This is a genomic window from uncultured Lactobacillus sp. (assembly GCF_948948975.1).
Taxonomy (GTDB): Bacteria; Bacillota; Bacilli; order Lactobacillales; family Lactobacillaceae; genus Lactobacillus.
This window is the reverse complement of record NZ_CARBVX010000008.1, coordinates 1-57,671: the sequence shown is the minus strand read 5'-3', so window position 1 is coordinate 57,671 and position 57,671 is coordinate 1. Positions and strand designations below refer to the sequence as shown.

The window sequence follows — 57,671 nt, the reverse complement described above, 5'->3', positions numbered from 1 at the left end:
TAAAAAATATCATGCTTATTTAAAAATGCAGGTAAAAATTTAAAGAATGAATCGGGGACTGCCATGGTCAAGGTAGCTAATAAGGCCAAGATAAAATCCCAAGAAACAATAATTTGTTTCTTCATAATAAAAATTTCGCTAATTCCAACTGCCGCAAACGCACAAACAAGGACATCTATCCAAATGCCTCCCATTAAAACAATCGGAATAAATAAAATTAAAGCTACAATAGCTGTTATTACACGTTGTTTCATTTAAAATTCTACAGTTCTAATTAAAATTATACTTTTCCAAAACGACGATTACGTCCTTGATAATCTTTAACTAATTCTTCTAAATCAGTTTTATCAAAATCAGGCCATAATTTATCTGAAAAACTAAATTCAGTATAGGCCATTTGCCACAATAAGAAATTTGATAAACGTTCTTCTCCGGATGTTCTAATTAATAAATCAGGATCTTCATATGGAGCTAAAGAATGCGTTAGTAAATAATCTGAAACCATTTTTTCATTAATATCATCAATATCAATTTCTCCGACCTTTGCCTTACGAGCAATTTCTTGCACTCCAGCCGTTATTTCTCTACGTGATCCATAGTTAAAGGCAAAATTCAGTACCATCCCTGTATTATTAGCTGTTTCTGCCATAGCTTTTTGAGTTACTAAATATGTCTTCTCAGGTAGTTCGTCTACAAATCCCATGATATTCACCCGAACGTTATTTTCCATTAGTTCCGGCATAAACTTATCAAAAAAGTCAATTGGTAAACGCATTAAATAATTTACTTCGTCAGTCGGACGAGCCCAATTTTCAGTTGAAAAAGCATAAAGTGTTAAAACTTTTATTCCTAATTCATTGGCTGCAAGAGCAATATTTCGAATATTGTCCATACCATGACGATGGCCGACAAAACGTGGTAAATGTCTCTTTTTTGCCCATCTACCATTTCCATCCATAATTATGGCTAAATGATTAAGTGGTTTTTTTGATTCTGACATATCTTATCAAGTCCTAAACTAACCCTGAGTAATTTCTTGACTCTTTTGATCTGCTAATTTATCAATTTCTTTAGTAGCATCATCAGTTACTTTTTGAACTTGTTTTTCTAAACTACGTTGTTCATCTTCAGTAATATCGCCATCTTTTTCTTGACGCTTCAAAGTATCCATAGCATCTCGACGCACATTACGTACAGCAATCTTACCTTTTTCAGCAAGCTTGCCTACTTGCTTAGCAATTTCTTGACGACGTTCACCAGTTAATTGCGGAATAACAATTCTAATTACAGTACCATCATTAGCTGGAGTAATTCCAAGATCAGAAGCTAAGATAGCATGTTCAATATCATCCAAAGTTGATTTATCGTAAGGCGTTACCATTAAAACACGAGCTTCAGGAATACTTACACTAGACATTTGTGTAAGGGGAGTTGGAACACCATAGTAGTTAACCTTAATTCCATCCAATAAACTTGCATTTGCAACGCCCGCACGAATACCGCCTAATTCTTTTTGAAATACAGCGATAGATTTTTTCATATTATCTTTTGCTTTTTCAATTACTTCATTAGCCATTATTTATCACCTTTGATTACAGTACCAATATTTTCACCCATAACAACTTTCTTGATGTTACCAGGCTTATTTACATTAAAGACAACTAGCGGAATATCATTATCCATAGATAATGAACTAGCTGTGCTATCCATTACTTTTAAGTTCTTTGAAATCAAATCAAGTTGAGTCAATTCAGAGTATTTCTTAGCATTTGGATCAACTTTAGGATCAGCTGAATAAACACCATCAACTCCGTTTTTAGCCATCAAAATTACATCTGCATTAATTTCGGCTGCTCTCAAGGCAGCAGTAGTATCGGTTGAGAAGTAAGGATTACCGGTACCACCACCAAAAATAACAACACGGCCCTTTTCTAGATGACGAACAGCTTTACGACGGATATAAGGCTCCGCAATTTGACGCATCTCAATTGATGTCTGTACTCGTGTTGGAACCCCTAAGTTTTCTAATCCATCTTGCAAAGCGAGACCATTCATAATTGTTGCTAGCATTCCCATGTAGTCTGCCTGAGCTCTTTCCATACCTAGATTTGCACCCGTTTCACCACGCCACATGTTTCCACCGCCACAAACAATACCGATTTCAACACCTAGATCGTGAACAGATTTAATTTCTTCAGCTAAATGCTTGATAACTTCTGGATTAATCCCAGTGCCTTTTTCACCAGCAAGAGCCTCACCAGAAACTTTTAAAATAATACGTTTGTACTTAACTTGACTCATAAATTTACCTCCTCATTGCTTTTATCATTTTACCATAAAATCACTGCAATATATTGTACCGAAAAAAAGGAGCAACGCCTAAGCGTTACTCCCATTTTTAAGTAAATAATTACTTCATTTGTTCACGTACTTCAGCAGCAAAGTCTTCTTGCTTCTTTTCAATACCTTCGCCAACTTCGTAACGTTGGAAAGCAACTAACTTAGCTCCCTTTTCCTTTAAGAATTCGCCAACAGTCTTGCTGTCGTCCATAATGTAGTTTTGTGATAAAACTGCAAATTGCTTATCAACTTGAGTATTATCATCAATAAAGCGTTGCATCTTACCAGGAATAATCTTATCCCAAATCTTTTCAGGCTTACCTTCTTCTTTAAGTTCAGCCTTAATGTCTTCTTTAGCCTTAGCTAAAACATCATCGCTTAATTGTTTTTCTGAACCATAAACAAGGTGTGGCAATGGCTTCTTGTTTACCAAAGCACGACTTTCGTTATCTTGATCAATCTTGTGGTTCATAACAGCTAATTGATCAGTAATGAATTCATCATCTAATTCATCAGGTGAGATAACTTTAGGACTCATAGCAGCAATGTGCATAGCTAAATGCTTAGCAGTAGCTGCATCAGCACCTTCTAAAACAGTGATAACACCAATTTGACCACCATTATGTTGGTAAGCACCAAATTCTTGGTCATCAGTTTTTTCTTCTAAAGCAAAACGACGTAAAACGATCTTTTCACCAATAGTAGCAGTTGCATCTACAAATGACTGACCCAAAGTAGTACCATCAGCCATCTTTAATTCTTCAGCTGCTTCCATGTCAGCAGGCTTACCTTCAGCAATAGTTTTAGTAGCTTCATTAACTAATTTAACAAACTTATCGTTTGAAGAAACGAAGTCAGTTTCTGAGTTAACTTCAGTAATAGCTGCAACATTACCATCAACGTAAACGCCAGTTAAACCTTCAGCTGCAACACGGTCAGCTTTCTTAGCAGCCTTTGCCATACCTTTATCACGAAGGTATTGAACTGCCTTATCCATGTCACCGTCAACTTCTACTAGTGCTTTCTTAGCGTCCATAACACCTGCACCAGTACGTTCACGTAATTCTTTAACTAATTGAGCAGTAATTTTTGCCATTAATATGTCCTCCTACAGAACTAACAGTAAAAACAAATTAGTCTTCTGATTTTTCAACAACTACTTCGATGGATTCTTCTTCATCGTCTTCAGCTGCTGCTTTATCAGCCATTTCTTTTTCAACATCTTCGCTGTCATCTTGGCCTTGCTTACCTTCAATAATTGCATCAGCCATAGCACCTGAAATCAGACGAATTGCACGAATTGCGTCATCGTTTGCTGGGATAACAACGTCGATTGGATCTGGATCAGTGTTAGTATCAACCATAGCTACTACAGGGATACCTAAAATGTTTGCTTCGTGAACAGCGATCTTTTCTTTCTTAGGATCAACAACGAACATAACATCTGGGATTCTTGGCATATCTTCAATACCACCTAAGAATCTTTCAAGTTTTTCCATTTCCTTAGTCAAAAGTGCAACTTCCTTCTTTGGCAATACGTCGAAAGTGCCATCTTCTGACATTTGTTTTAATTCCTTTAATCTCTTAACACGGCTTTGAATAGTAGTCCAGTTAGTCAAAGTACCACCTAACCAACGTTGGTTAACGTAGTATTGACCTGCACGTGTAGCTTCTTCTTTAACAGCGTCTTGTGCTTGTTTCTTAGTACCAACGAACAAGAATACGCCACCGTCTTGAGCAACTGCCTTAACGTAGTTGTAAGCGTCATCTAACATCTTAATAGTCTTTTGCAAGTCAATGATGTAGATTCCGTTTCTTTGAGTGAAAATGTAAGGAGCCATCTTTGGATCCCATCTTCTAGTTTGGTGACCAAAGTGGACACCTGCTTCAAGCAATTGCTTCATAGTAACAACTGTCATAAAAAATTCCTCCTGGTTAATTCCTCTCAAGAGGTCGTATTAAATTCTGACCAATAATTGGCACCTAGGAATTTAATCGCTCTTGATGTGATATAAATTAATATGCGAAACGCATACTTGAACATTGTAACTAATTAATTTTATAAATGCAATTAAAATTTCACATTATGTTCTTTTAAAAACTCTTCTTTCCATTTTCTTGAATGATGTTTGAACCAATATTCTCTCTTTAAGGCTAGTTTTTTATCATCAAATTCTTCATGATATATCATTTTTACTGGTCGCCGTGTTTTTGTGTATTTAGCTCCTTTTCCTTCATTGTGCATCTTTAATCGATGAGCTAAATCATTTGTAAAACCACCATAGAAACTTCCGTCATTACACAATAAGCAGTAAAAATAATATTTTTCTTTTTTAGGCCCTTCTTCCTTATTTTCAGCAATAACTTTTTTTATTTCAGGCGTGAAAGATCCATCTCGATTATGTACAACAATTGCATCCCTCAAAACTAATCCATCACTAGCAGTATTTCTAATGGCTTCTACCACTACCAAATTGGCATCTGCATCTCTTTTAGAAACAAAAGGTTGCACCCACTTTACACTCAGTTGATTCTCTAAGCAATAATGCATAATTTCACCCAAACGCTCAGGCCGATGAACCATAAACATTTTGCCTTTCATTTTGAGCATATCACTTGAAACTTTAATTATTTGCTCCAGATTAATGGCTAATTCATGTCTTGCTAAGGCTTTTTTTTCATCAGGATTAACAATATGACCTTGAGGAACTTTGAAATAAGGAGGATTAACAACTACTACATCATACTTATCTTTACCTAATTTCTTTGGAGCATCTAATGCATTCAGACAATGTACTTCTATTCGATTTTCTAGTTTATTCAATTTAATACTTCGTCTTGCCTGATCAGCTATTTCTTTCTGAATCTCAACTGCATCATAATGTGCCCGATTAAAATAGGACATGTAGATACTAGCAGCTCCATTACCACTACATAAATCAACAACTTTATAATTATCATGGATTTTATTTTGTGCAAAATATCCAAGAAGAAGCGTATCTAAAGAAAAAGAAAACGCATCTTTTTCTTGGATGATTTGTAGGTCATCATTGTACATATAATCAATTCGTTCATTAGGTTTCAATAGATCCATTTTCTATACCCTTCTAAAAATTCTTTGCTGTATTGTATAATACTATAGATAAAATTGGAGGAAAGATCATGTTTTATAAAATTATTCGCCCAATTGCCCGATTTATTGTCTGGGTACTTAATGGACATTTACATGTTCATCATAAAGACCGTATACCGAAAGGTAATTATATTTTAGTAGCCCCTCATCGAACTTGGTGGGAACCAATTCTTTTTGCCTTAGCTGCAAGTCCAATGGAATTTATGTTTATGGCAAAAAAAGAACTTTTTAAAAATCCTATTTTGAGATTTATTTTAGTGCACGCACATGCTTTTTCAGTAGATCGAGATAATCCAGGACCTTCTGCAATTAAAATTCCTGTTAAAGGATTACGCAAAGGTGACCTATCTTTGATTATTTTTCCTTCCGGAACTCGCCATTCTGAAGAACTTAAAAGTGGTGCATTTGTTATTGCCAAAATGGCTAATAAGCCATTAGTTCCCGTGGTTTATCAAGGACCGTTGACCTTTAAAGGCTTCCTGAAAAGAAAATCTTTAGACATTTGTTTTGGTGAGCCTATCTACATTCCACGCCGCGAAAAGATTAATAAAGAAACTACACCTGCTCTATACCAGCAATTGGAAGAAGCTTGGGACAAGTTAGATAAAGAACAAAATCCCGACTTTCACTATATCGCAAAATAAATTTCTTATTATTCAAGATTTTTAGTGTTAAAATGACATAGTCTAGTGTAGAAAAGGAGAATCAACAATGTTAGAAAAACCTTTGTATAAAATGATGCTTAGTCATTCATTTAATATCCCTGTAAAAGTTACATACTGGGATGGAAAATCAGAAATTTATGGAAATGGCACACCGGAAGTGGAGGTTATTTTTAACAAAAAGATTCCTTTTAAAGAAATAACAAGTAACGCCTCTTTGGCTTTAGGTGAAGCTTATATGGATAAAGACCTTGAAATTAAAGGAAGTATCCAAAAATTAATTGAAGCGGCATATGAAAGTAGTGAATCGTTTATGCGTGCTTCAAAATTCAGAAAATTTTTACCTAAGCAAAAGCATACGGAGAAGCAAAGTCAAGAAGATGTTCAAAGTCACTATGATATCGGTAACGATTTTTATAAACTATGGCTTGATCCAACTATGACTTACTCATGTGCTTACTTCACTAATGGTAATAAAGATGATCTTGAAGCTGCTCAAATCGCTAAAGTTCATCATATTCTTCAAAAATTAGATCCTAAACCAGGCAAGACTTTATTAGATATTGGGTGTGGCTGGGGAACCTTAATGCTAACTGCAGCTAAAGAATATGGACTTAAAGTTACCGGAGTTACTTTAAGCCAAGAGCAATTTGATTTAGTCAACCAAAAGATCAAGGACATGGGTCTTGAAAATCAAGCTGAAGTGTTACTTGAAGATTATCGTGAATTAGGTAATCGTGATTTTGATTATGTTACTTCTGTAGGTATGTTCGAGCACGTTGGTTCAGAAAACCTAGGAGAATATTTCAAAGACGTTGCTAAATATCTCAAGCCACACGGTGTTGCTTTAATTCATGGTATTACTCGTCAACAAGGCGGGGCTACCAATGCTTGGATTAATAAATATATCTTCCCAGGTGGCTACATCCCTGGCCTAGTAGAAATTGTCTCAAGAATTGAAGAAGCTAACTTACAAATTGCTGACATGGAAATGCTTCGTCGCCACTATCAAAGAACTCTTGAAATTTGGGATAAAAACTTTAATGCCCATCGTTCAGAGGTTGAAGGAATGATGGGCGAACCCTTTGTCAGAATGTGGGATATGTATCTTCAAGCATGTGCCGCTTCCTTTGAATCAGGAAACATTGATGTTATTCAATATCTATTAACAAAGGGCCCATCTGGTAAAACCTTACCAATGACTCGTCAATACATGTTGAATGATAAATAAATATAATTCAAATAAAAGCTCGATCTTAAACGATCGAGCTTTTTATTTACCACTATTTTGTTGAAGCTTATAAAGATTGTAGTAGTACCCTTTCTTCTTCAAGAGTTCCTCATGTGTACCACGTTCAACAATTCTTCCTTTATCCAAAACAATAATCTGGTTCGCATCTGCAATTGTTGAAAGACGGTGCGCAATTGCCAAAGTCGTTCTTCCTTGACGAAGCTTCTTTAATCCCTCTTGAATTAAATTTTCGGTTTCTGTATCAACATTAGCCGTTGCTTCATCTAGAACTAAAATTTTAGGATCAGTTACTAAGGTTCGTGCAAATGAAATTAATTGTCGTTGTCCTTGACTAAGTTCTGATCCACCTTCAATCACTTTTGCATGATATTTACCTGGCATTTTTTCAATAAATGAATCTGCTTGGACGGTTTGAGCAGCATCTTTAATTTGTTGATCTGTAATTTTGTCATTATACAAGCGAATATTTGAAGAAATGTCTCCATAGAACATAAAGGGTTCTTGTAAAACTAGTCCTAGTTTTTTACGTAATTCTTTCTTCGGAAACTTCCTAATATCAATGCCATCAATAAGTACTTCCCCACTACCAAATTCATAAAATCTCATCATTACATTGATAATTGAACTCTTTCCTGATCCAGTATGACCAACAATTCCTAAAGTTTCACCCGGATTAACTACAAAAGATACATCATGTAAGATTTCATTCTTTCCATCATAAGAAAAGCTGACATTTTTAAATTCAATCTTTCCTTTCGAAATAACTGCTCTTTCATCATTTTCTTGTCGCGGTTCGTATTCTTTTTCATCCATAATTCTAAAAATACGTTTGCCTGCCACAATTCCATCCTGAAAAGAAGTCATTCGATCCATCATAGTAGAAATAGGATTAAAAAATTGTTGTACATATTGAGAAAAAGCATATACAATTCCGGCAGGAACAAAAGTCTTTTGCATTGGAAAACCAAAATACATTAACACTAATGCAAGGGCCAATGAATACAGCAAACTGGTCATTGGTGATAACAAAAGTGAGTTAACTCGGATCAAGTTAAAACGTGTTCTCATCAAAGTACCATTCTCATTTTCAAAATGGTTTGTCATTCTTTTTTCCTGCTTAAATTGCTGAATTAGAGAAACACCCTCAATAGATTCATTTAAATTAGTATTAATTCGACTAAGCCGTTCACGAAAAGCACGGTACAATCTGGAACTCTTTTGTGTATAAATCCAGAAAATAAAACCTAAAATTGGTAAAAACATCAAGACAATTAACGCCGCAAATTTATTGGTTACATACATTGCTATAAAAGCAGTTACTAACGAGAATACTCCAATGACTACTTGACAAAGTACACCCAAAAAGTCGCTTAAAGTCATCGTATCATTAGTAACTCTTGAGACAATTGAACCTGCTGGGGTTTGGTCAAAATAACGCATTCCTAAACTATGAAGTTTTCGATATAAATCTTTTCTTACACTTTCAAGTGTTTTTTCAGCGCCAAGTGCATATAAATATTGATATACAAATTGAAGAATTGCCTTAATAATTGTTCCGATTCCATATAATAGTCCAGCCCAAATTATAATCTGTACCGTTGCCTTTTGTTTGATCAAATAATTATCCAAGAAAAACTGTAGTCCCCTTGGTAAAAGCATATTAATTACACTTACTAAGAAAGCACCAAAAATCGCAACTCCCAATTCTACTTTAAAAGGCTTTACGTACTTTAAAATCCGCTTAAATATTTGAACTTGTTCTTTAAATGGAATTGCTTTAGACCAAACTGATTTACTCTCTTCGTTATTGTCCATCTACTTCACCCACCTTTGCTTGTAATTCTTGTTTACGCCACATTTCAGCATACCAGCCATTTTGAGCTAAAAGGTCAGCATGTTTTCCTCTTTCAACAATCTTACCCTCTTTTAGCACTAAGATAAGATCAGCGTCCATTACTGAGGTCAAACGATGGGCTGCAATTAAAGTCTTCTTCCCTTTTCTTTCCGATTTAAGGGAATCCAAAATAGAGGTCTCTGTTTTTGCATCTACCGCTGAAAGAGCATCATCTAATATCAAAATAGGACTTTCTTTTAACAAGGCTCGCGCAATTGACAATCTTTGTTTTTGTCCCCCAGACAAAGATACTCCATTTTCACCCACCAATGTTTTATACCCAGCTGGCATTTGTAAAATATCATCATGTAAATCACTTTTTTGAGCTGCAGATTCAATTTTATTCTTCTCTACATTTTCATCAGAAAAAGCAATATTTTTTTCAATAGAGGTAGAAAATAAGAAATTATTTTGTGGAACATACGAAATTTCACTTAAAAGTAGTTTTAAGGGGATATTTCTAATATCATGACCCCCTAAGCTTATTTTTCCTTGGTATTGATCAAACTCTCTTAATAAAAGCTCAATAATAGTGGTCTTTCCAGATCCAACTTTCCCTACTAATCCTAATGTTTGTCCTGGTTTTAATGTAAAATTAATATTTTGCAAAACTGGTATCTCTTTTTCATCAGGATAGGCAAAGGATTTAATTTCATATTTTAAATCACCTTGAATATCTGCAGCTGTTAAGCTTTGATCAGCATTTTCATCAGTAATTTGAGGTTTTTCATATAATAGACGTTCAACACGATCATAAGAGGCTGATCCACGCTCTAAAATATTAAATAAATAACCAATTGCAAACATTGGCCATACCATATTAGAAATATAGGCAATAAAAGAAACCAGTTGACCAACTGATAACGTATGATTTGATACCAGTAGTCCACCATAGATAATCGTAATTACATAAGTTGCTCCAATAATTAATGTCCCTAATGGATCAAACATTGAATCCCATTTAAAAACTTTCTTATTGATTTGAATAGTATCATCTACCATTTTATTAAAAGCAGCCGAATCCTGCTCACTTTCACCAAAGGCTTTTAATACTTTAATCCCAGAAACTGATTCTTGTGTTTTATTATTTAAACGTGAAAATGCAGCTTGTGATTTGTCAAAACTATAGTGAAGCTTATCTCCTAACTTCCAAGCACCTAAAGCAAGAAAAGGAAGTGGTAAAAGGGCAATAATTGTTAATCTAAAATCGGTAAAAATAATCATCGCAATCATTGTAGTTCCACCAGTAACCAAAGAGTCAACTAAAGTCAAAACTCCATCTCCAGCTACATTTTGAATGGAATTAATATCATTAGTCGCATGTGCCATTAAATCCCCAGTGCGGTGCCTTTGATAAAAGGTTTTATCCATTATCATAAAATGCTTGAATAAGCGGGATCTCATTTGTCTTTCTAATTCTGCTGCTCCACCCCAAATTTGCTTACGCCAAAAGTAGCGCAATAAATATAAAACTATTGCTGCAGCAATGACAGCTAGAATCAATGCACCATACTCACCCCAGCTAATTGATCCTTTATCTAGCTGGTCAGCCATCAGTCCCAAAATTCTAGGTGGGACTAAATTGGCAATTGAAGTTAAAGCTAAAAAACTAATACCAATAATATATCTTTTCTTTTCTTGCCTAAAAAACCATCCTAATTTACTAAAAATATTCATTTTTCACCCCACCACATACACATACAAAAAGACAGAGGAATATGATCCTCTGTCTACTACCAAATATTAGTAAAGTAAGCTACTATTTTTGTTGTTGATGCTTCATCATATTCATAACTTGATTAAGCTTCTTAGCAGATGGTTTTTGTCCCATTTGCGCCATCATAGCTGCAATCATATCTTCACTAATAGGAGGATTGTCTTGGAAATACTTCTTCATGTATGCGCGAGCACCATAAAATCCGCCAATAAGACCGATTAATAATGCGATAATAATAAGAAAAATTGCTAAACCTAAATTCATTTCCCAAAAACCTCCAGAAATTAATGTACTTTTTCAGCATACCAAAAAAATAGTTTTTTTTAAAGTAAATTATTAATCTTTTCTTAATCCTTTACGACGTTGTGCCTCTTTAGCTTTTTCTGAAGTTACTTCTTTACCATCTTTATCAATAACGACAGTATCCTCTAATTGTTGTCTAAATCCAGCGCGGAAGTTTTCTAGAAAAGCAGATCTTAATTTTTTACGTTCTTCTAACTCATCAGGAGTTAACTCACGTTCTCTACTAATTTTTGTTAATTCATTGATTCGCTTAATTAATTTTTCTTCTTCTTTTTTATCCATAATAAACACCTCACTAAACAATGTTAGTTTACCTTAATTATACCAATAAAAAAAGACTCAACTGCTAAGAACGCCTGTTTGCCGAGATAATATTTTTTTGTTAGAATACTAATAAGTAAGTAAATGGAGAAAAAATTATGACTGAACCACATGCAAATAAACAATTAGAAATTTTACGTTTTATTTACGATACCGTCGAAGAGCGAGCTTTTCCTCCCACAGTACGGGAGATCTGTAGCGCAGTTGATCTTTCTTCTACTTCAACTGTTCATGGTCACTTAGCACGCCTAGAAAAGAAAGGCTATATTTTAAAAGATGCTACTAAACCAAGAGCAATCGAAGTAACTGAAAAAGGCCGCGAAGCCCTAGGCATTAAACCAAAAGACATTCCTGTTGTTGGCGTAGTTACTGCTGGTCAACCTATCTTAGCCGTTCAGGACATCGATGAGTATTTCCCTCTTCCTCCTGATCTCGAAAATGACGCTGGCGAGCTTTTCATGTTGCGTGTCCATGGCGAATCAATGATTAATGCAGGAATTTTAAATGGTGATCATGTCATTGTTCGTAAACAATCTAGTGCTAATAATGGTGAAATTGTTGTCGCTATGACTGAAGATAACGAAGCAACTGTCAAAAGATTTTTCAAAGAAGACGGTTATTACCGTCTGCAGCCTGAAAACGATACAATGGATCCAATCATTTTACCTGTGGTTCAAATTTTAGGTAAAGTTGTAGGCTTATATCGTAATAATATTGATTAAAAAATGGTAGGAATGAGACTTCCTACCATTTTTTGCTATTTAATTAGCGGTTTTATATTTAACCAGTCCTGTGCAATTATTTCGGTTAATTTTCTATTATAGAAAACAGCTGCGGGATGATATTGGGGTACAACGATATACTTTTCTTTAGACCAGATATAACCATCTTTTTTATCGTTTAATTCTAAAATTGGGGTATTTTCAATAATTTTCCCGTGCACATTACTTATTTCATATCTATCGTCTAGTAATCGAGTTAGAGCGGTCGTACCTACTGTTACAATAATTTTAGGTTTAACACAGTTAATTTCATAATCTAAAAATGGTGCATGTGCCAAAATTTCCTTTTTAGTCGGCTTTCGATTAGGATATTTGATTACTTCTTTATTTTCTTTTTTACTAAATGTGTGCTTAATACTGTAAGGTCGGCTTCTAACAGCACTAGTTATATAAACATCTTCTCGTTTAAGACCAATTGATGCTAAGGATTTCATTAATTCTTTTCCAGATGCCCCATGAAAAGGAATCAGCGATTCTATCTCTTCTCTTCCTGGCGCTTCTCCTACAATCATAAGCTTGGGATGAACTGGGCCAGCACCAAAATTTATTCCTTCTAATTTCATCCCCTTTGATCTTTCCTTAACTTCAGCTAAGAGTTTATCTGGATATTTCATTTTCAATATATTCCTGCGCCTTCTTCAATAGTTCTTTCAGTTCTTCATAATGCAAACAAGAATTAGCTTCGGCTAAAGTTGCCCATTTATAGTCTCCAATTTCACTTTTTTGTAACTTTATTTTTTGATCTGGATTAAATTTACTCAAAAACAATGTTACAGTTTTTAATCGATCTCGGGCAATTTTATAAGTAATACTTTCCTCAAAATTAAAATCATAATCTGGCTTTAATCCCACTTCTTCATAAACCTCTCTTTGAGCAGCTTGTACATTATTTTCATCCTTCTCGAGATGCCCTTTCGGAAAGCCCCAAGTTCGGTTAAGTCTACTTTGTACAAGTAAAAATTCTATTTTATTATTTTCAATACGATAAACAATACTACCAGCTGAATACTCATGCATCTTTTTTACTCCCTTCTTATGATTGTTCTTGTTGTTTTCATTATAAGCTAAATTAAAATTTTCGACTTCTTCAAGACCTTTATCTCGCATTTAATTATATAAATTAAAATTATTTTTCATCTTTTTTGTTTAATCGACAAAATGATAATTTAGGGTTACACTTTATGTTGAAATAGATTAAATAAGGTGAAAAAATTGAAAAAACAAGAACAATCTGAAAGCTGGGGTCAGTGGATTCTCCAGGTACTAATTCTAGCTGCCATATTTTTTGGTATTTTTTTTGTACTAAATAAATATGTTTTTGCCAACTTAACTGTATCTGGAATTTCAATGCAACCTACTTTTGAAAATAACGATCGTGTTATTGCTCTTAGACATGCTAAGATTAAGGAAGGCGACATTGTAATTGTTGATGCGCCTGATGAGCCTGGGGCCGTATATATTAAGAGAGTAATCGGGTTACCCGGAGATACCATTGTAAGTAAAAATAATCAAATTTATATTAATGGTAAAAAACTTAGTCAACCATGGTTAAAGACTGGTCAAAAATTAATTGACAATGGAGAAGACGGGATTTCAGGTACTAAATATACCAATACACAAAATTTCACTCTGAGTTCTCTAGCCAAAACTCAAAATTATCGTCAATTTTATACTTCAAAGCAACTAAAAGAAATGCAAAAGACTAATAAAGTTCCTGCTAATACATATTTTGTAATGGGAGACCATCGAAGCGTTTCTAAAGACAGTCGCTATATTGGAACAATTCCACGAAGTAAAATTGTGGGAGTAGTAAAGCTGCGCTACTGGCCACTAAATCACATTACATTTTATTAAACAAAAAGAGTTTCTATTTTGAAACTCTTTTTTTATCGATAAAAAAAGCCATCTCTTTCGAGATGGCTTAATACTGTCTTGATTAACTGAATTAACCGCGACGCTTTTCAGCAATTCTAGCTGCTTTACCGTGACGTTCACGTAAGTAGTAAAGCTTAGCACGACGTACACGACCGTGACGAAGAACTTCAACCTTAGCAACACGTGGGTCATTTACTGGGAAAGTACGTTCAACACCAATACCTGATGACATCTTACGTACAGTGTAAGTTGCGCTGATACCAGCACCCTTACGCTTAATTACAACACCTTCGAACATCTGAATACGTTCGTGAGTACCTTCTACAACACGTACGTGAACACGAACAGTGTCACCTGCACGGAAGTCAGGCATATCATCGCGTAATTGTTCTTTAGTTAATTCTTGAATTAATGGATCCATTATTTTCTCTCCTTCTACGGCATTCATCAACACCTTGTGCCAGCGGAATACCCATAAATCAGTGGCTTATGCCACAACGACTAGTTTACCAAATAGAAAAATACTTGTAAATACTAATTCTCTTTTTCACTTTTAATTTCTTCAAGCATTCTCTTTTCTTCATCTGTCAACTTACGGTCAGCTAACATATCAGGCCGATAGAGATATGTTGCTCGTAATGCCTCCTTATGACGCCACTCAGCAATTTTTTGGTGATTACCCGATGTTAATACTTCAGGGACTTTCTTACCTTCAAAATCAGCAGGACGCGTATATTGCGGATATTCTAAAAGACCATGTGAAAAACTTTCTTCTACTGGAGAAGCAGCATTCCCTAAAATTCCCGGTAAGAGACGAACGGTAGCATCAATCATACTCATTGTTGGTAATTCTCCACCAGTAAGGACGTAATCACCAATTGAAACTGTTTCATCAGCCAAGTCATAGATTCTCTGATCAAAGCCTTCATAGTGACCACAAATAAAAGTTAAATTTTCTTCTTTTGACCAATCTTGAGCCATTTTTTCATTGAAAGTTTTTCCTTGTGGAGCTGTAATAATTACCTTTCCTTTATTAGTTAAAGAATCTAGGGCTTTTTTTATTGGCATAATTTGAAGTACCATCCCAGCTCCACCTCCATAAGGAGTATCATCCACATGATGATGTACGTCGCTAGTAAAGTCACGGAAATTAACTAAGTTTAATTCCCATTTTTTGTCTTCTAGACCTCTTCCTAACATTGATACTTGCAACGGAGTAAACATATCTGGAAAAAGGGTTAAAACATTAATTTTCATCTCGTAATCCTTCAAGCAAAGTTACTTCTATTCTCTTATTGGCTAGATCAACTTTTTTAACTACTGATTCAATATTTGGAATCCAAAAACTCTTTCCTTTTTCTGGCTTTATCTCCCAAATATCATTAGCACCTGGAGTTTCAATGTTTTCTAATACTCCTAGCTTTTCTCCAGTCTCAGCATCATAGACGGGACAATTTAAAATATCTTTAAAGTAATAACTACCTTCAGGTAATTCTTGTTGATCTGTTTCTGCTACATATAATTCTTTACTGCAAATTTTTTCAGCCTGATCAATATCATCAATCTTTTCAAATTTAACTAAATAAAATTGTTTATGGCGTCGAGTATTTTCTACAATTAATTCTTCATACTGCTTATTATTCTTAATAAACAATCTACTTCCTGTAGCTAATCTTTCCTCTGGAAAATCAGTTGTTGCATTTACCTTAACTTCTCCTTTTAATCCATGAGGAGACAATATCTTTCCAACTTCAAAATATTCAGTCATAGAACTTATTCTTTCTAAATAAAAAAGTTTGGGAAGAGCTTTCCCAAACTTCTAATTGCAATAGTAAATTACTTACCGTACTTTGCGTCGTGGTATCTAGTCATCAAACCAGCTTTTGAAAGTAAGCTTCTTACAGTATCTGATGGTTGAGCACCTTTTTCAAGCCATTCAAAAATCTTGTCTTCTTCAAGCTTAACTTCATCAGGGTTAGTAAGTGGGTTGTAGTAACCAACTTCTTCGATGAAACGACCATCACGTGGCATACGTGAATCAGCAACTACGATACGGTAAAAAGGTTTTCTCTTTGAGCCCATACGGCGCATACGAATCTTAACAGACATTAATTAATTCCTCCTAAATTTCTTGACTTAAATAATATAGCATATAGAAAAATATGTGTAAAGGGGTTTTCCTTAACAGTTGAAAATTATTTTGAACGATAGCGTTTAATATTCTTCATCCGTTTCTTCTTATTTTTCTTAAAGCGCTTATTCATTGATCTCATCGCCATCTTGCCCATTGGTGAATTCATTCCTGGTAAGTTAGCCAATTCACCCATATCACCTTTAGTCATCTTTTGCATCATTTCTTTTGATTGCTTAAATTGCTTAATCATTCGGTTAACTTCAGCGATCGATCTACCCGAACCGGCAGCAATTCTACGTCTTCTTGATGGATTAAGAATATCAGGATTTTCACGCTCTTCTGGGGTCATTGAATAAACAATAGCCTTAATGTGATCGATTTGCTTTTCCGGAATCTGAATATTTTTAAGAGCAGGATTATTACCTAATCCAGGAATCATTTTAATGATTTGATCTAGAGGACCCATTTTTTGAACTTGTTCCATTTGATCAATAAAGTCATTAAAATCAAAAGTATTCTCCCGCATCTTTTCAGCCATTTTTTCGGCTTCTTTAGCATCGTAATCTTGCTGAGCCTTTTCAATTAAGGTCAACATATCACCCATGCCTAAGATACGTGAAGCCATTCGATCAGGGTGGAAAGTAGAAAGATCAGTTAATTTTTCACCTTGACCCGTAAAGATAATTGGAAGGCCAGTGACAGCACGAATAGAAAGTGCGGCACCACCACGAGTATCACCATCAAGCTTAGTTAAAACAATTCCAGTCAGATCTAAGTCCTCATTAAACCCCTCTGCTACTTGTGTAGCTGCTTGACCTGTCATTGCATCAACAACTAATAGAGTATTATCAGGATGAGCAACCTCAGTGACACGCTTTAATTCATCCATCAATTGCTCATCAATTTCAAGACGCCCAGCCGTATCAATCAAGACGTAGTCATTTTTATTTTTATCAGCTTCTTCAAGACCATGCTTTACAATTTCTGCTACATCTTGGTTATCTTCACTATAAACCGGTACGTCTAATTGTTGACCAATTTGCTTTAACTGCTCAATAGCAGCTGGACGGTAAATATCACCTGCAATTAGCAAAGGACGAGCTTTTTCATTCTTCATTAAGTAGTCTGCAAGTTTACCAACAGTAGTAGTTTTACCAGTACCCTGTAAACCTACCATCATAATGATTGTTGGAATATGCGGAGATTTATTAAGAGAAACAGCCTCTTCTCCCATCATTTTCGTTAACTCGTCATCAACAATTTTGATGATTTGTTGTCCTGGATTTAAACTATCTTGGACTTCTTTACCTAAAGCTTCCTTTTTTATTTTTTTAATAAAGTCTTTTACAACTTTAAAGTTAACGTCCGCTTCTAGTAAAGCTAATCGAATCTCACGACTAGCATCATTAATATCTGCTTCTGAGATCTTACCTTTACCAGTTAAATTTTTTAATGCTTTTTGAAGTCTTTCACTTAAATTTTCAAAAGCCATACTATTCTACTCCCATTTGTCTTAATAATTTCAAAAGTTCAATCTGAGCTCGATTGATCTTGCCATGTTCAAGGGCATATACTGCTTCAGTAATTTTTTCTTCTATTTGAGTATAATCACGTTTCATATGAAGTTTATCTTCATATTTTTCCAAAGCACGGCTGCTTCGTTTCAAATTATCATAAACAGCTTGTCGAGAGACATGATGATTATCCGCAATTTCCCCTAAAGAAAGGTCATTGTAATAATAATCCTCAAAATACTCTTGTTGTCCTTTTGTTAATAATGGACCGTAGTAGGCAAATAAGTCGCCTAATCTTTCATTTTTTTCAAGTTCAGCCATTTGTCTCACCTTGAAACAGTATAGCAAAAAAAATGTATTTCTAAAATAATAGCTATGTAGTTTTAAGAGACTTTTAGCTTAATTAATTTCAAAAAAGAAGGTTAGGCAATTTTTCCTAACCTTCTTATATGCAAATATTTTAATTAAAGATTTGGATCCATTTTAAATGTTAACTTAGACATCTTAATCGCATCAGTAAACATTTGACCCATTAATTCTTCACTATCTTTCTTAGTATGGGCAACAGTCTTTTGATTTTCACGAGTTAAGTAGTCGGTTAATTCCTCACCACTTAAATCTTTAGCATTTTCAATAATTTCTTCAACTCTACCGCGGTAGTATCTATTCAATTCTTCAAGATATTTGGCATCAAGTTGAACAAATTGAGGATAATGACTTTCAACTAAAGCAGCAAGAGATTTATAGTACCACCATGCATCTTCCTTATTATAAGTCATTGACGTATTGTTAAAGGATGGATCAGTTTCGTTCATATTAGCAAAGAATGGGATATATGGGGTAAATGTTGGTCCACCAATACATAACCACATAATACCAGCCATTTCTTCAGGAACATCGCTTCTAATCTGCAAAATATGTGAGTTCTGAGTTCTATTTAAACCAATTGGACGATAACGATGCTTTTCTTCTTCTGTTCCATGACCAAATGGATCAAATGGAGTATCTTGATAATGAGAACCAAGTGCAAATTCAATATCTTCTTTAGCTAATTTCTTAGAAGCTTTTCTAATGAAAGGAATATCTGGATCTTCAGGATCTTGTTCAATTTCTGGATTGAAAAGTTTTTGGATATACCATTGACGACTAGTGTTGTAGTGACGATCTTGTTCAGTATAAGTTCCAAAAATATGACGGAAATTCCAACCTTCATGATCAGGATTTAAGTGATGCTCTTCAACGAATTCTTGAATCCCTTCACTCCACATAAAGTTATCTGGATCATCAAAATTAACTTGTTGAATAGCAACCCGGTTACCAGTAGCTGCATAACAATCATCTGGAATACGTTGAGCAACCCAATGGTGTCCCGTAACGATTTCCATGTACCATACTTCGTCTTTGTCACCAAACAAAACTGAATTTCCAGCAGGTGAACCATATTTTTTAATTAAGGAACCAAGACGTTTTACACCATCTCTTGCGGAATCAATATATGGCAAAACTACAGTCTGCATACAATCTTCATCTAAACCATCTTTAACTAATGGATCAAATGCTAAGGTTCTTTCGTTCCCATAAGTTGATTCAGTACATGACATAGCAACATTCTTTTGGTTAATACCACTTTCGTCATAATAACCTAACTTTTTATAGTCAACATTTGGAACTGCTGGAACTCTTTGAGCATCTTCAGGAAGTTCCATTTCAAACTTATTAAGCCAAGATTTAATTTTACGTCCTTTTTCCCCATGAACAGCTGGCTCAATAATAAACTTTTGTGGCGTAATTGCACCTGCAGTATCGTCATTACGTGAAATCATTACTGATCCATCAATTGATGCGTTTTTTCCCACTAAAATAGTTGTACATGCACTTAAATGCTTCATTGTTTACTCCTTATATATTAATCGTAACTTTGCTTATTATTAGATTAATCCTTGGAAGAGTCCGATTGCAAATTTTTCTGCATCAAAGTTTGCCAAATCATCAACTTTTTCTCCAAGACCAACTAATTTAACTGGTAAATCCATTTCATTTCGAATTGCTAGTACTACTCCACCCTTAGATGAGCCATCAAGCTTAGTTAAAACTAGACCCGTAAGTTTAGTAGTTTTATCGAAGTCTTTTGCTTGTAAGAGTGCATTTTGACCTGTTGAGCCATCAAGGACTAAAAGAACCTCATTTGGTTGATCGGGCAAGATTTTCTTTATTGTTCGCTTAATTTTATCAAGCTCGCTCATTAAATTGACCTTATTTTGAAGACGACCAGCTGTATCAACTAATAAGAAATCGATTCCTCTCTCTTTAGCTTTTTTAACACCATCATAAACTACAGAAGCCGGGTCGGCTTTTTCAGGGCCAGTGATTACTTCAACACCATCACGTCGACCCCATTCCACTAATTGTTCTACAGCACCTGCTCTAAAAGTATCGGCAGCTACCATCATGACAGACTTGCCTGAGTCTTTAATTCTCTTAGCTAATTTACCAATGGTTGTTGTTTTTCCAGCTCCATTAACGCCAACAAAAAGATAAACATTAGGCTTTGCAGAAGGATCATCGGCTAATTTAGAATCTTCACTTTCGCCACCTTTATCATAAATATCAACTAATTTTTCAACTATTACTTGCTTTAAGGCATCATGACTTTTTGCATTTTGGAGTTTGGCTTCATCTCGTAAAGAATCAGTTAATTCTTCAGCAGTTTCAAAACCAACGTCAGATTCAATTAATAAATCTTCAAGATCATCAAAAAAGTTTTCATCGACTGTTCTAAATTTAGCAAAAAATGCATTTAGGCGGGCCCCAAAAGAATGATTGGTTTTTTCTAACCCTTTGTCATATCTTTCCTGTTCATCTTCTGTAGTTACTTCTTCAGAAATCTCTTCAGTAGATTCAGTTTCTGCAGGCTTTTCTTTTTCTAAATCAGGTGCTTTTTGATCTTCTTGAAATTCTTCAACTTCATCCTGTTTCTCTTCAAAAGCAGTTCCAGCATCACTCCAGCCTGGAGTTTCCTCAACTTCTTCATTTTCTTCTTTACGTTCATCTTCAGAAGTTTCAGGCTTAGGCTCTACAACCTCTTCATTTTTTTGAAGATCTTCATCTTCATTGGTTTCTGCAGGCTCTTGAAGTTCTTCATTTGAATTTTCAGTTAGTTCTTTTTTACTTTCTTCTTGTTCTTCATCTTCTTTATGACCAAAAAGAGATTTCTTGATTTTATCAAATAATCCCACTACTAATTCACTTCTTTCTTAATTTCATTTAACGATACAGATAAGACTTTTGAAATACCTGATTCTTGCATTACGATTCCATACAAATTATCTGCTTTCTGCATAGTTCCACGACGGTGCGTAATAACAATAAATTGAGTTTTCATATCATAATGATTCAAAAACTGAGCAAAACGATCAACGTTTGTTTCATCTAAAGCTGCTTCTACCTCGTCCAGAATGCAGAATGGTACTGGATTAACTTGAAGCATTGCAAACAATAAAGTAATTGCAGTCAATGCCCTTTCCCCACCAGAAAGAAGCGTTAACTTTTGTGACTTTTTACCAGGCGGCTGAGCAATAATTTCAATTCCTGTTTCAAGTAAGTTCTTTGGATCAGTTAACTCTAATCTAGCATGACCCCCATCAAACATAATTGGGAAAATCTTTGCAAAGCTTCTTTCTATTTGATGGAAAGTTGCGCTAAACCTACTCTTTACCTCATCATCTAGTTTAGACATTGACTCTTCAATATCTTTTCTAGCCTTTAGCAAGTCAGTCTGTTGACCATTTAAGAAATCATAACGCGTTTTAACATCTTCATACTCTTCAATAGAGTTCAGGTTAACTTCACCAATATCTGCTAAAGACATTTTGTGTAGATGAACTTCACGTTCCAATTTCTTACGCAAATCTGTTGTATTTTGTCCTTCAGATAATTGTAAGGCTGCTTCAAAAGTTAAGGAATATTCTTCACTTAAAATACCAAGTTTTTGATTAATTTGGGACTTAAGTTCTCCTAGTCTTGCAGAATACTCTTCTTGTTCTGCAGCAGTATTTTTACGCAAATTATAATTTCTCGTAGCAACTTGATCAAGATTATTTATTTGAGCATCAAATTTACCTAAATCTTTATTTATTTCAGCTAAAGACTCTTGCATTTGTTTTTTCTGCTTGCTTAGTTTAGCAACTTGCTCTTCAATTTCCGACTCACTTTGTCCATTTTGAGACAATGACAAAGCCTTAATTTTTTCCTCAATATCCTTAAGTCTTGAATTAGTATTTTCTAGTTGTTCTTCTAATTCAGATTTCTTAGTAGTAATATTTTCCAATTTATTCTTTACTACTGCCAAGTCAGAATTCAAGTTACTTAATTCTGTCTGTAACTTTTGATAAGCTTCATCAAAATCAGTCAAGTCAGTCTTTAATTGATCCATTTTTGCTCGTTGTGTTTGAGCAACTTTTTCAAGCCTCTTCTTTTTAGCCTGTTCTTTTTCAAGACGACTAGTAAGTTCTGCCTCTTCTTGTTTCTTCTCAAGTTGGGCCTTTTGCTGTAAATCATTTAACTGAGTAAGCCTTTGAACTTCTTTTTCTTCATTTTCATACTTAATAGCTTGCTCACTAATTTTTTGATTTAAGGTAGTTAAATCAGTATTTTTAGCTTCTAGCTCAGTTTGTAACTCTGTTAATTTTTGATCTAATTCGTTTAGAGCTGTTTGTAGTTTAGTAAACTCTACCTTCCCTGTCTTAATTTGCAATGTTAATTTATCAATTTCAGCATTTGTTGCCAGAGGAGAATTATTTCTTGTATTTCTAGTCCCACCAGTCATACTTCCCCCAGGACTAATAATATCTCCGTCCAGCGTCACAATTCGATAATATCGTCCAATTCTGCGTTGAACACGCAAAGCCGTATCAATAGTATCTACCACTAAAACATTTCCCAAAAGGTAAGAAATAGCATTAGAAATATCAGTCTCAGTTTTTGATGTTACTAAGTCTGCCGCTACACCTCTAAATCCCTCAATACTTTGTAAGGATTTTAAAGTAGACGCAGCAATCTCATTATGACGTAAGCCATCTAGAGGTAAAAAAGTAGCCCTACCTGTACGAGTTTGCTTTAACAAATTAATGGCATCCCTAGCACTACTTTGATCAATAGTAACTAAATCTTGAACGCCACCACCTAAAGCTGTTGACAAAGCTGCTTCTAGTTCAGCTGGAAAAGAAATTAGTTCACCAATAACCCCTACAATTCCATGAAAATCACTTTGATGGTTTAAAACATATTTAACCCCATAATAGTATCCTTCATGCCTATCTCTAATTTTCTTTAGGCCTTCTACTTGTGCAGAAATTTGTTGTAAATCATTTCTAACCTTTAAGTAAGCTTGTTCGCTTTGCTCCTTAAGCTTACTCTCTTCAGCAATTTTTCTATCAAGAGTCGCAATAGTTTCATTTAGTTGTTTTCTCTTTAAAACAAGGTCTTGCCCTTGTTTTTTTAACTGAGTAAGAACTTTTTGAGCTTCATCTAATTGTTCTTCAACTTCTTGCTGGCGATTATCATTTGATTTTTTACTACGAGTTAATTCATTTTTTAAATAAACAATCTCGTTATTATTACTCGTTTGATCCTGCAAGGTTTGAATATAATCAGAGCGAACCTTTTCTAATTGATTATTTAACTGTTCAGGACCTTGCTTAAGTTCCTGCTTTAAATTCTTTTGTTTCTTTACAAAATTAGCAAGGACTTGGTTTTGGCTATTTAAATTTTTTTCATTAGCTGCAAGCTGGTTCAACAAATGTTTTCTTCGCTCTTTTAGTTCTCCAGATTGTGCACTGTATTCTTTTTGAGTAGCGACATCATATTCTCGAGATTGTTGATGCATTTGAAGATCAGTAGTCAAAGCTGCAATTTTTTGTGTTAAAGATAATAATTCTTGCTGCTTTTCATCTTTTTCAGCGTGTCGCTTATTTGATTGCTTACGTTTTTCTTCTAAATCAGCTTGGGATTGCTTAACTTCGTCATCAAGCTTATTTAAAATCCCTTGATTTGCTGCCGCCCTCTTAGCGACCGCCTTCTTTTCTTCATTTAGACTTTCAATCTCTAAACCTAAAAGTTGTTTTAACTTATGATCAAGCTGTTCTTTCTGAAATTTATATTCTTTTGCTAGAGAACTTTGCTCATGTAAAGGCTCGATTCTACCTTCCAATTCTTTAACCAAATCATTAATTCTAATTAGATTGGCATTAGTTTTGTCTAATTGCTTGAGTGCAATTTCCTTTTGCTGCTTAAAATGGAGTACCCCTGCAGCTTCTTCAAAAATTCCACGACGCTGCTGTGGCTTAGAATTAAGAATCTCGTCAACCTTCCCCTGGGAAATTATGCCCAAGCTATCAGATGACATCCCTGATTCAATGAACAGTGTCCTAACATCTTTCAATCTTACTGGATGATGATTTAAAAGATAGTCACTTTCGCCATTACGCAAAATCTTTCTCGTTACGACCACTTCATCATTATCAGAAGCAAGTTGGTGATCACGATTATCAAAAACCAACTCAACCTCAGCATGATTCATTGGAGCTCTCATTTGACTACCAGCGAAAATAACATCTTTCATATTTTCACCACGTAAAGACTTGGCTGATCCTTCACCCATTACCCATCGAATTGCTTCAGTAATGTTGCTTTTTCCACTACCATTTGGACCAACGATGCCGGTAATACCATTATTAAATCTAATTGTCGTCTTATCAGCAAAAGACTTAAAACCATTTAAAACTAATTGTTGTAGTGGCACAGACTCACCTTTTCTTATTTATTTTTATCTAATGCAGCTTGAGCTGCTTGCTGCTCAGCAGCTTTTTTATTACGTCCTTGTCCCTCTGAAACTTTTTCACCATTTACAAGTAGCTGAACTTTAAAAGATGGCTTTGATTCATTTTCATCTATTACTCGGTATTCAATCTTAACTGGTCCATTTACCTGCAAACGCTCCTGAAGTTCAGTTTTATAATCACGTGAGGCATTAAAATCTCCTTCAGCAATTAATGGATAAACTGTCAAATGTAAGAAGTGCTGTACTGCTGGCATTCCTTGATCCAAGAAGAGCGCACCGTTGAAAGCTTCAAACACATCTTCAAGAAGTGTCTTACGCTTTCCAGCACCAGCTTTTTCTTCTCCTTTACCCAAATTAATTTCTTCTGGGAATCCACATTCAATTGCAAATTCAGAAAATCCTTCTGTTCTAACAATGTTAGATCGCATTCTTGTTAATTCCCCTTCATTTAATCTAGGAAAATGACGATACAGATAATCGGATACCGCCAATTCAAGAACAGCATCGCCAAGAAACTCTAATTTTTCATAGTCCTTTCTCCCGGGATGCTCATTAGCATAAGAAGAATGTGTGAAGGCATCTTCAAGCAATTTTTCGTTATTAAATTTTATTCCGTATTTTTTCTTTAAATTTTGTTTAAAAGCTACTGAAACCATAGTTGCTTCCTTTCTTTAACCCTTTAATTATACCTATTTTAACCTATTAAAAAAAGATAAAGAAAAAGTGTGACCTACTATAAGTCGCACTTTTAAATAATTTTTATTTATTTTGCATAGCCAACGTAGTACCAGTTAGGGAATCCGCCACCCATACTCTTAGATGGCTCTAATGAATATCCAGTCAACTTATTGTTAATTGCGTAAATATTGTAGCTATTAGCAACTGGCACAACATAAGCTTCCTTATCCATGTAAGCTTGCCATTGGTGGAATTTCTTAACTCTGTAGCTATTATTAAAGGCCTTTTGTGAATCAATATCGTTTAACAAGTCCGTGTTTTCTTTAGTGACAAATCTACTGTAGTTAAATGGTGCCTTTGCGCCGTATAAGTCTTGAGGCGACGGTTCCGAAGAGAGTGACCATGCACCAATGAACATATCTACATCTTTAGAATCATTTTGAACCTTGTCGTAGAATGAATTCATTTCCATTAAACGGCCACCAGTTAACTTAACGTTCAAGCCCATTTTCTTCCATTGTTGAATGTAATTTTGAATGATTGGTTCTTGAACTTTACTACCACTCATGGCAGCTAAGTGAATAGTTAAAGGCTTACCATTTGGCTGAACACGGTATGTTCCCTTCTTCTTATAACCTGCTTTATCTAATAGTTCATTACCTTTTTTAATGTTATAAGTATAACCCTTAACATCTTTATCGAAGTAATCACCAAATTGCTTTGGAATTAAAGTTGGAATTCTAAATGAAAGACCGGATGCATATCTCTTATAAACTTGATCAACATTCATACCATAAGCGATAGCTTGACGAAGAGAACGATTATTCATCTTTGCGTCCTTATTCATCACATTTTCGCCTTTGGCTGCATCCCATTTACCAACCTTAAAGCCTAAGTAACTATATGCAAGTGGAATATTAGCGATGAAGTTTACTCCTTTAGCACCCTTAATATTTGGCCATTGAGAATTACTTACTTGCGTTACATCAAATTTATTACTCTTAATTGATTGAGCAACTGAAGCTGGAGTAATTACTGAAGCAGTTATCTTCTTTAAGTGTGGTTTACCCTTATAGTAATGTTCATTTGGAACCCAGGAAACTGATTGTCCACGAACCACTTTACTTACTTTATAGGGACCATAGAACAATGGATTCTTACGAATCTTATTGCTTGAAATAAGTTTATCAAATGGAACATCTTTTAAGTAATGATATGGAGCTGCTGCTTCCCAAATATATCCATTACCACTTTGCGTCATACCTGGCTTCATTTCTTTAAAGTGGAGCACTACTGTACGACCATTTTCGCCGTCTGGCATTTCAATACCGGAAATAGTATTGGACTTTCCATCATGGTATTCTTCTAATCCTTCAAGATTAGCTAAACTTGAAGGATAACGCTGAGAATGTGTTGCCTTATTTGCAATAATTTCATAGGCGTATTCATAATCTTTTGCAACTAAAGGTTGTCCATCAGACCACTTAACTTTAGGATTAATAGTAATTGTTGCAGTTTTGGCATCTTTATTAATTTTAATGTCTGCTGCTCCGCCCTTAACATATTTGTAGGTATTATTCGTAGCAAATAATGATTCATCACCATATTGCATTACTTCTGAGTCTGTATTGTTAGTAGACAATTCATCATTAAAAATACCAGTAAATGGTGTATCAGTAACTACAGCAACGCTGACATTTCCACCATCCTTAATTGTCTTCTTAGGAGTTGCCTCCTTGAAATTAGGATGACTAGTATTATTGCTATTACTATTACCACAGGCTGCTAAAGTTAGAGCTACACCTGAAAGCAAAGTTAATGTACCAATTAATTTGCCTTTCTTCATTAATTTTTCCTCCAATAACATTGGACAAGTTGATATATTTAATATTAGCACTGAAACCGATTAAAACAACTTAAATAAAAAAAGACCGTCACTTAAGACGATCTTTATGAAAAAATTTATCTAATATTATTTTGCAATTCCTACATTGTACCATAAGCTGTTTGCTGCTGATGGTTTTAATGAGTAACCTGTAATCTTACTATTAACAGCATTTACATTATAGCTGTTTGAAACTGGAACAACATAAGCTTCATCATCCATATACTTTTGCCATTCATGGAATTTTTTAACACGGTAATTAGTATTAAATGCCTTTTGTGAATCCATTTCTTGAAGTAACTTAGTGTTCTTAGCAGTTACAAAACGACTAAAGTTGTATGATGCTTTTGCACTGTACAGGTCATTTGGTGATGGTTCTGAAGATAATGACCATCCACCCATGAACATATCTACGTCTTTAGAATCATTTTGGACCTTGTCATAGAAGGAGTTCATTTCCATCAAACGACCACCAGTTAACTTAACATTCAAGCCTAATTTCTTCCATTGTTGGATATAGTTTTGGATAATTGGTTCTTGGGTTGAAGTACCAGTCGTCGCAGCTAAACGAATAGTTAAAGGCTTGCCGTTTGGTTGAACACGGTACTTACCTTTTTTCTTGTATCCAGCTTTATCAAGAATTTCATTACCCTTCTTAATATTGTAATCGTAACCCTTAACATTCTTGTCGAAGTATTTACCAAATTGTGCTGGAATTAAAGTTGGAATATGGAAAGTTAAACCATTAGTATAACGTTTGGTTACAGCAGAAATATTCATACCGTAAGCAATAGCTTGACGTAATGATTTATTGTTCATTTTAGCATTCTTATCCATTACGTTTTCGCCCTTAGCAGAATCCCATTTACCGACTTTAAAGCCTAAGTAACTATATGAAAGTGGAATATTGGCAATCCAATTAACGTTTTCAGTATTAGCAACGTTCTTCCACTGCGAGTTAACAACACCAGCAATGTCATATTTATGACTCTTGATGGCTTGAGAAGCTGAGTTAGGGTTCAAAACTTGAATTGTTACTTTATTTAATTTTGGTGTACCTCTCCAGTAATACTTATTAGGAACAAAGGTTACGGCTTGCCCACGTACAACTTTACTTATCTTATATGGTCCAAAGAATAAAGGATTCTTTCTAACTTTATCTGAAGATTGTAACTTATCAAATGGAACATCTTTTAAGTAGTGATATGGGGCAGCATATTCCCAGAAGTATCCGTTTCCGCTAAACTTCATACCAGGTTTCATTTCCTTGAAATGAATAACAACTGTCTTTCCATTTTCACCATCGGGCATTTCAATACCTGAAATAGTATCAGACTTTCCTTCGTGGTACTCACTTAATCCAACAATATTTTGAAGCGAATCTGTGTAACGAGAAGATTTTGATTTTTTATTGGCAATAATTTCATAAGCATATTCAATATCTTTAGCCGTTACTGGTTTTCCATCTGACCATTTAACATTATTCTTAAGTTTAATAGTGGCAGTTTTATTATTGTTATCTAATTTTAAAGTGGCTGGTCCTTTATCATTAATTTGATAAGTATCATTAGTATCAAACAATGCTTCATTAGCAGGTGCCATAGCATCAGAGTCATTTTGAGTATCTGAAAGCTCATTTGAAAAGATACCAGTAATTGGAGTATCAGTTTCAAGTGCAACACTTACTGTACCACCCTTTTTAACAGCTTTCTTTGGAGTAGCTGACTTAAAGTTCTTAGTTGGGTTATCTACTTTTGAATTTGAATTGTTACCACATGCTGCTAATGTTAAAGCAACACCAGAAAGTAAAGTTAAACTTCCAAATAGTTTGGCTTTCTTCATAGTTATATTCCTCCATCTATTTGGGACAAGTTGATGATTTAATACTATCATCATCAAACTCATAATACAATGTTTTTACTCAATTATTTTTAATGTTTTTTAATTTATATTTGAGTAAATTGCTATAGAACATTGATAGATTAATGTCTGGTCCCTATTATTTTTACCATAAAAAATTTATTTTATGTCCATTTACAATATCAATATCTCCTACATTCTTTAGTTTTTCATACAAAGACATGCAAAAAAAGCAACTCAATTATGAGTTGCTTTTTTATGTTTAAATAATCAAATTTAATTTTCACGTTGACGAGCATCCCCAGCTCTTTGAAGAGCACGACCAACATAGTTAATACTCAAGGAAATAATCAACAACAAAATAGTTGCGGGCATCCATAACCATGGACGTGTAGTAACGTTAACTGGGTCATTAGCAAATCCAATTAAAGTACCAAGGGATGGTGTAGTGGTTGGTAATCCATATCCCAAGAAGGATAAAGTAGTTTCAATACCAATGTTTCCGGCAATCATCAATACGACATCAATTACCAAAGCTGAAGTAATGTTAGGCAAAACTTCACGGAACATAATTGTTAAGTTAGAAGAACCGGAAGTCTTGGAAGCCAAAACATATTCTCGCTCTCTCTGTGACAAAACAAACGCCCGGAAATATCTTGCAGTTGAAGTCCAATTAAACATAGAAATCAATAATACTAAAGTCCAAGCATTGTAGTTAGGAATAACAGTAGTTAAAACAATAATGATTGGGAATTGAGGCAAGATTTGGATGAAATCAACTATACGCATGATAACTGCGTCAGTTACCCCACCAAAGTAACCTGAGAACAAACCAACTAAAAGTCCGACACCTTCACAAAGAACAGTAACAGATAGACCAATCAAAATAGAGTTACGTCCACCCATCATTAGTAACTTCAAGATATCACGGCCACCATCGTCTGTACCAAAGACGTGACCAGATTCACCCCAGGCATAATATGCTTCTGCAATATTAATCTCTGTTACTTGATTCTTGTTTAAGAATAAAGAACCAACAAAAGTGAATAATAAGATAGCTACAATAATACAGAATGAAACAAATGCTACCTTATCACGCCAAACCTCACGTACAATAATCTTAAATCCAGATGGTGGTAGAGAGGTTTTAGCATTTTGATCTTTTTTCGATGTATTTTTATCTTTAGCCATAATTTACTACTCCTCCCTACTTAATCCGAATTCTTGGGTCAATAATACTCATGATAATATCAGATAACAAATTACCAACTAAAGTTAACACACCAAATAATAAAATCAAGGCAGTTAAAGTTGCGTAGTCACGTTGTGCAATAGAATCAAGGAACAATTTACCCATACCAGGATAACTAAACACTGATTCAATAACCATCGAACCTGAAAGTAAACCAGTAATAGTGTTACCAAAGAATGCAGCAATTGGTAAAAGTGAGTTTCTTAAAATATGTTTATTGAAAACAACATTTTCAGGTACACCCTTACTACGTGCAGTTCTTACATAATCTTCAACCTTGTTATCAACAATTCCCGTTCTTAAGTATTGAACAATAACTGTAGTAGAGATTAAAGCACAAAGAATTGAAGGCAAAATCAAGTGATAAATTCTACTCCAGAAATAAGCAAGTGTTCCTGGATTTACATCTGCACTAACGGACCCTGAGATTGGGAACCAACCTAAAGTAAATCCGAATAGCCAAATACCTAAAATGTAGAAAACAAATGGAGGTACTGCGAATGTAATATAGTTAAAAATTTGTACTCCATGATCTTGCCATTCATCTTGGTGACGACCTGCAGTAACACCTAATGGAATAGCAATTAAATAAGTTAAGACAACAGTCATTAAAGACAACCAGAAAGTGTTAACTGCACGATCCCAAATCAAAGAAGTAACTGGAACTTTTTGAATATATGATTGTCCTAAATCACCATGGAACATATTTCCAAGCCAGCGAGTATATTGCACCCAAACTGGATCATTCAATCCATATTCTTGTCTTAATCTTGCAATTTCCTTAGCGTCTGAATTCGGATTAATCAGTCCAGTAAATGGGTCACCAGGCATCATTTTAGCCAAAATAAAGACTAGTAAACTCAAGATAAGTAACTGGGGGATCATAATCAGGATTCGACGTAAAACCGTTTTCCACATACCTATTCTCCCTCCTTCAATTCTTGCTTAATCATATCTTTAGGTAAAGCGACAAAATGACGATCAGCAACTTTTTGTAGTGGTAATACTCGACCATCTTTTTCATACCATTTATCTTGATCTTGTAAGAATTCTTGTTCTACACGTTGACGCTCTTCCTTATGTTTTTCTCTATTTTCAACATCAACAACAGGAATTGCAGAAAGTAGACGCTTTGTATAAATATGCATTGGATTCTTGTAAATTTGATCACGTTTACCAATTTCTACAAAACGTCCACGGTGCATAATAGCAATATCTTCTGACATATGCTTTACAACACCCAAGTCGTGTGAAATGAATAGATAGGCAATATTATATTCTTGTTGAATATGTTTCATAAAGTTCAAAACTTGTGCTTGAACAGATAAGTCCAAAGCTGAGGTTGGCTCATCTGCTACGATCAACTTAGGTCTAGTAGCTACCGCACGGGCCACCCCAATTCTTTGACGTTGACCACCAGAGAATTCGTGTGGATATTTGTAGATAGCATCACTAGGCATACCAACAATATCTAGTAGTTCTTGAACTCGTTTTCTTTCTTCATCGGTTGTCAAGTTTTCAAAGTTTCTAATAGGTTCAGCAATAATATCTTCAATTCGTTTTCTAGGATTTAAACTCGACATTGAATCCTGGAAAATCATTTGAACATCTTTATTGTAGTTAAGCTTTTTACGATTTGATGCTTTAGTAACATCAACACCTTTATACAAAATTTGTCCGCTAGTTACTTTTTCTACACCAACAATTGCTTTACCAGTAGTTGATTTACCGGAACCTGATTCTCCAATTAGACCGTAGGTTTCTCCTTCTTTAATTGAAAGATTAATCCCATCAACGGCTTTGACATATCCAGTAACTCTATTCCAAAATCCAGAACGAATTGGATAGTGAACTTTTAAATCTTTTATTTCGATTATTTCATCGGCCATAATTTCCTATCCTTTCTTCTCTTCATCTTGGAAATGGAAGCTTTGCCAGCAAGTACATCTTACAAAATGTCCTGGTTCAACTTCATGAATCTTAGGGTTCTCTTCATGAGCACTAGCTGGAATCCAAGGAATTCTAGCTGCAAATCTATCCCCAGTTCTTGGCATATTAATCAATGAAGGAACTGTTCCATGAATCACATGTAGATCTTCACTTTCATCATCTGTTTGTGGCATAGAATGTAAAAGTGAACGTGTATATGGATGAAGAGGATTTTCAAAAATTGTTTTAACATCAGCTTTTTCAACAATTTGTCCTGCATACATAACTGCTACTTGATCAGCAGTTTCAGCAACAACCCCTAAGTCGTGTGTAATTAAAACAATCCCTGACTGAGATTCTTTTTGAATTTCTTTAAGTAAATCTAAGATTTGTGCCTGAATAGTAACATCCAAAGCGGTAGTTGGTTCATCAGCAATAATAATTTCTGGCTTACATGCAATTGCGATCGCAATTACGACACGTTGACGTAAACCACCAGATAATTCATGTGGGTACATCTCGTACATTTCTTCTGGACGAGGCATCCCAACTTGATTAAAGAGTTCAATTACGCGTGCATGACGAGCCTTTTCATCCATATCAGTATGATAGTAAAGTGTCTCAGCAACTTGGTCTCCAACCTTCATCAACGGATTAAGAGATGCTAATGGATCCTGGAAAATCATCCCAATATCATTACCACGAATTTTATTAAATAATGATTCATTTAAGTTAACTAAGTTTAGTTCATTGTATAAAATATCGCCAGTTACTTTCGTATTCTTGTGGTCGTATAAACCAATAATGCTTGAAGCAATTGTACTTTTACCACAACCAGATTCTCCAACAACTGCCAAAATCTCATTTCGCTTCAAGGTTAAGTTAATGTCATCAGCGGCATCATAAAACTTACCGTGTAAACGATATGCGGTATGCAAGTGTTCGATATCTAATAAAAGATCACTTTGCTTTTCCAAAGGCCATTCTCCTCTCAAACCTTACGACATTATTAAAAGTCAATTAGATTTTCAATTTAATGTCATTATTATAAACAAAAGATACTGCTATTTCAACAACTTTTATAAAAGTAAATGAAAAATGACAGTATCTTCTGAAATTTCAATGATTAGAATTTTAATTTTGGTGACTCTGAATATATTTTACTGCTTCACCAACAGTTTGTAATTTTTCCGCATCATCATCTGGAATCTCTGCTCCAAATGTATCTTCTAGATCCATTACTAACTCAACGAAATCAATTGAATCTGCATCTAAATCATTTTGAAAATTTAAATCTTTAGTGATCTTATCACGATCAATACTAAAGCGTTCTGAAATCATATCAGCAATTTTATTAAAAATTTCCTCTTCGGTCATTTTTTAACCTCCAAAAAAGTTTAGTTTAATTCTAAGGCATTTTTATATTAAAGTCTAGCGAGATTCACTAAAGTATTTTTTATATTCTCCAACTAGATCTTGACTCAACATCTTATCAATTTGTAATAAGGTATAGTAAATAGGACGAATATTCGATCTACCATGCGTCTTTACAACAGGTGCATTCACTCCAAGTAAAACTGCTCCCCCATATCTCGCAGTATCAAATCTTTTCTTTAATGCTGTAAGGCCTGGCTTTGCTAATAGAGCTCCTACCTTGGGACGTAAGCCATTATTTAGCAAAGAATTCTTAAGCAGACGTAAAATTACGCTTGCAGTTCCTTCTATTGCCTTCAGAGTGGCATTTCCAGTAAAACCATCTGTTACAATCACATCAGCCTTACCTTCCATTAAATCATTTCCTTCAGCATTACCAATAAAATTAAGATCAGTTGCTTTAAGAAGCTTGTAAGCCTCTTGGTGGAGCGGATCACCTTTGTCATCTTCTGTACCATTATTTAATAAAGCTACCGTTGGATTTTTAATATTTCTAATTTTTTGAGCATAAAAATTAGCCATTTGTGCCCATTGTACTAAATATTCAGGCTTACTTTGTGCATTCGCACCAACATCAATAATATTAAAGCCGTCCTCACTTTTAGCACTGGGAAGAGTTGGCATTAAAGCTGGACGTTCCACACCTTTAATTCGGCCAATAATAAAAATCCCGCAAGCTAATAGCGCACCCGTATTTCCGAGTGAAAATAAGGCGTCTGCTTTTCCTGACTTTACATAGTTAGCAGCAACAACCATTGAAGAATCTTTCTTACGTCTAATTGCTTTTACTGGCTCATCACTATCAACAATAACTTCACTCGTTGGAATAACGTCAATCCTATCTTTTTGCTCAGTGGGAATTAGTTTATTAATCTTTTCTTCATCCCCAAATAAAACAAATTTTGTATCTTTTAATTTTGGCTTTGCTTTTAATACGGCATCAACAATAGCCTTAGGAGCATTTTCTCCTCCCATAGCATCAATTGCAATTGTTTTCATATTCACTCCGGTTATTTCTAATTATTATTCAAATCTTTCTTATATTTTAGCACTTCTTGTAAAAATTTATTTTTTGGATTAACCAAAGCTGGGTCAAACTTAATTAGGTTACGAGCCTCTTTTTGAGCAGTCACTAAAGCATTATAGTCATTTACTACATCGCCAACTTGAAACTGCGGCAAACCAGACTGAGCCTTTCCAAAAACATCTCCTTCACCCCGTAGTTTTAAATCTTCTTCTGCTAATTTAAAACCGTTACTGGTAGAGGTAATAATGTTCATCCGTTTCTTACCAATTTCTGTTTTAGGATCACTCACAAACACACAAAAACTTTGTGTTTGCCCCCGGCCAATTCTCCCTCGCAACTGATGCAATTGACTTAAGCCAAAGCGATCAGCATTAAAGATCACCATCATATTTGCATTCGGAACATCAACACCAACTTCAATTACACTTGTAGTAACTAAAATATTAATCTTGCCCGCAGCAAAGCTATCCATAATTTCATTTTTCTGATCGCCTTTCATCTGACCATGAAGTAAAACGACATTTTCGTCTTTAAAGTAATGAGCAATTTTTGCTTGTAAATCCTCAGCGTTTTTTAAGTCACTTTTTTCTGACTCACTGATTAAAGGAGTTACAACATAAATTTGAAAACCTTTATCGAGCTGTGAACGCATTAAATCAAGCACCTCTCTCAATTTGCTAGAGGTTGCCCATGACGAAACTACTGGCTTTCTCCCTTTTGGCAAGTGTCTAATTTCAGAAACAGCCATATCTCCGTATACGGTTAAGGCTAATGTACGAGGAATTGGGGTGGCTGTCATTGCCAGTATATCAGGTGCCTCACCTTTTTTAATTAAGGTGTTTCTTTGATTTACTCCAAATCTATGTTGCTCATCAATTATAACGAGGCCTAGATCTTTAAAATGAACATCTTTTTGGATTAATGCATGAGTACCAATCACAACATTGATTGTTCCATCAGCTAATTCACGATAAATTTCTTTCTTTTCTAAATCCTTAGTGTCTCCCGTCAATAAGGCAACTCGAACCCCTAAGGGCTTCAGCAATTCATCTATCTTAGCAAAATGCTGCTGAGCTAAAATTTCTGTTGGAACCATTAAAGCTGCCTGATAGCCTGCAGTAATAGCTGCATAAATTGCAAAAACCGCTACTACGGTTTTACCGCTACCCACATCTCCCTGCAATAGTCTTCGCATTTGTCTTTTAGAATGAAGATCAGCAAAGATTTCATTCACCACTTTTTTTTGATCATCAGATAACTCAAATGGAATTTCTTCAATTAATTCTTTGACAGCAGCTAAATCATATTTCTTTTCTACTCCAGGTGCGTCTTCATTTCTTTGGGAAAGAAGTTGAGCAAGTTGCATTTGAAAAAGAAAAAATTCTCTAAAGATAGCACTTCGGCGTGCTATTTTTGCCTCATTTCCATTTTTGGGATGATGCATTTTTTCTACCAAAACGCGATCAGAAAGCAAGCGATATTTTTTTCTGATAGAAGCTGGGATTGTTTCTCCAACTTCATTTATAGCTTCCTCTAAAGCAAGATTAATTAACTTTTGCAGCTTATTTTGCTTCAAATGACGATTAACAGAATAAATAGGAGCAAAACCCGAATCTTTCTTTTCAGCTACTAATTTAAAGCCACTTAATGACTGCCGGGCCACTTGATACTTCCCATATACTGCAACTTCCTTACCTGATTCCACTTTATCCTTTAACCAGGGCTGATTAAAAAAATTGACCATGATAATGTCATGATCAATTTTCATTTTAAAGCTGAGCCTTGTTTTTCGATAACCAAATCGGCTAACAAATGGATCTGTTACCACCATTCCCTTTAATAGGACTTTCTGCCCATCTTCAATTTGATCAAGAGGAATTGTCTCTAAATCATCATATCTAAAAGGAAAATAAAATAGTAAATCATAAATTGTGTTAATGCCAAGACTGGCCAAAGCTGTAGCTGTCTTTGCCCCTACACCCTTTAACTCAGTTACTGGTTCAAATAACTTACTCTGCTTATTATTCATATTTTATTCCACGGATACCAAGAAGTAGTATACTGGCTGGCCACCATCATGAACTTCAAATTCTAAATCATCATGAGTAGCCTTAAGTTTTTTAACTACTTCGTTAGCTTCTGCTCTGGTAGCATCACTACCATACATAATAGTGATAATTTCACTATCTTCATCTAACATCTTTTCAATCATTGAAACTGTTGTATCAACCAAGTCGGGGTTATCAATCTTAATGGTTCCATCAACAATTCCAAGGTAGTCATCTTTTTTAACTTCAATATCATCAATCTTAGTGTCACGGATTGCTTTAGTGACTTCACCAGATTTAACTGTATCTAGATCTTCAGACATTGCTTCAACATTTTCCTCTACTGAAGCATCTGGATCAAAGGAAAGCATTGCAGTTAACCCTTGAGAAATTGTCTTTGTGGGCACAATTCCAACCGGAATTTCACTAACTTCAGCAGCTTGCTTAGCAGCCATGATAATATTACCGTTATTTGGTAAAATAATAGCTTTTTTAGCACCGGATTTAGTAATAGCGTCCATAATATCCTTAGTTGATGGATTCATAGTTTGTCCACCAGAAATAATTCTATTTACGCCTTCACTCTTAAACAATTCACGGATCCCATGACCTGAAGCAACTGCAATAACTGCAAAATCAACACTTTCTTCTTGTTCTTCGTTATTTTCTAAGATAGTTTCATGTTGAATCCGCATATTATCGATCTTAATTTTGCCTAGTTGTCCAAATTTTTGACCGTATGTAAAGACATCTCCTGGATGTTCTGTATGAACGTGAACTTTAGCCACTTCACCATCCGAAACAGCTAAAAGTGAATCACCTAAGTTAGATAGATGTTCTCTAAATTGTTCAAGATTGAATTCTTCTTTATTTGGAACATCAGCAGTTAGGTCAACCATAATTTCGGTACAGTAACCATTCTTAATATCACTAGTTGACAATTGAACTTGAGCAGATTCAGCTTGGTGGTGAGCTGCATTAATTAACTCATCCATTTCACCTTCATCTAGTTGGTAGTCATCATTACCCTTTTCGCCAAGAACTCCCTCTAAAAAGCCTTGGTAGATAAATACTAATCCCTGACCACCTGAGTCTACTACTCCAACTTGCTTTAAAACTGGTAATAAATCTGGCGTAGTCTTCAAAGCCTTTTTAGCTCCATCAACTACTGCTCTCATTACTTCGCTGACATCATCAGTTTCGTTTGCCTTGTTTTTACCTTCTTCAGCTGCAACACGAGCAACAGTTAAAATAGTTCCTTCAACAGGTTTCATAACTGCTTTATATGCAGTTGTAACACCATTTGCAAAAGCATTAGCTAAATCTTGAGCAGTTAGCGTATCCTTTCCTTCAGTAGCTTTATAAAACCCTCTAAATAGTTGAGAAGTTATAACTCCACTGTTACCGCGAGCTCCCATCAACATACCTTTTGAAAGACTTTCAGTTAGGTCGCCAACAGATTCACTAAGATTCTCATTAACAGCTTTTGCGCCGCTCTCAATGGTTAAATTCATATTAGTTCCAGTATCACCATCCGGTACTGGGAAAACATTTAATTTATTTACAAATTCAGCGTTCTTGCCCATGCGATGAGTTGCTGCACGAACCATATCTCTGAATTGATCACTATTAATTTCAGTTAAAACCACAATTAACTCCTCCAGAATGCATTAATCGTCTAAAATCTTTACGCCTTGAACAATAACGTTAACCGACTTAGTCTTAATGCCTAAAAGATTTTCAAGATTGTATTTTACACTATCTTGGACATTGTGACTTACTTCCGAAATTTTTAGACCATAACCCACAATAATATATACATCAACGACGATTTGATTATCATTAGTTTTAATTACAACACCGCGACGGTAATTTTCACGGTTTAAAATAGTGTAAGCTCCGTCACGTAAAGCGTTCTTTGAAGCCATTCCAACTACACCATAGTTCGAAGTAGCTGCTCCGCCTACGACAGTAGCAATTACACTATTTGAAATATCAATTAAGCCATATTTTGTTTTAATTTTAACAGCCATCGTATTCCTCCATTAACGAAGAACAATTTTTTCTCAATTTATTTTAACACAGCAGGCTTTTATATCAACAATGTTAGTTTATAGAAAATGGAAAGACAATATTGCACAATTCTAAAAGCTGTGATAAATTAGATAAGTACTACAACAACATAAAGGAGGGTTTAGCACAAATGGCAAAAGACATTATTACTGGCCGCAAGACGGTCTTTGGTAACAAGCGTTCAAAGGCTTTGAACTCCGTGCGGCGTTCATGGAAGCCAAACCTTCAAAAAGTTCGCATCCTTGTTGACGGTAAGCCAAAGCGTGTTTGGGTATCCGCTCGCGCTTTGAAATCCGGTAAGGTTAAACGTGTCTAATTAAGAAGTAAAAATAAAAGGGATCAAGATTAATCTTGATCCCTTTTATTTTTTATCTCGACTATTTATTACAATTAATGTTCCCGACTCACAAGAAATCTCTATTGCTTGCCTATTCAAATATTCATTTGATGAATAAACTGTCGGTACCAATAAATCTATGGGCTGTAAATCATATCTCGCATTTTTAATACTAAAATTTTTAGCTCCTGTTAAAGTTCCAATTCCCAAATATTTATAGTCAGCTTCATAAGGAAGGATGTGATGTCCTTTTCCAAAAAAGCGGATAACATTTTTCTTATCAATAAATTCAATTTTTTCTTTAAATCTATCAAATGGCGCTTTCATAATAGCATACATGTTAACAAAAAAATGATCCAATCTTCCTCCAGTTGCTCCATATACCGTTAAGCTGTCAACTCGATAATCGACAAATGCGGCATAAAACAGCATTTCAGAATCCGTAAAATCTTTGATTGGATTCGAATAGCGCATATCCTTAACTTTGCTTTCAACGATTTCTCTTTCATCAACAGTTAATGAATCATAGTCTCCTAAGGCAACGTCAGGTACTATTCCTAACTCTAATAAAAAAAGGCTACCCCGATCACTAGCCATAATTAGGGCGCCTTTTTTACGTGCTTCTTTAATTTTAGTGGCTAAATTATGTGGCCATTCTTCTTTTGGACCACCTAATAATGCAATTGCTCTCATTTATCTTCTTTTTTTAATTTCATAACTTGATCTGCAATACTTCCATTTTTAAAAATATAAGAACCAGCGACAAAAATTGTTGCTCCAGCATCCCTAGTAAGCTTTAAAGTCTTAGGCTCAATCCCACCATCAACTTCAATTGATACACTTAAATTCTCTGCTTCAATCATGTTCTTAAGTTCAACCAAACGCTCAACTGACTCTTCTTCAAACTTTTGCCCACCGAAACCAGGTTTTACTGTCATCAAAAGCACTTGATCTAATTCTTTTAAAAATGGTTGTAATTTTTGTACTGGTGTAGACGGATTGATTGCCATTCCACATCGAACATTATTATCTTTTAAATATTTTAGCCAATATTCAGGATTATCAGTTGCTTCATAATGAAATTCTAAAAGATCACATCCAGCTTCTACAAAGAGAGGCAATGTCGTTTCTAAGTCATTACTCATTAAATGAATTTCAGCATCTGTTAACGGAAAAGATCGCTTAAAGTCTTTTACCAATTCTGGTCCATATGACAAATTAGGTACAAAGTGTCCATCCATAATATCAATATGGAATCTATCTATACCGCTTTCAATAGCGGCTTTAATATCGCGACTTAAATGCATATTATCTGCATTCAAAATTGATGGTGCTATCATAGTTTCACCTATTTCTTTAAATACTCTGGCATTCTATTGTCAGAAATTTCTTGTCTAATTTTTAAATAAGATTCATAACGACTGCGAGCTATTTTACCTTCTTCTACAAGTTTTTTAACCTCGCAACCAGGCTCTTTAATATGCTGGCAACCTCTAAATTTGCATTTTTCACTTACTTCTTTTAAATCATAAAAATAATTTCTTAGATCATCAACTTTGATCTTAAAGAGATCAATTGCTGAAAAACCCGGAGTATCAGCAATAAAGCCAGTGCCATATTTAAATAGTGTTACTTGTCTTGTCGTATGTTTTCCACGATTTAAAGCAGTTGAAATTGCTCCTGTTGCTTGCTTTGCTTCACTCTCTAGCTTATTTAATAATGTTGATTTGCCAGCACCGGATTGCCCAGCTAAGGTCCAAATCTGATCTTTATCGATCATTTTTGGAAGCTCATCTTCCAGTTTTTTTGCATCTTCAAAAACAGGATAACCAATTCTTTGGTAGTATTCTAACTTAGTTTGAATCTCTTTTACTCTTTCAGAAGGAGTAATATCCGCTTTTGACAAATAAATGACTACGCCAACATTTTTCCAAGCAAAAAAGGTTAAATATCTATCTAATAATTCAAGTGAAAAGTCAGGCTCAACAGCAGAAATTACTAATAATACTCTAGATACATTTGCCACCGCTGGGCGTCCTATTTCATTAATGCGTGGTAATATTTCAATTAAATAGTTCATTCCTTGCTCATCTAATTGAACTACTACTCTATCTCCTACCAGCGGCTTTTGTTTACGATCTCTAAAAACTCCCCGTGCTCTCGTTCTAACTACTTTATTATCAATTTCGACATCATAGTAGCCTGAGATAGCACTAATAATCGTTCCTTCTGCTTTTTTCATTATTTATTAACGTCCTCATCTAAAATCGTTTCACCATTTCGCAATATTTTTATATGTCCATTTTTTTTGCTTAACTTAAACGGAATGGTAAAAGTCTGTTCAGAAGTAATATTCATGTCTTTGTAAATATTATTAATTGAATGTCCATCATCAGAAACATATACCTGAATATGATCAGGCTTTTTTTCTGATCCGCTTTGATCAGCACTTCCTGGATAATTAATAGTATAAGATTTTGTAACAGTAGTGGTAGTAGTTGAACTGCTTGAAGTATCAGTAGAATCGTTTTTCTTAACTTTTGCTACTACTACTGTTAACGTATCTCCTGAATTCATCTCAGTACCTGATTCTGGCGATTGGCGTAAAACTGTGCCATCATTTTCACCATCTGAATCTTCTTCTTCAACTTTAAGTGATAAGTGATGTTCCCGAGCATAATCTCGGGCACCTTTCAATGAATATCCTACAATATCTCTTAATTTTATTGTATATCGTCTAGATCGGGCACTACTCGCCGAACTAGGTCCCTTTGAGACCAACAAGGTTACTGTCGATTTATTAGGATTTACTTCCTGGCCTGGTTCAATATCTTGAGCATTAACCTGTTTTTTAGGACTAGGAGAGTATTCTTCAGTTTTAGTAACAGTAAAACCTAGTTTAACTAACTGTTTTCGTGCAGCGGTATAAGACTCTCCAATTACATTTGGCATTTCAACAAGATGACTACCTCGAGATAAAACTAAGTTAACCTTTTGTCCATCTTTTATCTGAGATCCAATCGGAGGGTCTGTCCTAATGACTTCTCCTTTTGGAACACTATCAGAATATTCATAAGTAATTTTTCCAACTTTTAAATTAGAAGATTGAAGAGATTTTTTAGCCTCCGTCTGACTCATCCGATTAATATTAGGAATATCTACCATATCTTTTCTGCCAAGCGCAAAGAACAGAATTACCATAATTACACAAAATGCAATTATCGCTCCTAACCACCACCATTTATGACCCTTCAGATTTTTAAATAGACTCTTTTTTTCTTCTTTAGGTTCTTCCTTTGCCTGCCCTTCATGATCTTTATTATGAACGCTTCCTTCAAGAGGAGGAACAACAATTGTTTCATCAGTAGACGGATCATACTCTGGCTTAAAAATCTGCTCATCCTTACGCTTTGGATCAAGACACGTATCCAAGTCCGCCTTCATTTCTAAAGCAGATTTATAACGATCCCGAGGATCTTTTGCTGTAGCTTTAAAAACAACATTTTCTAAAGCTTGTGGAACGTTAGGATTTTTATCTCTTAAAGATGGTGTCTTTTCTTGGAAATGCTTCAGAGCAACTGCAACAGCATTTTCTCCAGTAAAAGGAACTGTACCAGTCAATAATTTGTAGAGAATTATTCCTAAGGAATAGATATCCGATTGTTTTGTTGCCATACTGCCCCGGGCTTGTTCAGGCGACATATAATGCACTGATCCCATTGCAGTATTGGTTTGCGTCATATTACTTTGATTTAAAGCAATTGCAATACCAAAATCCACAATTTTAATATTGCCTTTTTTATCCATTAAAATATTTTGTGGTTTTAAGTCGCGATGTATCACATTGTGCTTATGCGCCAATGCAACGGCACTTAATATTTGATCCATGATATCAATTACTTTAGGCAAAGGAATTGGATTATTATGTTGGATATATTCTTCCAAATCAGATCCATCCACATAATCCATTACTAAATAATGACAATTTCCGTCTGTTCCTACGTCAAGAATCGAAACAATATGCGGATGACTTAATTCACTAGTAGAAAGTGCCTCTCTTTGGAAACGTTGAATAGTTTGAGGATCCTTTTGCAAATCTAGTCGCAAAACTTTAACTGCAACTTTTCTTTGCAGAATAATGTCTTCAGCTAAATAAACATTAGCCATTCCGCCTTCGCCTAAAACAGAGATAATCTTATAGCGACCACCAAGCAAATGGCCTTTCTCCATTGCTATTTGTCACCATCCTTTTCTACATAGGCAAGCAAACAAACAGTAATATTATCTCCACCACCTAAACGATTAGCTTCATTAATAAGTTTATTACAACGCTCTTTTAAACTTAAATTTTTAGTGGCAAGGATTTGTTGAATTTGAGGATCAGTTAACGAATTTGTTAATCCATCGGTACAAAGCAGAAAAATATCACCAGCATGAACTTCAAGAATATCAAATTCTGGGTTTACAGTACTTGAGACTCCTAAAGTTTCAGTAATAATATTTTTTTGAGGATGATTTCGAGCCTGTTGCTCAGTAATTTGACCCATTTTAACTAATTCATGAACTAAAGAATGATCCTCAGTAATTTGCTTAAATTCATTACCCCCATAGAGATAACAACGTGAGTCACCCAGATGGGCAATTAAGATCTTTTCAGTAAAGGCAATTGCTAAAACTATTGTGGTGCCCATTCCATTTAGATCAGAAAAACGATCGGCTGTATTTAAGATGGTTTCATTTTCTAATCTTAATTGTACAGTTAACCATTTTTGAGCTAAGTCCGGATCGGTAAAATCGGTCTTTTCAAAATTATGACCTAAATGACTAACTGCCATCGTTGAGGCAACATCTCCTCCTTGGTGGCCACCCATACCGTCACAAACGATCCCCATAATAATATTATTTTGATTTTTAAATACCTTTACAAAGTCCTGATTAGTTTCTCGGACTCTACCAATACTTGAAGCAAATGCTGTTTTAATCAAAATTATTTACCCTCGTTTTTTTAATTTTGCAATAAAAAATCCGTCACTGCCGTCACTACTTGGAAAAATACGTACCATTTCTTGCTTAGGAAGCTTTCCTACTTGAACTGGTATCAACTCAAAATCGGGATGCAATTTTAGAAATTGCTTAACTACTCCTTCATCTTCTTCATAGCTGATGGTACAAGTTGAGTAAACCAATTCGCCTCCCTTAGCTAAAAGTCCACTCACGCTTTCCAAAATAGCTAACTGAATTTTTGCTAAATTTTTAATATCATTTAATGATTTTTCATATCTAATCTCCGGCTTTCGTCTAATTAAACCTAAACCAGAGCAAGGCGCATCTACTAAAATTTTATCAAATTGTCCTTGATTAAAATATTCTTTCGCCTTTCGTGCATCTAAAGCCTTTGTCTTTACTTTATCACTAACGTGAAGACGCTCAGCTGCATTTCTTACAAGCTTTAGTTTATTCTCATGGATATCTAAAGCAACTACACTGCCTGTTGTTAGGTTTTCAGCGATTTGAGCAGTCTTACCACCAGGAGCACTGCATGCATCTAATACTTGTTCATTACCCTTAAAATCAAACGCATCTACAGCAAGCGACGCAGCAGCATCTTGAATAGTAATTTTTCCATTTTTAAATAGATCTGTTTGCGCTACTCCACCTTTATTAAGATTTAAATTATGCGGAGTTAAACTGGATTCTTCAAAATTAAAAGTATCTTTTTTTAACTCTTCTTTGATTTCTCCAAAGTCTGACTCTTTTGTAGTCATTCTAATTGAGTTAGCAGCAGGCTGATTACTTCGTACTAAAATTTCTTTTGTTTTATCTTCACCAAAATGATCTAATAAATATTCTACTAACCATTTAGGGAAGCTCTCTTTAATACTTAAATATTCAACTATATCATTAGTTGGTGGCAAAATTTTACCTTGACGCTCTAAAGCACGCAAAATTCCGTTAACCAGCTTATAACTCCCACTATTTCTCTTACTATATTTTTTAGCAAGCTTGTTTGCCTCATCAAAAATCGCATTTGCTGGTACTTTCTCTAAGAAAAAGTACTGGTAAGCTGACATTAAAAGAAGCGGTTTTAAAAAACTGTCGCGTAGTTTTGTTTTAATTAACGGCTTTAATTGATACTCTAAAAATATTTTATATTGAATTGTACCATATACAATTCTAGTAGCTAAGGCCTTATCAGCTGGCTTTAAATCATGTTTTGTTAGTTCATTGTTTAAAGCAATATTAGAATAGCTTTTTTGATTAAAAACTTTGATCAAAGTCTCTAAAGCAACCGTTCTTGCATTACTCATCAATTATCTTATCTCCAATTGTAAAATGACTACCTTGACCATTGAGATAATCTTTAATATTCATTTTCTTCTTACCAGTTGGCTGAACTTCAAGCAATTCTAATTGACTGCCATCAGCCATACTAATTACGAATTTCTTTTTATTAGTAACTAAAGTTCCAGCTGGAAAACTAGTCTTTTCAGTCAATGGTTTTGCTTTCCAAACTTTGAATCTCTTCCCATCAAGCATCAAATAAGCGCCTGGATCAGGATTAAGGGCACGAATTAGATTATTAGCTTCTTTAGCTGTCATAGATAGATTTATCTTTTCTTGGTCTTTAGAGATGTTAGGGGAAAAGACAACCTTATCCTCATCCTGAGCAGTCCGAGTAATTGTACCGTTGATAAACTTAGGTAAAGTTTCTAGGAGAAGATCTCTTCCCAAAATACTTAACTTATCAAATAAAGTGCCACTTGTATCTTCATCTGTAATTGGCAAAGCTTTTTGGGCAAAAATATCTCCTGCATCCATTTTTTTCACCATCTCCATAATGGTAATACCAGTCTCTTTATCCCCATTTAAAACAGAATATTGAATTGGCGCACCACCACGATACTTAGGAAGGAGAGAACCATGAACATTAACTGGAGCTATTTTAGCTGACTTCAAAAACTTCGTTGGCAAAAATTGCCCATACGCAGCGGTAATAATAAAATCCGGTTCAATTTTCATTAATTCTGTAAGTTCTTCTGATCCTGACAATTTAGCAGGTTGATAAACTTGAAGATTATGTTTCAACGCTGTTTCCTTAACAGCAGATTGATGCACTACTTGTTTACGCCCAACTCGCTTGTCAGGTTGAGTAACGACTGCTTTAATTTCATATCCTTGATCAATCAATCCCTGGAGAACTACACTACCAAAATTTGGGGTTCCTAAAAAAATAACTGATGACATAGATTCAACTTCTTTCTAACTTACATTATTCTCTCTGGTTCATTATCAATGTATATATTTAAACCACGTTTCTGTGCTAATTGCGCATCATCTTGAATTTGATGAAGCAGATCATGCAACTTAGGCTCATATTTATATTTTACCAAGATTTGGTAATAATATTGATTTTTAATTTTGGCTACACTACTTGGCGTTGGCCCCAAAATAATAGTTGGAGCATGTAACTCGCGCATTAATTTTCTTTTTATTACGAATGCTTCTTTAGCAGCTGACTGTTCATTTTTTGATGCAACAGTAATTAAGGTAGTATAAAAAAATGGTGGATAGTTTCCCTGAAATCTAACCTGCATTTCTTTTTGATAAAAACCCTCATAATCCTGATTTTGCGCTAGTTTTATTGCATAATTTTCCGGATTATAAGTTTGGATCATAACTCTACCAGCTTTTTCGGCTCTTCCAGCTCTCCCAGCTACTTGGGTCAGTAAATCAAATGTTTTTTCTGAAGAATTAAAATCTGGAAGAGATAAGGCTGTGTCAGCGTTAATTACTCCCACCAAAGTAACATTTGGAAAATCTAATCCCTTAGCAATCATTTGTGTTCCTAATAGAATATCGGCTTGATGATTACCAAAACTATCAAGAATTTTCTTATAACTTCCTTTACGTCTAGTAGTATCAACATCCATTCTTAAGATTTTAGCATCAGGAAGTAAAGTTTCCAGTTCTTCTTGAACTTTTTGCGTTCCTGTACCTAAAAATCTTATTTTTTTACTCTGACAATTTGGACATTTTCTTGGAATTGGCTCCTTATGGCCGCAGTAATGACATTGCATCTGTCCAGTATCTTTATGCAAAGTTAACGAGATATCACAATTTGGACATTTTAAAACAAAGCCACAATTTCGACAAAGCATAAAACTAGCAAAGCCACGACGATTAAGAAGTAAAATAACCTGTTCTTTTTTAGCTATTTTTTCTTTAATTGCATCTACTAAGGGAATTGATAAGTCAAACTGTCCACCAGCAAATTCAACAGTTTTTAGGTCTATCAGGTTCACTTTAGGTAGTGACTTTTGGTTAGCACGTTTAGTTAGACGTAATAATTTATATCTTCCTTTTTGAGCCCGCGCCCGGCTTGCTAAAGAAGGCGTTGCACTTCCTAAAACGACTGGGCAATTGTGAAACTTACTTCTCAGCAAAGCCACATCACGTGCATGGTAGCGAGGAGTATCATTTTGCTTATAGGAAGACTCATGTTCTTCATCAATTACTATTAAACCAATATTTTTTAAAGGGGCAAAAATTGCACTTCTAGCTCCTACTACAACTTGAGCTTCTCCCCGTCTAATTCGTCGCCATTCATCATACTTTTCACCTTCAGATAAACCACTATGTAAAACAGCAACATTATCTCCAAAACGCTCCTTCACTTGTTTAACCATTTGAGGAGTTAGGGAAATCTCTGGAACAAGCATCAATGCATTTCGCTTCTGCTCAAGAGCCATACTGATAGCGTGAAGATACACCTCAGTTTTACCACTCCCAGTAATTCCCTCAAGAAGAAAAGTCTTAGCCTCTTTTTCCTTAATACTAGTCCCAATTGAATTTAAGGCGTCTAATTGTTCTGAATTTAATTTAACTGAATGCTTACCAGTATTAGATTCAAAATCTTTTAATGGATCGCGATAAATCTCCTGCTCTTTTCTTAAAAGCCATCCCTTTTTTTCGGCTGATCGTAACGTAGAACTTGAGATTCCCAGTTCAGATTCAATATTTGAACCCAATTTTGGATATTCGCTATATTTTTCAACGATATTATTAAGCAATGCTCGCTGATTTTTTGCTGTTGTTCTTATTCCTTTCAAAATCTCTTGATATTCTGTCCTAGTTTTAGTCAAAAGATATATAGCTACTTGCTTCTTCTTAGCTTTATTTTCAACTAAATATTCGATCTTAGCTTGATTATTTTTTATAAGCTTTTTAATTTTTACAATTGTCTTAAGATCAGAAACTTCATTTAAATCAAGCGGCTCACCTTTAAAAAGATTATTTTCTTTAATTTCATCTGTAAGGGGAACTAGAATTTTCCGATAATTCGCCTTCATCACGCGTGGTAACATTGACTGAAGAATTGTAATCCGATATGAAAAAATTTTATCAGCTAAAGTTTTAGAGAGAGCAATTAATTCTGGCGTAAGTGGCGGCAATTCATCAATTACAACAAGCAAATCTTTTAATTTTCCTGTATAAGAAGTTGTTTCACTGATTCCGACTACAAATCCTTGTACTTTTCGTCGACCAAAAGGAACGACCACTCTTGATCCAACAGCTACATCAGTTAATTCCTTTGGAATATGATATTCAAACACTCGATCAGTTTGTTTAGCAGCTACATCTACAATAACTTGCGCAATCATTTATCTTATCACCTACTAAAAAACCTTCATTGATTAACAATGAAGGAAAAGATTTTAGCCAATATCTTCACGATGCTCAGGATCAATTGTAACTTTACCAGCAGCAATTTCTTCAAGCGCTTCGCCCACTGCTTTATCAGACTTATAGTGTTTTAAAGCTAATGGAGCGCCTGCTTGAATCTCATGAGCTCTTTTAGCAGCTAAAACTGAAAGAGAATAACGAGAATTTACTCGAGACAGCAATTTATCAATAGATGGGTATGTAATTTTCATCTGTTAATCCTCCTTAACCATATTTCTATAATCATTAATTACTCGCGGCACACGCACGTGTTCAGCTTCAACAATAGACTTAATATGATCAACAGCATTAGCAACAGTATCGTTAACTACAGCATAATCATAATCTTCCATCATTAAAATTTCTTTACGTGCCTGTTCCATTCTCATAGCAATTACCTTGTCAGAATCAGTTCCGCGATTAACAATTCGATGTTTTAATTCGTGCAAATCTGGTGGTGTCAAAAAGATAAAGACACCATCTGGCATTAACTTGCGAACCTGTTTTGCTCCATTGACATCAATTTCAAGTAAAACATCTTTACCTTCATTGAGCATCTTTTGCACTGGTGCAAGTGGAGTACCATAATGGTTGCCTACGTATTCATTATATTCCAAAAGCTCGTTACCTTTAATTGCTTCTTGAAAACGATCCTCTGAAACAAAATAATAATCCTTCCCATTAACTTCGCCTGGACGAGGCTTACGAGTAGTCATTGAAACAGAATATTCAAATGAAAAAGCTTTTTGCTTCACCATTGCACTTTTAACGGTCCCCTTACCAACGCCAGAAGGACCAGATAAAACTAATAATAAACCTTGATGTGCCATTTTCGCTCCTAAAAATTATAGTAACAAGAATATATTGCACTAAAAAACGAGTAATTTCAAGAGTTTCGCAAAGAGATATAAATTCCACTTGCAATCAAAAACATTTGTTCGTATAATACATAGTGCAAACGCAAGTTCGGGATGTATAGAGGAATGAGATATGAATTTATTAAAGTCGCTTAATAATTATAGTAAACAAATTTATAATTACTTCTTTAATTATAATATTAATAAGCTTACTACTTTTGCACAAGATCCAAGTAAAATTATTAGAATTTTAGAGCATGCACTTTTTCATAAAGAATATATATTACTGACCTATCAAAATGGATGCACTGAGATTGGTCAGCTAATAAAAAGAACTTCTGCTGGGCGCTTCGTACTAGATAGCTATGACAATAATATAATTAGAATAATCGATTTAAACGAGATTTTTAACGTCGAAACAGCATAAAAATAAAGGACTTTTCAGTACAAATGTAATTTTCACTTTAAACTGAGAAGTCCTTTTTATTTTATTCTTTAAAACTTTCCATTAAGTCAGCTGCATTTCTCTTAGCAGCATCTGTTACATCAGAGCCTGCCATCATCTGAGCAATTGCAGTAATTGCTTCTTCTTGCGTAAGAGGACCTACTTGAGTATAAGTAGCTCCATCTTTAACTTGCTTTACAACTGAATAACGTTGATCTCCAGCAGCAGCCACTTGAGGGGAGTGAGTAATTGTAATAACTTGTTTTTCTTGGCCGATTGCATGCATCTTTTTACCAATTGCTGCTGAAACTCGGCCTGAAACCCCAGTATCAATTTCATCAAAAATCATGGTTCCAACTGGTTCCACACGACTAAAGATTGCTTTTAATGCCAAAATTAAACGTGATTGTTCTCCGCCAGATACTATTTTGACTAATGGCATCAAAGCTTCACCAGGATTAGGCGCAATCATAAAGATAACTTCATCAGTTCCAAGTTTTGTAAATGAATTAGTCTCATTAATTCTAATAGAAAAGCGTGCTTTTTCCATATATAGATCAGCTAATTCTTTTTTTATTTTTTCTTCAAGATCGCGAGCAATGTTTTCTCTCTGTTCATGTAAGTTTTGGGCTTTTTGACTAAGACTTTTTTCAACGATTGCGAGTTCTTTTTGGATTTTTTCTTCGTCTAAATCTCCAGTTTCAAACTTATTTAGTTCACTTTTAACCTTTTGAGCGAATTTAAAAACATCCTCTAAAGTTGGGCCATATTTTTTCTTCAAAGTATTCAATGTATCTAGGCGGCTAGAAACATATTGATACCGCTCTTCGTCAAAGTCCATTTGATCCATTAAAGTAGATAGTTCACTACGAGCATCATTTAGAGAATAAATACCATCATTAAGACTGGTAGCAAAATTTTCAAATTTTTTACCATAATTACTCAAATCTTCGGCAGCATTTTGTGCATCCCCAAGTAAAGTAGCTAGTCCATGCTCATCATCATCGTATAATTGCATAAAATAATTGGCTGTATCTGCAATTTTTTGATAGTTATTGAGCTCATTAAATTCTTCTTCTAGTTTCTCATCTTCATTTGGATCGTTTAAATCAGCACTTTCTAGTTCATTATTTTGAAATTCCAAAATATCCTGTTTTTGAGCAATTTCTTGAGCATCTTCTCTTAACTTTCGTAGTTGAGAAGTAAGATGGCGCCATTTCTCAAAGTCAACTTTATAGCTGTGCAATTCTTTCTTAAATTCAGGCTCTGCATAATTATCAATCAAATCTATTTGTCGATCTTGATCCATCAAAATTTGTTGATCGTTTTGACCATGAATATCAACTAAATTTCGTCCAATTTCACGTAAAACATTGATTGTAGTCAGCTGTCCATTAATTCTAACTACATTTCTTCCCTTATGTGTTAATTCTCGGCTAATTATTAGCTGATCATCTTCAAAAGGCAGGCCATATTTTTCACATAAATTTTCAATAAGATCCTTTTGTTCGCTTAACACAAATAAACCCGTGATGACAGCCTTCTCTTCACCCGAGCGAATCATTTCACTTTGTGCACGACTTCCAAGTAATAAGGAAACAGCATCAATAATAATTGATTTACCGGCGCCAGTTTCTCCAATTAGCACAGTCATTTTTTCTTGAAAGCGAACTTTTAGAGTTTTAATGATTGCAAAGTTTTTAATATCTAATTCAACTAACATTTTTCTCACCTAGAGGCCACTAACTGCACGTTGAACTACATCGGAAGGATTCCCTTTCCATAAGTCTTGACCTGGATTTGCTACGTCTTTTCCTAAATGAATAAGAAATTCAATATTTCCTTTACCACCTTTAATTGGTGAATAGTCTACTCCCAAAATGTTAAACCCTATTTTTTGAGCAACTTCCATGGTATGTTTAATAACATTTGCATGAACTTCATGATTATGAACAATCCCATGCTTACCTACATTCTCAGGACCTGCTTCAAATTGTGGCTTAATTAAACACACTGCATCGCATTTATCTTTTAAAATTTCATACATTGGCGGCATAATTAAATCTAACGAGATAAAGGAAACATCTGTCATTGCAAAATCAGGCAATCCATCAGTGAAGTCGACTGGCTTACTGTAACGAAAATTCTGTTTTTCCATTACTACAACTTGAGGATTATCTCGTAACTTCCAAGCCAGTTGATTATATCCTACATCTAAGGCATAGACTAACTTAGCCCCATTTTGTAAGGCAACATCGGTAAAACCACCAGTGGATGCTCCAATATCCAGGCAAATTTTTCCCTTTAAATCAATATTAAATACTTGAAGGGCTTTTTCTAATTTGAATCCCCCGCGGGAAACATATTTTTTACCATCATCTTTTATATGAAAAACTTCATCTTCCGGAAATTTTTCTCCACTTTTATCAATTCTTTGATGATTATGGTCATTAACTAACCCAGCCATGATAGCTCTTTGAGCTTGACTGCGAGAATTAAAAAAACCTTGTTCAAACAATAATACATCTGCACGCTTTTTAGACATTTACTATAATACCTTCTGATACAAATTAAAAAATTCACCTAATAAAGGCTGTTCAAAAATTTCTACAGCTTTTTTTCCTGATGCAATCAATTCTAAAAGTTGTTTACGACTAGCTTCAATTCCAAGCAAAGTTAAAGTATTATTCTTACCTTCTGTTGCATCCTTATGAGTAGCTTTTCCTGCTTCAGTTGCTGTCTCTACTACATCTACTAAATCGTCATAGATTTGATAAGATCTGCCAAAACGCTTGCTGAAGTTATCTAGTCTATTAAGCTCAGAATCACCTGCACCAGCATAAATTGCAGCCATTTTAACACTTGCTTCAATTAGGCAGCCTGTTTTCAACCACTCCATCTGATCAATCATCTTAGCATTTTCTTTAGCTGAATCGTTATTAGTTGTATCAATATCAAGATATTGACCACCTACCATCCCATTTGGTCCTACAGCTTGAGAAATAATAATTGCTAAGGCGGCTGAATTGCTTCCTTCAGTGATCCATTGAATTCCCAAAGGAAGTAACGCATCTCCTGCTAGTATTGCTTCTGCTTCTCCCCATCTTTTATGAGAAGTAAGTTTTCCGCGACGATAATCGTCATTATCCATTGCAGGTAAATCATCATGAATTAGAGAGTAAGTATGAATTAATTCAATTCCACAAGCAATTCTTAATTCTGGCTCTTCAATTTTATGATTTAGTGTTTCAAGAGTTGCTAAGAAAAGTAAAGGACGTAGTCGCTTACCTCCAGCCATTACTGAATAGGACATAATTCTACTAAAAGTCGGATTATCAACTTCAGTAACTAGATGTTCTTTTAAAAAATTGTCAATTTGAGGTGTATATTTTTCTTGAAAATCTTTTAACTTCATTTATTCTTCCTCAGGAGCAGACGCATTTTGGGGATCTAATGTCTTTTCGTTTCCATCTTTATCTACTAATTTGGCAACAGTTTGTTCAGCGTCATTTAGCTTTTTTTCTAATTCTCGGCTTAATTTAACTCCTGCTTGAAATTCACTTAAAGCATCTTCAAGAGGAACATTACCACTTTCAAGCTTATTAACTATTTCTTGTAATTCATTTAACTGTTCTTCAAAATTATTTTTCTTGATTGCCATTTTTTTCTCTCCGAATATTTTCTACATTTACTTGTACTTGACCATCTTTGAAATGTAACCTTAACTTCTCATCAATTTTTAGCTGGTCAACTGAAGTAACTGTATTTCCTTCTTGATCAGTTGTATAAACGTATCCTCGACTAATTGTTTTCAACGGACTAATATCATCTAATTGTTGCATAGCTCGATTTAATCTATTTCTTTGATCTTTAAGATAGTTATTCATAGTTGAAAACAAATTCGATACTAAAAAATTTCGTTCACGTTCAAGTTGCTCTAATTTTCTGCTAGGACTGAGTGCCTTAAGACGTTCTTGAAGTAAACGTAATGTAGATCCATCGTGCTGTAATCGATTGTCCATTGCCTGATTAAGACGATGGATGAGCATATCAACTTGTTGAATTTGTTGATCATAAATTCTAGTTGGCTCTTGTAAAACTGGTGCGTTCTTTAACCGATCTAAAATTTGACGCTTTGTATGAATATTGGCCTGAACGGCAGCATAAAGTCTTGCCCGTAATTGAACAATTTGCGTTAATACATCCGCTAAATTAGGCGTTGCATATTCTCCTGCAGCCGTTGGAGTAGCTGCCCTAGCATCGGCTACTAAATCAGCTAGAGTCGTATCAGTTTCATGTCCTACTGAACTGATCACTGGCATTTGCATTGCATAAATCTGCCGCACAACTTTTTCTTCATTAAATGGCCACAGATCTTCTAATGATCCACCTCCACGACCAATGATTACAACATCATATTTCTCGCCTTGAGCTTGGACTTGCTGTAAAGCAGCCACAATAGTATCTGCTGCTTCATCTCCTTGAACTTTAGCCGGATACAAATCAATCTCAGCATGAGGGAAACGTCGATTAGCAGTAACCATAATATCATGAATTACTGCTCCTGAAGCACTAGTTACAACTGCAATTCGATCTGGAAATAAGGGAATCTTCTTTTTATGTTCTTCGTTAAATAATCCTTCCTTTGCGAGTTTTTCTTGCAATTGTCTTAATTGCTCATAAAGAGCTCCTAAACCTGCTGGCTCCATAGTCTGAGCATAAAATTGGTAAGATCCCTGCGGTCCATAAACATCTACATATCCACTAACATAAACCTTCATTCCCTCTTCAGGCTTAAATTTTAATTTTTCAAAAAATGAGCGAAACATCACCACATTAATTTTTGATTTTTCATCTTTTAATGAAAAATACTGGTGGGAATTCATTCTAAATCTAAAGTTAGATAACTCTCCCTGTAAAAACACTTTATGTAAATAGGGATCATTTTTAAACTTTTGTGAAATATAAAAATTTAAATCACTAACAGAAAGATAAACTTTATTATCTACCATGTTGTTTCCTCGTCAAAATTACTGCTTGTTTCATTAAACTAGCAACTGTTAAGGGACCTACTCCTCCGGGTACCGGTGTAATTGCATTAGCTTTGGGAGCAACCGTATCGAAATCGACATCCCCCATTAATTTACCATTCTCACGGTTCATCCCAACATCGATTATGACAGCTCCTTCTTTTACCATATCCTCAGTTACTAAATGTGCCTTACCGACATCTGAAATAATCACATCGGCATTTTTAGTTAGCTCTGCTAAGTTTTTTGTTTTTGAATGAGCTATCGTAACAGTTGCATCCCGTCCAACTAAAACTGCAGCTAAGGGCTTTCCTACAATTACGCTACGACCAATAATGACTGTATTTTTACCGGCCATTTCAATTCCATAATAATCAATTAAGGTTAAAATACTGCGAACTGTTGCAGGTATTACATCACTCTGTCCTTCCCATAGACGCCCTAGGTTAAGAGGTGAAAATCCATCGGCATCTTTTTCTGGAGCAATTGTTTCAAAAATAGCTCTTGGATCAATCTGAGGAGGAACGGGTAATTGCACCATTATCCCATTAATACTTGGATTTTGATTAAGTTCTTCAATTTTTTCTAGAAGTTCAGCCTGAGAAGTATTAGCAGGGAAATGCAATCCTATCTCCTTAATTCCTACTTTTTTAGCTAAATTTCTTTTAACTCGCAAATAAATTTTACTTGCTGGATCGTCTCCAACTTCTATTACGCATAAAGTTGGATTTATTCCGTTGCTTTTTAATTTTTTTATTTCTTCTATCAAGTTCTCTTTAATTTCATTTGCAGGAGTTTTTCCTTCTAGTAATTTTTTCACTTAATCACCTCATAAAAAAAGTCGGCTCAACGAGCCGACTCATTAGTTAGTCTTTCTTAATGAAATTGGCCAAGAGACCATTAATAAACTTTTTAGATTCCTTAGAGCTAAATTCATCACATAAATTTAACGCTTCATTTAAAGCAGCTACCGGATCTATTACTTTGCTATTTTGCATTTCATAAAGAGCTACTTCAAGGATTGCCAAGTCAATTTCGTTAATTCTATTAAGACGCCAACCCTTTTTTAAATATTTACTTAATTGCTCATCAAGTGCTTCTTTATTTGCTAAAACACCATTAACTAATTCTGTAGAATAGTTTGGAAAATCTTTCAATCCCAAAGCCTTTAAAGCCTTTTGACAAACTTCCTCTGCATCAGTTAATTTACCTTGGTTAGCCAAATAAATTGCTTGCATAGCAATTCTTCTCATCTCATGCTGTGTCATTTAGTCTTTAGCCTCGTCCTCTTTATCATCTGGGAAAAGTGCTTCCGTGTCAGCTTTTACTTCAGTCTCGTCTGCTTCTGAAACCAAGCCAACTACATGAACATTAATTTGAGTTAAATCTAAATCTGTCATTTGCTTCAATTGCAAAGTTAGATTCTTTTGCAGTTGGACGCATACTTTTGGCACATTTACACCGTAGTCAAGATAAGTATAAACATCAGCAGTTAACTTATCGTCTTCAACACTTAGGGAAACACCTTTACCTTGGTTAGAACGACCAAAAAGAGTATCGATGCCAGTTTTTAGCGTCCCACGCATTTCGCTGACGCCATCGACTTTTCTGGCAGCAATTCCTAGAATAACCTCTAAAACACCAAGATCAACTCGGGTTTCATCGCCTTTGTCATTGCTTGATAAAAGAATCGTTGAATTATCAGCCATATTTTTTACCTCAAAAACTATTTATTTGCACGAGAAACGTAAGTACCATCAGCAGTATTAATAGTTAATACATCACCTTGATTAATAAAGAATGGTACGTTAACTACTAGGCCAGTTTCCATAGTTGCTGGCTTACCACCACCGGAAGATGTATCACCCTTAATATTAGGTTCAGTTTCTGCAACTTCAAGATCAACTGTATTTGGTAAGTCAACACCTAAAGTTTCACCTTCATGAGTAATAACGTTAACTACCATATTTTCTTTCAAGAACTTGGATTCTCTTTCAACTTGAGCTTCTGGAATTTCAAGTTGTTCATAAGTATTAGTATCCATGAATACAAAACTTGTACCATCATTGTATAAGTATTGCATTGCTTTAGTTTGAATATCAGCAGTATTTACTTTAGCAGTTGAACGGAAAGTATATTCTTGAACTGCGCCAGTTCTTAAACTCTTAAGTTTTGAACGAACAAAGGCACTACCTTTACCTGGCTTAACATGTTGGAATTCAACAATACGCCATAAATCATTGTTATATTCAATAGTTAATCCATTTTTAAATTCATTAACTGAGATCATTGTCATAGTAAAATTACCTCATTTCTACACTTACTTAT

General features: G+C 34.8%; 59 protein-coding genes (1 of these 59 running past the window's edge). 6 read left to right on the top strand and 53 right to left on the bottom strand.

Features of this window, described 5'->3' with window-relative positions; genetic code table 11:
• The 7 genes from Q9R40_RS04840 to Q9R40_RS04810 all read right to left on the bottom strand — a co-directional run.
• A protein-coding gene (locus Q9R40_RS04840) for a phosphatidate cytidylyltransferase (RefSeq protein WP_304676626.1) crosses the window boundary here: on the bottom strand, nucleotides 1-254 show its 5' portion. It extends 538 nt beyond the left edge of the window; the window shows 254 of its 792 coding nt (coding positions 1-254); its start codon is at nucleotides 252-254; the stop codon falls past the left edge of the window.
• Between the two features lie 26 nt (nucleotides 255-280).
• On the bottom strand, nucleotides 281-1,000 hold the full coding sequence (locus Q9R40_RS04835) for an isoprenyl transferase (protein ID WP_304676624.1): 720 nt from the start codon (nucleotides 998-1,000) through the stop codon (nucleotides 281-283).
• Between the two features lie 18 nt (nucleotides 1,001-1,018).
• Nucleotides 1,019-1,576, bottom strand: a complete 558-nt coding sequence (gene frr, locus Q9R40_RS04830; RefSeq protein WP_004895267.1) for a ribosome recycling factor — start codon at nucleotides 1,574-1,576, stop codon at nucleotides 1,019-1,021.
• Complete coding sequence (pyrH, locus tag Q9R40_RS04825) at nucleotides 1,576-2,301, bottom strand: UMP kinase (protein WP_094497063.1); 726 nt, start codon at nucleotides 2,299-2,301, stop codon at nucleotides 1,576-1,578. The genes frr and pyrH overlap by 1 nt, the downstream gene beginning before the upstream one ends.
• Nucleotides 2,302-2,410: 109 nt before the next feature.
• Nucleotides 2,411-3,436: a translation elongation factor Ts gene (gene tsf, locus Q9R40_RS04820; protein ID WP_004897121.1), complete on the bottom strand. Its 1,026-nt coding sequence runs from the start codon at nucleotides 3,434-3,436 to the stop codon at nucleotides 2,411-2,413.
• A 37-nt stretch (nucleotides 3,437-3,473) separates the two neighbouring features.
• Nucleotides 3,474-4,259, bottom strand: coding sequence for a 30S ribosomal protein S2 (gene rpsB / locus Q9R40_RS04815; protein WP_004895270.1), 786 nt, complete (start codon nucleotides 4,257-4,259; stop codon nucleotides 3,474-3,476).
• A gap of 152 nt (nucleotides 4,260-4,411) precedes the next feature.
• The gene (locus Q9R40_RS04810) at nucleotides 4,412-5,434 is read right to left on the bottom strand and encodes a GIY-YIG nuclease family protein (RefSeq protein WP_304676616.1); all 1,023 of its coding nucleotides are present in this window, start codon (nucleotides 5,432-5,434) and stop codon (nucleotides 4,412-4,414) included.
• 68 nt (nucleotides 5,435-5,502) lie between these two features.
• Here Q9R40_RS04810 and Q9R40_RS04805 point away from each other — a divergent pair, with 68 nt between their 5' ends.
• Nucleotides 5,503-6,117: a 1-acyl-sn-glycerol-3-phosphate acyltransferase gene (locus Q9R40_RS04805; protein ID WP_297940421.1), complete on the top strand. Its 615-nt coding sequence runs from the start codon at nucleotides 5,503-5,505 to the stop codon at nucleotides 6,115-6,117.
• A gap of 67 nt (nucleotides 6,118-6,184) precedes the next feature.
• Nucleotides 6,185-7,366, top strand: a complete 1,182-nt coding sequence (locus Q9R40_RS04800; protein WP_304676614.1) for a cyclopropane-fatty-acyl-phospholipid synthase family protein — start codon at nucleotides 6,185-6,187, stop codon at nucleotides 7,364-7,366.
• A gap of 42 nt (nucleotides 7,367-7,408) precedes the next feature.
• Here the strand turns inward: Q9R40_RS04800 and Q9R40_RS04795 are convergent, their stop codons facing one another.
• The 4 genes from Q9R40_RS04795 to Q9R40_RS04780 form a co-directional block, all read right to left on the bottom strand.
• Nucleotides 7,409-9,202, bottom strand: a complete 1,794-nt coding sequence (locus Q9R40_RS04795) for an ABC transporter ATP-binding protein (protein ID WP_304676612.1) — start codon at nucleotides 9,200-9,202, stop codon at nucleotides 7,409-7,411.
• Nucleotides 9,192-10,958 carry an ABC transporter ATP-binding protein gene (locus Q9R40_RS04790; RefSeq protein ID WP_304676609.1) on the bottom strand — a complete coding sequence of 589 codons (1,767 nt, stop codon included), beginning with the start codon at nucleotides 10,956-10,958 and terminating at the stop codon, nucleotides 9,192-9,194. Before Q9R40_RS04790 ends, Q9R40_RS04795 begins: the two co-directional genes overlap by 11 nt.
• An 82-nt stretch (nucleotides 10,959-11,040) precedes the next feature.
• Nucleotides 11,041-11,262, bottom strand: a complete 222-nt coding sequence (locus tag Q9R40_RS04785; RefSeq protein WP_135352012.1) for a YneF family protein — start codon at nucleotides 11,260-11,262, stop codon at nucleotides 11,041-11,043.
• Between the two features lie 72 nt (nucleotides 11,263-11,334).
• Nucleotides 11,335-11,583 carry a DUF896 domain-containing protein gene (locus Q9R40_RS04780; RefSeq protein ID WP_004895283.1) on the bottom strand — a complete coding sequence of 83 codons (249 nt, stop codon included), beginning with the start codon at nucleotides 11,581-11,583 and terminating at the stop codon, nucleotides 11,335-11,337.
• A gap of 137 nt (nucleotides 11,584-11,720) precedes the next feature.
• Between Q9R40_RS04780 and lexA the strand changes: the two genes are divergently transcribed.
• Complete coding sequence (lexA, locus tag Q9R40_RS04775) at nucleotides 11,721-12,344, top strand: transcriptional repressor LexA (protein ID WP_011162245.1); 624 nt, start codon at nucleotides 11,721-11,723, stop codon at nucleotides 12,342-12,344.
• A 35-nt stretch (nucleotides 12,345-12,379) separates the two neighbouring features.
• On the opposite strand, the gene Q9R40_RS04770 is transcribed toward lexA, so the two are convergent.
• Together Q9R40_RS04770 and Q9R40_RS04765 are read right to left on the bottom strand one after the other, a co-directional pair.
• Entirely contained in the window at nucleotides 12,380-13,018 is a 639-nt protein-coding gene (locus Q9R40_RS04770) for a uracil-DNA glycosylase (RefSeq protein ID WP_297940365.1), read from the bottom strand.
• Nucleotides 13,002-13,421, bottom strand: a complete 420-nt coding sequence (locus Q9R40_RS04765) for a bis(5'-nucleosyl)-tetraphosphatase (RefSeq protein ID WP_300593185.1) — start codon at nucleotides 13,419-13,421, stop codon at nucleotides 13,002-13,004. The genes Q9R40_RS04770 and Q9R40_RS04765 overlap by 17 nt, the downstream gene beginning before the upstream one ends.
• A 195-nt stretch (nucleotides 13,422-13,616) precedes the next feature.
• Between Q9R40_RS04765 and lepB the strand changes: the two genes are divergently transcribed.
• Nucleotides 13,617-14,258, top strand: coding sequence for a signal peptidase I (gene lepB, locus Q9R40_RS04760; protein WP_304676602.1), 642 nt, complete (start codon nucleotides 13,617-13,619; stop codon nucleotides 14,256-14,258).
• 91 nt (nucleotides 14,259-14,349) lie between these two features.
• On the opposite strand, the gene rplS is transcribed toward lepB, so the two are convergent.
• The 21 genes from rplS to Q9R40_RS04655 form a co-directional block, all read right to left on the bottom strand.
• On the bottom strand, nucleotides 14,350-14,700 hold the full coding sequence (gene rplS, locus Q9R40_RS04755) for a 50S ribosomal protein L19 (protein ID WP_003647502.1): 351 nt from the start codon (nucleotides 14,698-14,700) through the stop codon (nucleotides 14,350-14,352).
• Nucleotides 14,701-14,813: 113 nt separating this feature from the next.
• Nucleotides 14,814-15,536: a tRNA (guanosine(37)-N1)-methyltransferase TrmD gene (gene trmD, locus Q9R40_RS04750; protein WP_298490708.1), complete on the bottom strand. Its 723-nt coding sequence runs from the start codon at nucleotides 15,534-15,536 to the stop codon at nucleotides 14,814-14,816.
• Entirely contained in the window at nucleotides 15,526-16,047 is a 522-nt protein-coding gene (gene rimM, locus Q9R40_RS04745; RefSeq protein ID WP_004895297.1) for a ribosome maturation factor RimM, read from the bottom strand. Before rimM ends, trmD begins: the two co-directional genes overlap by 11 nt.
• 68 nt (nucleotides 16,048-16,115) lie before the next feature.
• Nucleotides 16,116-16,388 carry a 30S ribosomal protein S16 gene (gene rpsP, locus Q9R40_RS04740; protein WP_003647505.1) on the bottom strand — a complete coding sequence of 91 codons (273 nt, stop codon included), beginning with the start codon at nucleotides 16,386-16,388 and terminating at the stop codon, nucleotides 16,116-16,118.
• A gap of 86 nt (nucleotides 16,389-16,474) precedes the next feature.
• Nucleotides 16,475-17,905, bottom strand: coding sequence for a signal recognition particle protein (gene ffh, locus Q9R40_RS04735; protein ID WP_297940357.1), 1,431 nt, complete (start codon nucleotides 17,903-17,905; stop codon nucleotides 16,475-16,477).
• A gap of 1 nt (nucleotide 17,906) precedes the next feature.
• On the bottom strand, nucleotides 17,907-18,248 hold the full coding sequence (gene ylxM / locus Q9R40_RS04730; protein ID WP_297940355.1) for a YlxM family DNA-binding protein: 342 nt from the start codon (nucleotides 18,246-18,248) through the stop codon (nucleotides 17,907-17,909).
• A 143-nt stretch (nucleotides 18,249-18,391) separates the two neighbouring features.
• Nucleotides 18,392-19,816, bottom strand: coding sequence for a C69 family dipeptidase (locus tag Q9R40_RS04725; protein ID WP_304676582.1), 1,425 nt, complete (start codon nucleotides 19,814-19,816; stop codon nucleotides 18,392-18,394).
• 39 nt (nucleotides 19,817-19,855) lie between these two features.
• On the bottom strand, nucleotides 19,856-21,163 hold the full coding sequence (ftsY, locus tag Q9R40_RS04720; protein ID WP_300722656.1) for a signal recognition particle-docking protein FtsY: 1,308 nt from the start codon (nucleotides 21,161-21,163) through the stop codon (nucleotides 19,856-19,858).
• Nucleotides 21,164-21,165: 2 nt separating this feature from the next.
• Nucleotides 21,166-24,726, bottom strand: coding sequence for a chromosome segregation protein SMC (smc, locus tag Q9R40_RS04715; RefSeq protein WP_304676579.1), 3,561 nt, complete (start codon nucleotides 24,724-24,726; stop codon nucleotides 21,166-21,168).
• Nucleotides 24,727-24,740: 14 nt separating this feature from the next.
• Complete coding sequence (gene rnc / locus Q9R40_RS04710) at nucleotides 24,741-25,421, bottom strand: ribonuclease III (RefSeq protein ID WP_304676577.1); 681 nt, start codon at nucleotides 25,419-25,421, stop codon at nucleotides 24,741-24,743.
• Nucleotides 25,422-25,528: 107 nt separating this feature from the next.
• Nucleotides 25,529-27,289: an oligopeptide ABC transporter substrate-binding protein gene (locus tag Q9R40_RS04705; RefSeq protein WP_304676575.1), complete on the bottom strand. Its 1,761-nt coding sequence runs from the start codon at nucleotides 27,287-27,289 to the stop codon at nucleotides 25,529-25,531.
• Nucleotides 27,290-27,415: 126 nt separating this feature from the next.
• On the bottom strand, nucleotides 27,416-29,170 hold the full coding sequence (locus Q9R40_RS04700; protein WP_304676573.1) for an oligopeptide ABC transporter substrate-binding protein: 1,755 nt from the start codon (nucleotides 29,168-29,170) through the stop codon (nucleotides 27,416-27,418).
• A gap of 294 nt (nucleotides 29,171-29,464) precedes the next feature.
• Complete coding sequence (locus Q9R40_RS04695; protein WP_304676571.1) at nucleotides 29,465-30,379, bottom strand: ABC transporter permease; 915 nt, start codon at nucleotides 30,377-30,379, stop codon at nucleotides 29,465-29,467.
• Nucleotides 30,380-30,395: 16 nt separating this feature from the next.
• Nucleotides 30,396-31,358 carry an oligopeptide ABC transporter permease gene (opp4B, locus tag Q9R40_RS04690; protein WP_304676568.1) on the bottom strand — a complete coding sequence of 321 codons (963 nt, stop codon included), beginning with the start codon at nucleotides 31,356-31,358 and terminating at the stop codon, nucleotides 30,396-30,398.
• Between the two features lie 2 nt (nucleotides 31,359-31,360).
• Nucleotides 31,361-32,329 (bottom strand): ABC transporter ATP-binding protein, encoded by a 969-nt coding sequence (locus Q9R40_RS04685; protein ID WP_300593207.1) that lies wholly within the window; start codon nucleotides 32,327-32,329, stop codon nucleotides 31,361-31,363.
• 6 nt (nucleotides 32,330-32,335) lie between these two features.
• Complete coding sequence (locus Q9R40_RS04680; RefSeq protein ID WP_260308348.1) at nucleotides 32,336-33,346, bottom strand: ABC transporter ATP-binding protein; 1,011 nt, start codon at nucleotides 33,344-33,346, stop codon at nucleotides 32,336-32,338.
• A 157-nt stretch (nucleotides 33,347-33,503) separates the two neighbouring features.
• Nucleotides 33,504-33,746, bottom strand: a complete 243-nt coding sequence (gene acpP, locus Q9R40_RS04675) for an acyl carrier protein (RefSeq protein ID WP_300593210.1) — start codon at nucleotides 33,744-33,746, stop codon at nucleotides 33,504-33,506.
• 54 nt (nucleotides 33,747-33,800) lie between these two features.
• Nucleotides 33,801-34,802: a phosphate acyltransferase PlsX gene (gene plsX, locus Q9R40_RS04670; protein WP_304676562.1), complete on the bottom strand. Its 1,002-nt coding sequence runs from the start codon at nucleotides 34,800-34,802 to the stop codon at nucleotides 33,801-33,803.
• 17 nt (nucleotides 34,803-34,819) lie between these two features.
• Nucleotides 34,820-36,859 carry an ATP-dependent DNA helicase RecG gene (recG, locus tag Q9R40_RS04665; RefSeq protein WP_304676561.1) on the bottom strand — a complete coding sequence of 680 codons (2,040 nt, stop codon included), beginning with the start codon at nucleotides 36,857-36,859 and terminating at the stop codon, nucleotides 34,820-34,822.
• Between the two features lie 3 nt (nucleotides 36,860-36,862).
• Nucleotides 36,863-38,527, bottom strand: a complete 1,665-nt coding sequence (locus tag Q9R40_RS04660) for a DAK2 domain-containing protein (RefSeq protein WP_304676558.1) — start codon at nucleotides 38,525-38,527, stop codon at nucleotides 36,863-36,865.
• A 21-nt stretch (nucleotides 38,528-38,548) separates the two neighbouring features.
• Complete coding sequence (locus Q9R40_RS04655; RefSeq protein ID WP_003647521.1) at nucleotides 38,549-38,911, bottom strand: Asp23/Gls24 family envelope stress response protein; 363 nt, start codon at nucleotides 38,909-38,911, stop codon at nucleotides 38,549-38,551.
• Between the two features lie 170 nt (nucleotides 38,912-39,081).
• On the opposite strand from Q9R40_RS04655, the gene rpmB reads away from it, so the two are divergent.
• Nucleotides 39,082-39,267 (top strand): 50S ribosomal protein L28, encoded by a 186-nt coding sequence (gene rpmB, locus Q9R40_RS04650; protein WP_004895337.1) that lies wholly within the window; start codon nucleotides 39,082-39,084, stop codon nucleotides 39,265-39,267.
• Between the two features lie 45 nt (nucleotides 39,268-39,312).
• Here the strand turns inward: rpmB and Q9R40_RS04645 are convergent, their stop codons facing one another.
• Genes Q9R40_RS04645 through gmk form a run of 10 tightly spaced genes read right to left on the bottom strand, consistent with a single transcriptional unit; the run spans nucleotide 39,313 to nucleotide 49,841 of the window.
• Entirely contained in the window at nucleotides 39,313-39,981 is a 669-nt protein-coding gene (locus tag Q9R40_RS04645) for a thiamine diphosphokinase (protein WP_304676537.1), read from the bottom strand.
• Entirely contained in the window at nucleotides 39,978-40,628 is a 651-nt protein-coding gene (rpe, locus tag Q9R40_RS04640) for a ribulose-phosphate 3-epimerase (RefSeq protein WP_297939134.1), read from the bottom strand. Before rpe ends, Q9R40_RS04645 begins: the two co-directional genes overlap by 4 nt.
• Nucleotides 40,629-40,636: 8 nt before the next feature.
• Nucleotides 40,637-41,530, bottom strand: a complete 894-nt coding sequence (gene rsgA / locus Q9R40_RS04635; RefSeq protein WP_304676534.1) for a ribosome small subunit-dependent GTPase A — start codon at nucleotides 41,528-41,530, stop codon at nucleotides 40,637-40,639.
• Nucleotides 41,530-43,518 carry a Stk1 family PASTA domain-containing Ser/Thr kinase gene (pknB, locus tag Q9R40_RS04630; RefSeq protein ID WP_304676532.1) on the bottom strand — a complete coding sequence of 663 codons (1,989 nt, stop codon included), beginning with the start codon at nucleotides 43,516-43,518 and terminating at the stop codon, nucleotides 41,530-41,532. Before pknB ends, rsgA begins: the two co-directional genes overlap by 1 nt.
• Nucleotides 43,519-43,520: 2 nt before the next feature.
• On the bottom strand, nucleotides 43,521-44,273 hold the full coding sequence (locus Q9R40_RS04625) for a Stp1/IreP family PP2C-type Ser/Thr phosphatase (RefSeq protein WP_004895348.1): 753 nt from the start codon (nucleotides 44,271-44,273) through the stop codon (nucleotides 43,521-43,523).
• A gap of 6 nt (nucleotides 44,274-44,279) precedes the next feature.
• Complete coding sequence (rsmB, locus tag Q9R40_RS04620) at nucleotides 44,280-45,596, bottom strand: 16S rRNA (cytosine(967)-C(5))-methyltransferase RsmB (RefSeq protein ID WP_304676530.1); 1,317 nt, start codon at nucleotides 45,594-45,596, stop codon at nucleotides 44,280-44,282.
• Complete coding sequence (fmt, locus tag Q9R40_RS04615; protein ID WP_304676528.1) at nucleotides 45,589-46,533, bottom strand: methionyl-tRNA formyltransferase; 945 nt, start codon at nucleotides 46,531-46,533, stop codon at nucleotides 45,589-45,591. The genes rsmB and fmt overlap by 8 nt, the downstream gene beginning before the upstream one ends.
• A gap of 20 nt (nucleotides 46,534-46,553) precedes the next feature.
• Nucleotides 46,554-48,950 (bottom strand): primosomal protein N', encoded by a 2,397-nt coding sequence (priA, locus tag Q9R40_RS04610; RefSeq protein WP_304676526.1) that lies wholly within the window; start codon nucleotides 48,948-48,950, stop codon nucleotides 46,554-46,556.
• Between the two features lie 54 nt (nucleotides 48,951-49,004).
• Nucleotides 49,005-49,223 carry a DNA-directed RNA polymerase subunit omega gene (gene rpoZ, locus Q9R40_RS04605; protein WP_004897072.1) on the bottom strand — a complete coding sequence of 73 codons (219 nt, stop codon included), beginning with the start codon at nucleotides 49,221-49,223 and terminating at the stop codon, nucleotides 49,005-49,007.
• A 3-nt stretch (nucleotides 49,224-49,226) separates the two neighbouring features.
• Nucleotides 49,227-49,841 carry a guanylate kinase gene (gene gmk / locus Q9R40_RS04600; RefSeq protein WP_297939151.1) on the bottom strand — a complete coding sequence of 205 codons (615 nt, stop codon included), beginning with the start codon at nucleotides 49,839-49,841 and terminating at the stop codon, nucleotides 49,227-49,229.
• Nucleotides 49,842-50,001: 160 nt separating this feature from the next.
• Here gmk and Q9R40_RS04595 point away from each other — a divergent pair, with 160 nt between their 5' ends.
• Nucleotides 50,002-50,295, top strand: a complete 294-nt coding sequence (locus tag Q9R40_RS04595; RefSeq protein ID WP_297939154.1) for a hypothetical protein — start codon at nucleotides 50,002-50,004, stop codon at nucleotides 50,293-50,295.
• Between the two features lie 61 nt (nucleotides 50,296-50,356).
• Here the strand turns inward: Q9R40_RS04595 and recN are convergent, their stop codons facing one another.
• The 9 genes from recN to efp are packed head-to-tail and all read right to left on the bottom strand — an operon-like array spanning nucleotide 50,357 to nucleotide 57,639.
• Nucleotides 50,357-52,036, bottom strand: coding sequence for a DNA repair protein RecN (gene recN, locus Q9R40_RS04590; RefSeq protein ID WP_304676523.1), 1,680 nt, complete (start codon nucleotides 52,034-52,036; stop codon nucleotides 50,357-50,359).
• A 9-nt stretch (nucleotides 52,037-52,045) separates the two neighbouring features.
• Nucleotides 52,046-52,858 (bottom strand): TlyA family RNA methyltransferase, encoded by an 813-nt coding sequence (locus tag Q9R40_RS04585; RefSeq protein ID WP_297939160.1) that lies wholly within the window; start codon nucleotides 52,856-52,858, stop codon nucleotides 52,046-52,048.
• Nucleotides 52,859-52,861: 3 nt separating this feature from the next.
• On the bottom strand, nucleotides 52,862-53,728 hold the full coding sequence (locus Q9R40_RS04580; protein WP_297939163.1) for a polyprenyl synthetase family protein: 867 nt from the start codon (nucleotides 53,726-53,728) through the stop codon (nucleotides 52,862-52,864).
• Nucleotides 53,729-53,974: an exodeoxyribonuclease VII small subunit gene (locus Q9R40_RS04575; RefSeq protein WP_297584265.1), complete on the bottom strand. Its 246-nt coding sequence runs from the start codon at nucleotides 53,972-53,974 to the stop codon at nucleotides 53,729-53,731.
• Nucleotides 53,955-55,325, bottom strand: a complete 1,371-nt coding sequence (xseA, locus tag Q9R40_RS04570; protein WP_304676518.1) for an exodeoxyribonuclease VII large subunit — start codon at nucleotides 55,323-55,325, stop codon at nucleotides 53,955-53,957. The genes Q9R40_RS04575 and xseA overlap by 20 nt, the downstream gene beginning before the upstream one ends.
• Complete coding sequence (locus Q9R40_RS04565) at nucleotides 55,315-56,163, bottom strand: bifunctional methylenetetrahydrofolate dehydrogenase/methenyltetrahydrofolate cyclohydrolase (protein WP_304676516.1); 849 nt, start codon at nucleotides 56,161-56,163, stop codon at nucleotides 55,315-55,317. Before Q9R40_RS04565 ends, xseA begins: the two co-directional genes overlap by 11 nt.
• A 46-nt stretch (nucleotides 56,164-56,209) precedes the next feature.
• On the bottom strand, nucleotides 56,210-56,611 hold the full coding sequence (gene nusB, locus Q9R40_RS04560) for a transcription antitermination factor NusB (protein ID WP_297939172.1): 402 nt from the start codon (nucleotides 56,609-56,611) through the stop codon (nucleotides 56,210-56,212).
• A complete protein-coding gene (locus tag Q9R40_RS04555; RefSeq protein ID WP_004895367.1) occupies nucleotides 56,612-57,052 on the bottom strand; it encodes an Asp23/Gls24 family envelope stress response protein in 441 nt (146 codons plus the stop codon).
• Between the two features lie 17 nt (nucleotides 57,053-57,069).
• A complete protein-coding gene (gene efp, locus Q9R40_RS04550; protein ID WP_004895368.1) occupies nucleotides 57,070-57,639 on the bottom strand; it encodes an elongation factor P in 570 nt (189 codons plus the stop codon).
• Nucleotides 57,640-57,671: the final 32 nt, after the last annotated feature.

Bases quoted from the DNA above. Each gene is read 5' to 3' on its own strand.
- Q9R40_RS04725 (WP_304676582.1), bottom strand. From the start codon at position 19,816: ATGAAGCATTTAAGTGCATGTACAACTATTTTAGTGGGAAAAAACGCA.
- Q9R40_RS04555 (WP_004895367.1), bottom strand. From the start codon at position 57,052: ATGGCTGATAATTCAACGATTCTTTTATCAAGCAATGACAAAGGCGAT.
- trmD (WP_298490708.1), bottom strand. From the start codon at position 15,536: ATGAAAATTAATGTTTTAACCCTTTTTCCAGATATGTTTACTCCGTTG.
- frr (WP_004895267.1), bottom strand. From the start codon at position 1,576: ATGGCTAATGAAGTAATTGAAAAAGCAAAAGATAATATGAAAAAATCT.
- Q9R40_RS04645 (WP_304676537.1), bottom strand. From the start codon at position 39,981: ATGAGAGCAATTGCATTATTAGGTGGTCCAAAAGAAGAATGGCCACAT.
- rpsP (WP_003647505.1), bottom strand. From the start codon at position 16,388: ATGTCTGTTAAGATTCGTATGCGCCGTATGGGCTCAAAGAGAAAACCT.
- rsmB (WP_304676530.1), bottom strand. From the start codon at position 45,596: ATGAGTAATGCAAGAACGGTTGCTTTAGAGACTTTGATCAAAGTTTTT.
- rsgA (WP_304676534.1), bottom strand. From the start codon at position 41,530: ATGAAAAAAGCAGAAGGAACGATTATTAGTGCTATCTCAGGCTACTAT.
- Q9R40_RS04700 (WP_304676573.1), bottom strand. From the start codon at position 29,170: ATGAAGAAAGCCAAACTATTTGGAAGTTTAACTTTACTTTCTGGTGTT.
- fmt (WP_304676528.1), bottom strand. From the start codon at position 46,533: ATGTCATCAGTTATTTTTTTAGGAACCCCAAATTTTGGTAGTGTAGTT.
- rpoZ (WP_004897072.1), bottom strand. From the start codon at position 49,223: ATGAAAATTACATACCCATCTATTGATAAATTGCTGTCTCGAGTAAAT.
- rplS (WP_003647502.1), bottom strand. From the start codon at position 14,700: ATGGATCCATTAATTCAAGAATTAACTAAAGAACAATTACGCGATGAT.
- tsf (WP_004897121.1), bottom strand. From the start codon at position 3,436: ATGGCAAAAATTACTGCTCAATTAGTTAAAGAATTACGTGAACGTACT.
- Q9R40_RS04585 (WP_297939160.1), bottom strand. From the start codon at position 52,858: ATGTCTAAAAAGCGTGCAGATGTATTATTGTTTGAACAAGGTTTTTTT.
- Q9R40_RS04575 (WP_297584265.1), bottom strand. From the start codon at position 53,974: ATGGCAATCAAGAAAAATAATTTTGAAGAACAGTTAAATGAATTACAA.
- Q9R40_RS04705 (WP_304676575.1), bottom strand. From the start codon at position 27,289: ATGAAGAAAGGCAAATTAATTGGTACATTAACTTTGCTTTCAGGTGTA.
- plsX (WP_304676562.1), bottom strand. From the start codon at position 34,802: ATGAAAACAATTGCAATTGATGCTATGGGAGGAGAAAATGCTCCTAAG.
- pknB (WP_304676532.1), bottom strand. From the start codon at position 43,518: ATGGAGAAAGGCCATTTGCTTGGTGGTCGCTATAAGATTATCTCTGTT.
- rimM (WP_004895297.1), bottom strand. From the start codon at position 16,047: ATGACTGAATATTTTGAAGTTGGAAAGATATTGTCTCCTCATGGATTA.
- acpP (WP_300593210.1), bottom strand. From the start codon at position 33,746: ATGACCGAAGAGGAAATTTTTAATAAAATTGCTGATATGATTTCAGAA.
- Q9R40_RS04800 (WP_304676614.1), top strand. From the start codon at position 6,185: ATGTTAGAAAAACCTTTGTATAAAATGATGCTTAGTCATTCATTTAAT.
- Q9R40_RS04810 (WP_304676616.1), bottom strand. From the start codon at position 5,434: ATGGATCTATTGAAACCTAATGAACGAATTGATTATATGTACAATGAT.
- Q9R40_RS04835 (WP_304676624.1), bottom strand. From the start codon at position 1,000: ATGTCAGAATCAAAAAAACCACTTAATCATTTAGCCATAATTATGGAT.
- Q9R40_RS04785 (WP_135352012.1), bottom strand. From the start codon at position 11,262: ATGAATTTAGGTTTAGCAATTTTTCTTATTATTATCGCATTATTAATC.
- opp4B (WP_304676568.1), bottom strand. From the start codon at position 31,358: ATGTGGAAAACGGTTTTACGTCGAATCCTGATTATGATCCCCCAGTTA.
- Q9R40_RS04655 (WP_003647521.1), bottom strand. From the start codon at position 38,911: ATGGCTGTTAAAATTAAAACAAAATATGGCTTAATTGATATTTCAAAT.
- Q9R40_RS04790 (WP_304676609.1), bottom strand. From the start codon at position 10,958: ATGAATATTTTTAGTAAATTAGGATGGTTTTTTAGGCAAGAAAAGAAA.
- rpsB (WP_004895270.1), bottom strand. From the start codon at position 4,259: ATGACAGTTGTTACTATGAAGCAATTGCTTGAAGCAGGTGTCCACTTT.
- efp (WP_004895368.1), bottom strand. From the start codon at position 57,639: ATGACAATGATCTCAGTTAATGAATTTAAAAATGGATTAACTATTGAA.
- Q9R40_RS04805 (WP_297940421.1), top strand. From the start codon at position 5,503: ATGTTTTATAAAATTATTCGCCCAATTGCCCGATTTATTGTCTGGGTA.
- ylxM (WP_297940355.1), bottom strand. From the start codon at position 18,248: ATGGCTGAACTTGAAAAAAATGAAAGATTAGGCGACTTATTTGCCTAC.
- lexA (WP_011162245.1), top strand. From the start codon at position 11,721: ATGACTGAACCACATGCAAATAAACAATTAGAAATTTTACGTTTTATT.
- rpe (WP_297939134.1), bottom strand. From the start codon at position 40,628: ATGATAGCACCATCAATTTTGAATGCAGATAATATGCATTTAAGTCGC.
- rnc (WP_304676577.1), bottom strand. From the start codon at position 25,421: ATGGTTTCAGTAGCTTTTAAACAAAATTTAAAGAAAAAATACGGAATA.
- Q9R40_RS04580 (WP_297939163.1), bottom strand. From the start codon at position 53,728: ATGAAGTTAAAAGATTTTCAAGAAAAATATACACCTCAAATTGACAAT.
- rpmB (WP_004895337.1), top strand. From the start codon at position 39,082: ATGGCAAAAGACATTATTACTGGCCGCAAGACGGTCTTTGGTAACAAG.
- recN (WP_304676523.1), bottom strand. From the start codon at position 52,036: ATGTTAGTTGAATTAGATATTAAAAACTTTGCAATCATTAAAACTCTA.
- priA (WP_304676526.1), bottom strand. From the start codon at position 48,950: ATGATTGCGCAAGTTATTGTAGATGTAGCTGCTAAACAAACTGATCGA.
- Q9R40_RS04695 (WP_304676571.1), bottom strand. From the start codon at position 30,379: ATGGCTAAAGATAAAAATACATCGAAAAAAGATCAAAATGCTAAAACC.
- xseA (WP_304676518.1), bottom strand. From the start codon at position 55,325: ATGGTAGATAATAAAGTTTATCTTTCTGTTAGTGATTTAAATTTTTAT.
- Q9R40_RS04780 (WP_004895283.1), bottom strand. From the start codon at position 11,583: ATGGATAAAAAAGAAGAAGAAAAATTAATTAAGCGAATCAATGAATTA.
- ffh (WP_297940357.1), bottom strand. From the start codon at position 17,905: ATGGCTTTTGAAAATTTAAGTGAAAGACTTCAAAAAGCATTAAAAAAT.
- gmk (WP_297939151.1), bottom strand. From the start codon at position 49,841: ATGGCACATCAAGGTTTATTATTAGTTTTATCTGGTCCTTCTGGCGTT.
- Q9R40_RS04685 (WP_300593207.1), bottom strand. From the start codon at position 32,329: ATGGCCGATGAAATAATCGAAATAAAAGATTTAAAAGTTCACTATCCA.
- Q9R40_RS04795 (WP_304676612.1), bottom strand. From the start codon at position 9,202: ATGGACAATAACGAAGAGAGTAAATCAGTTTGGTCTAAAGCAATTCCA.
- pyrH (WP_094497063.1), bottom strand. From the start codon at position 2,301: ATGAGTCAAGTTAAGTACAAACGTATTATTTTAAAAGTTTCTGGTGAG.
- nusB (WP_297939172.1), bottom strand. From the start codon at position 56,611: ATGACACAGCATGAGATGAGAAGAATTGCTATGCAAGCAATTTATTTG.
- Q9R40_RS04770 (WP_297940365.1), bottom strand. From the start codon at position 13,018: ATGAAATATCCAGATAAACTCTTAGCTGAAGTTAAGGAAAGATCAAAG.
- recG (WP_304676561.1), bottom strand. From the start codon at position 36,859: ATGAATAATAAGCAGAGTAAGTTATTTGAACCAGTAACTGAGTTAAAG.
- Q9R40_RS04765 (WP_300593185.1), bottom strand. From the start codon at position 13,421: ATGCATGAGTATTCAGCTGGTAGTATTGTTTATCGTATTGAAAATAAT.
- Q9R40_RS04595 (WP_297939154.1), top strand. From the start codon at position 50,002: ATGAATTTATTAAAGTCGCTTAATAATTATAGTAAACAAATTTATAAT.